This window comes from Streptomyces sp. NPDC006610, assembly GCF_040611575.1.
GTDB lineage: Bacteria > Actinomycetota > Actinomycetes > Streptomycetales > Streptomycetaceae > Streptomyces.
Window position 1 is genome coordinate 1 of record NZ_JBEXOP010000053.1, and the last position, 41,806, is coordinate 41,806.

General features: G+C 68.0%; 21 protein-coding genes and 12 pseudogenes. 10 read left to right on the forward strand and 23 right to left on the reverse strand.

Annotation, left to right across the window (positions count from 1 at the left end; genetic code table 11):
- A pseudogene (locus ABZY13_RS30245) lies at positions 1-941 on the reverse strand (transposase); the annotation flags it as partial.
- Positions 942-1,331: 390 nt separating this feature from the next.
- Here ABZY13_RS30245 and ABZY13_RS30250 point away from each other — a divergent pair.
- Positions 1,332-2,592, forward strand: a pseudogene (locus ABZY13_RS30250) (IS256 family transposase).
- Here the strand turns inward: ABZY13_RS30250 and ABZY13_RS30255 are convergent.
- Positions 2,581-3,351, reverse strand: coding sequence for an MBL fold metallo-hydrolase (locus ABZY13_RS30255; RefSeq protein WP_356636372.1), 771 nt, complete (start codon positions 3,349-3,351; stop codon positions 2,581-2,583). The pseudogene ABZY13_RS30250 and the gene ABZY13_RS30255 sit on opposite strands and share 12 nt — an antisense overlap.
- Before the next feature lie 108 nt (positions 3,352-3,459).
- Here ABZY13_RS30255 and ABZY13_RS30260 point away from each other — a divergent pair.
- A pseudogene (locus ABZY13_RS30260) lies at positions 3,460-4,310 on the forward strand (IS5 family transposase).
- A 495-nt stretch (positions 4,311-4,805) separates the two neighbouring features.
- Here the strand turns inward: ABZY13_RS30260 and ABZY13_RS30265 are convergent.
- A pseudogene (locus tag ABZY13_RS30265) lies at positions 4,806-4,919 on the reverse strand (XRE family transcriptional regulator); the annotation flags it as partial.
- Between the two features lie 112 nt (positions 4,920-5,031).
- On the opposite strand from ABZY13_RS30265, the pseudogene ABZY13_RS30270 reads away from it, so the two are divergent.
- A pseudogene (locus ABZY13_RS30270) lies at positions 5,032-5,827 on the forward strand (site-specific integrase); the annotation flags it as partial.
- A 130-nt stretch (positions 5,828-5,957) separates the two neighbouring features.
- Here ABZY13_RS30270 and ABZY13_RS30275 read toward each other — a convergent pair.
- From ABZY13_RS30275 to ABZY13_RS30285, 3 genes are all read right to left on the reverse strand, one after another.
- Entirely contained in the window at positions 5,958-6,419 is a 462-nt protein-coding gene (locus ABZY13_RS30275) for a hypothetical protein (RefSeq protein WP_356636374.1), read from the reverse strand.
- 4 nt (positions 6,420-6,423) lie between these two features.
- Positions 6,424-13,305: a polymorphic toxin-type HINT domain-containing protein gene (locus tag ABZY13_RS30280; RefSeq protein ID WP_356636376.1), complete on the reverse strand. Its 6,882-nt coding sequence runs from the start codon at positions 13,303-13,305 to the stop codon at positions 6,424-6,426.
- Positions 13,306-13,385: 80 nt separating this feature from the next.
- Positions 13,386-17,603 (reverse strand): LamG-like jellyroll fold domain-containing protein, encoded by a 4,218-nt coding sequence (locus ABZY13_RS30285; RefSeq protein WP_356636378.1) that lies wholly within the window; start codon positions 17,601-17,603, stop codon positions 13,386-13,388.
- Between the two features lie 582 nt (positions 17,604-18,185).
- On the opposite strand from ABZY13_RS30285, the gene ABZY13_RS30290 reads away from it, so the two are divergent.
- From ABZY13_RS30290 to ABZY13_RS30300, 3 genes are all read left to right on the forward strand, one after another.
- On the forward strand, positions 18,186-18,458 hold the full coding sequence (locus tag ABZY13_RS30290; protein WP_356636380.1) for a hypothetical protein: 273 nt from the start codon (positions 18,186-18,188) through the stop codon (positions 18,456-18,458).
- Between the two features lie 414 nt (positions 18,459-18,872).
- Complete coding sequence (locus ABZY13_RS30295; RefSeq protein WP_356636382.1) at positions 18,873-19,268, forward strand: MerR family transcriptional regulator; 396 nt, start codon at positions 18,873-18,875, stop codon at positions 19,266-19,268.
- A gap of 106 nt (positions 19,269-19,374) precedes the next feature.
- Positions 19,375-20,298, forward strand: a complete 924-nt coding sequence (locus ABZY13_RS30300; RefSeq protein ID WP_356636384.1) for an NADP-dependent oxidoreductase — start codon at positions 19,375-19,377, stop codon at positions 20,296-20,298.
- 2 nt (positions 20,299-20,300) lie between these two features.
- Here the strand turns inward: ABZY13_RS30300 and ABZY13_RS30305 are convergent.
- From ABZY13_RS30305 to ABZY13_RS30365, 13 genes and pseudogenes are all read right to left on the reverse strand, one after another.
- Positions 20,301-21,004: pseudogene (locus tag ABZY13_RS30305) on the reverse strand (protein kinase); the annotation flags it as partial.
- A 60-nt stretch (positions 21,005-21,064) separates the two neighbouring features.
- The gene (locus ABZY13_RS30310; RefSeq protein ID WP_356636386.1) at positions 21,065-21,448 is read right to left on the reverse strand and encodes a hypothetical protein; all 384 of its coding nucleotides are present in this window, start codon (positions 21,446-21,448) and stop codon (positions 21,065-21,067) included.
- A gap of 326 nt (positions 21,449-21,774) precedes the next feature.
- Positions 21,775-22,473, reverse strand: a complete 699-nt coding sequence (locus ABZY13_RS30315; RefSeq protein WP_356636388.1) for a hypothetical protein — start codon at positions 22,471-22,473, stop codon at positions 21,775-21,777.
- A 120-nt stretch (positions 22,474-22,593) separates the two neighbouring features.
- A complete protein-coding gene (locus ABZY13_RS30320) occupies positions 22,594-23,016 on the reverse strand; it encodes a hypothetical protein (RefSeq protein ID WP_356636390.1) in 423 nt (140 codons plus the stop codon).
- Positions 23,013-23,843: an IS5 family transposase gene (locus ABZY13_RS30325; RefSeq protein ID WP_356636392.1), complete on the reverse strand. Its 831-nt coding sequence runs from the start codon at positions 23,841-23,843 to the stop codon at positions 23,013-23,015. The genes ABZY13_RS30320 and ABZY13_RS30325 overlap by 4 nt, the downstream gene beginning before the upstream one ends.
- A gap of 227 nt (positions 23,844-24,070) precedes the next feature.
- Positions 24,071-25,165, reverse strand: coding sequence for an IS1634 family transposase (locus ABZY13_RS30330; protein WP_356636394.1), 1,095 nt, complete (start codon positions 25,163-25,165; stop codon positions 24,071-24,073).
- A 311-nt stretch (positions 25,166-25,476) separates the two neighbouring features.
- Positions 25,477-25,866: pseudogene (locus ABZY13_RS30335) on the reverse strand (hypothetical protein); the annotation flags it as partial.
- 411 nt (positions 25,867-26,277) lie between these two features.
- Positions 26,278-26,478 (reverse strand): hypothetical protein, encoded by a 201-nt coding sequence (locus ABZY13_RS30340; protein WP_356636396.1) that lies wholly within the window; start codon positions 26,476-26,478, stop codon positions 26,278-26,280.
- Entirely contained in the window at positions 26,472-32,606 is a 6,135-nt protein-coding gene (locus ABZY13_RS30345; RefSeq protein ID WP_356636410.1) for a DNRLRE domain-containing protein, read from the reverse strand. The genes ABZY13_RS30340 and ABZY13_RS30345 overlap by 7 nt, the downstream gene beginning before the upstream one ends.
- Before the next feature lie 370 nt (positions 32,607-32,976).
- A pseudogene (locus tag ABZY13_RS30350) lies at positions 32,977-33,431 on the reverse strand (transposase); the annotation flags it as partial.
- A gap of 246 nt (positions 33,432-33,677) precedes the next feature.
- Positions 33,678-33,867, reverse strand: a pseudogene (locus tag ABZY13_RS30355) (SAM-dependent methyltransferase); the annotation flags it as partial.
- A 185-nt stretch (positions 33,868-34,052) separates the two neighbouring features.
- The gene (locus ABZY13_RS30360) at positions 34,053-34,496 is read right to left on the reverse strand and encodes an NUDIX hydrolase (protein ID WP_356636398.1); all 444 of its coding nucleotides are present in this window, start codon (positions 34,494-34,496) and stop codon (positions 34,053-34,055) included.
- 19 nt (positions 34,497-34,515) lie between these two features.
- Entirely contained in the window at positions 34,516-34,905 is a 390-nt protein-coding gene (locus ABZY13_RS30365; RefSeq protein ID WP_356636400.1) for a sulfatase-like hydrolase/transferase, read from the reverse strand.
- A gap of 601 nt (positions 34,906-35,506) precedes the next feature.
- Between ABZY13_RS30365 and ABZY13_RS30370 the strand changes: the two genes are divergently transcribed.
- Positions 35,507-35,818 (forward strand): hypothetical protein, encoded by a 312-nt coding sequence (locus ABZY13_RS30370; RefSeq protein ID WP_356636402.1) that lies wholly within the window; start codon positions 35,507-35,509, stop codon positions 35,816-35,818.
- A complete protein-coding gene (locus tag ABZY13_RS30375) occupies positions 35,815-36,783 on the forward strand; it encodes a helix-turn-helix transcriptional regulator (RefSeq protein WP_356636404.1) in 969 nt (322 codons plus the stop codon). Before ABZY13_RS30370 ends, ABZY13_RS30375 begins: the two co-directional genes overlap by 4 nt.
- A gap of 19 nt (positions 36,784-36,802) precedes the next feature.
- Here ABZY13_RS30375 and ABZY13_RS30380 read toward each other — a convergent pair whose 3' ends face one another.
- Positions 36,803-38,179 (reverse strand): IS1380 family transposase, encoded by a 1,377-nt coding sequence (locus ABZY13_RS30380; protein WP_356636406.1) that lies wholly within the window; start codon positions 38,177-38,179, stop codon positions 36,803-36,805.
- Between the two features lie 221 nt (positions 38,180-38,400).
- Between ABZY13_RS30380 and ABZY13_RS30385 the strand changes: the two are divergent.
- Positions 38,401-39,377, forward strand: a pseudogene (locus ABZY13_RS30385) (IS630 family transposase); the annotation flags it as partial.
- Between the two features lie 258 nt (positions 39,378-39,635).
- Here the strand turns inward: ABZY13_RS30385 and ABZY13_RS30390 are convergent.
- Both ABZY13_RS30390 and ABZY13_RS30395 read right to left on the reverse strand, forming a co-directional pair.
- Positions 39,636-40,463, reverse strand: a complete 828-nt coding sequence (locus ABZY13_RS30390; RefSeq protein WP_356636408.1) for a glycoside hydrolase domain-containing protein — start codon at positions 40,461-40,463, stop codon at positions 39,636-39,638.
- A gap of 284 nt (positions 40,464-40,747) precedes the next feature.
- Entirely contained in the window at positions 40,748-40,921 is a 174-nt protein-coding gene (locus ABZY13_RS30395; RefSeq protein WP_356636412.1) for a hypothetical protein, read from the reverse strand.
- Between the two features lie 213 nt (positions 40,922-41,134).
- On the opposite strand from ABZY13_RS30395, the pseudogene ABZY13_RS30400 reads away from it, so the two are divergent.
- Positions 41,135-41,346: pseudogene (locus ABZY13_RS30400) on the forward strand (ISAzo13 family transposase); the annotation flags it as partial.
- 111 nt (positions 41,347-41,457) lie between these two features.
- Here the strand turns inward: ABZY13_RS30400 and ABZY13_RS30405 are convergent.
- Positions 41,458-41,751 (reverse strand): annotated as a pseudogene (locus ABZY13_RS30405) (transposase); the annotation flags it as partial.
- Between the last annotated feature and the right edge of the window lie 55 nt (positions 41,752-41,806).

Here is a 41,806-nt window from a genome sequence, read left to right on the forward strand (position 1 = left end):
CGGGGCGCAGGGCGACGGCGGTGTATAAGCCGGTCTCGGGCTCGATGGCCAGGTGGGCCTTGAAGCCGTCCTGCTGGTGACTGCGGGTCTTGTGCACGTGCCGGGCTTCTGGATCGACGGTGGAGACCATCCGGCTGGGGGGCGGTGCCCCGGGTGATGCGCCAGCGTCCGTCGCGGCCGTCGGAGTCCTCGGCGGGCTCGACGTCCTGGCCGGCGACCAGGGCCAGGATGCCCACCGCGTTCGCGGCCTTCTCGCCGAGTTGCTGGTCGGGCAGATGACCCAGCAGCCGCAGCGCATCTGTGACCAGCGCGTCGACCAACTCGGCGCGGGCCTGCCCGTCGTTCCAGGCAATCTTCGGTTTGCCCGGGTCGGTGTAGTCGTGCGCGCTGCACCGGGCAGCGGCGACCGTGTCGGCGCCGGGGACCTCGCGGATCACCGCGCGCACGGCGGCGATGATCTGGGTGACGGTGTCCTGGGTGGCGACCGCATCGTCCAGCACCGTGGAGTCCAGCGCCCGGCGGTGCTTGCCCTTGAGGACACCGGTGGCCTTCACGACCTCGCGCACGGCCTCGAAGATCCGGTTCGGGCGGGCGGAACGGGCCAGCCGGCGGCGGAAGTAGGCCAGCAGCGACGGATCGAACGCCATGTCGTGAAGTCCCAGCCCGCAGGCGGCCTTCCACCGCAGGTCGCACCGCAGTTCCTGGACCGTCTCGAAGTCCGACAGCCCGTGCAGGGCCTGCAAGGTGATCGCGGCGGCCAGGATCTGCGGCGGCATGCTCGGCCGCCCGTTCCCCGACGGGTACATGTCCGCGAACATCTCAGCCGGGAACAGCTCGCCACGATGCTCGGCCAGGAACGCGAACACACTCCCGGCCGGAATCAGTGCCCGACACGTCTCCCACACGTCCGGCCCGACGGTCTCGCCGACCCACTCACCCATCGCCACATGACGAGTCTGGCCCTGCCGCTGACGCGGCAGGGCCAGAACCCAAGATCTTCATGAGCCTTCTAGGGGCTGCTGCCGGTAGCTAACTGAGCAGGGTCGGCAGAAGGCTGTGTACGACCAGCCTCACGGCGCGGGGACACGCGATCCGCTCGCCGCCGTCCCTTGCTAAGCAACCGCGTACGGACCAGGTCAAGGCGCCCGGCCCCGCCACCACAATCGGCTGTTGTGTCACCGGAGCGGACTGCCAGCGAAGTAGGAGTTCGATGGCAGTCCGCGAGCAATGGTCAGATCCCGTGGATCGGCGCGGGAGGACGTTCCTTCCGAGTGATCGATCGGCTGGCATCGGGTAGGCCCGCGTAGCCGCGCGGTCGGGAAGGCACGCCTGTGCTCAGCGTGGTGAACGACGACGGCGCTACCGCCAACGGCTCCTCCTTGATCGACGAGATTGTCCGCGAAGGTGCGAGGCGGATGCTCGCCGCCGCGCTGGAGGCCGAAGTCAGTGCTCATGTAGCCGGCTTGGCAGACGAGTGCGACGAACACGGACGCCGTTTCGTGGTCCGCAACGGCTACCAGCGGCCCAGGAAGGTCACCACCGCGGCCGGCGTGGTCGAGGTGAAGACCCCGCGGGTGAACGACAAGTGCGTCGATGAGCAGACGGGCGAGCGCAAGCGGGTCTCCTCCGCGATCCTGCCGCCGTGGTGCCGCAAGTCGCCAAAGATCAGCGAGGTTCTGCCACTGCTCTACCTGCACGGCCTGTCCTCCGGCAGACTTCGTCCCAGCGCTGGAGCAGTTTCTCGGCTCGGCGGCCGGGCTCTCGCCCGCGACGGTCACCCGGCTGCCCCAGCAGTGGCAGGCCGACCACGCCGCGTTCACGGACCGCGCCATTTCGGAAGCCGACTACGTCTACGTGTGGGCCGACGGCCTCCACCTCACGTCCGCCTGGAGGAAGCCAAAGCATGCGTGCTCGTGCTCGTCGGCGTGCGCGGACGGCAGAAAGAACTCGTCGCACTCAAGGACGGCTACCGCGAATCGGGCGGGTCCTGGGCCGACCTGCTGCGCGACTGTTCCCGCCGGGGCATGCGCGCCCCGGTCCTGGCCATCGGCGATGGAGCCCTGGGCTTCTGGAAGGCCCTCGCCGAAGTGTTCCCCGCCACTCGCGAGCAAAGGTGCTGGGGTCACGAAACCGCCAATGTGCTCGACTCCATGCCGAAGTCCGCTCAGCCGGGCGCGAGGAAGGCCATTCAGGGCATCTACAACGCCGAGGACCGCGACTGCCGAGGCGGCGATCAAGACACTCGCCCAGCTCTACGGCGCGAAGTTCGCCAAGGCCGTCAAGAAGATCACCGACGACAAGGAGCAGCCGCTGGCGTTCTTCGACTTCCCCGCTGAGCACTGGACTTACCCTCGGACCACGGACCCCATCGAGTCCGCCTTTTCCACCGTCCGCCTGCGCACGAAGGTCACACGCGGGGCCGGCTCCCGCGTGGCCGCGCTGGCCATGGTCTTCAGACTCATCGAGTCCGCTCGGCAGCGGTGGCGGGCCGTGAACGCACCCCACCTCGTCGCCCTCGTCCGCGCTGGAGCTCGCTTCGACCGTGGCCGTCTTGTCGAACGGCCCCAGGCAATTGCGGGCCTAACCGACTGAGAAGGTGGCACCGGGTGCGGCATAGTCGACGGGACCGTCGAACCGGGCCGAGGCGCGTGCCACCGCCTGTTGCGGGGTGAGGAAACGGCCAACGTGGGTGACGATCAACCGGCCCGCCCGGGCCGCGCTGGCCGTGTCGCCGGTGTCTTCGGGCGTGTGGTGCACCTGCTCGCCCTGGGCCGGCGCCAGGTCACTCTCAGCCTCGCACAGCAGCACATCGCATCCCTTGGCCAGCCGCGTAAGGTTCGCGCACGGTGCTGTGTCCCCGGAGTAGACCAGCGATCGGCCCTCGGCCTCGATGCGCACCGCGAAGGCCGGGATGCCGTGCGCCACTGCCCGGCTGGTCATGGTGAGTGCGCCGACCCGCGCCTGATGCCCGTCTTCCAGCTCATGGACGGCGAAGGCAGACTCGACCGGGCTGCGCGTCGAGGTGTTGGTGAGGAAGTGGGCCAGCCGGTCAGCGATGCCTGGCGGCCCGTACAGGGGAATGGGCGCAGCAAGTCGTATGTCCGCGAAGAGCACAGCGTAGTAGGCGGTGAGCAGGTCCGCGCTGTGATCGGCGTGCAGGTGCGAGATCCAGATAGCGTCCAGCTCATCGAGCCGGACATACCCCTGCAGCTGCGCCAGCGTCCCGCTGCCTGCATCCACCCAGACCCGAGTGCCGCCGCCGGAAACCAGGTAGCCGGAGCACGGGTTGTCCACGCTCGCATAGGGCGTCGCACACCCCAGGACGGTGAGACGGAGAAGATCGCTGGCCATCCGGGGAGTCTATAGAACGCTTGCTCCATAGGTATTGACAATTTCTCCACGTCCGCCTGGGCCGACGTGTGCAGCGGACTAGGGTCCGTCTTCAAAGATGATCATGTGGTGGATCATGGTGGGGTGGTACGTCGTCATGAACTCACCGATAAGGCGGGGCCGCGACGGGACGGCCCCGCGTGGAGCACCGGCAGGTCATCAACGGGATGGTCTACAAGATCCGCACCGGCATCTCGTGGCGTGACCTGCCGGAACGCTACGGGCCCTGGCAGACGGTCTACACCCGCTTCCGCCGCTACGCGATCGACGGCGTGTTCACCCGGGCCCTGCAGCACATCCAGGCCCAGGCCGACGCCGCCGGGGACATCGACTGGCTGGTCCAGATCGACTCCACCATCGTCCGCGCCCACCAGCACGCCGCCGCCACCGGCCGAAAAGGGGGAGACACCGGCAGGACGAACCGGACGATCACGCCCTCGGCCGATCCCGGGGCGGACTGACCACCGAAGGTCCATCTCGCCTGCGACGGTAAAGGCCGTCCCCTGGCCCTCCTCGTCACGCCGGGCCGGCGCCACGACAGCACCTGCGCACGCGTCCTGCTCGAACGTATCCGCGTTCCCCGCAGCGGCCTCGGCCGGCCCCGCTGCCGACCCGACCAGGTCATCGCGGACAAGGCCTACAGCTCCCGCGGCTTCCGCACCTACCTGCGGCGACGCGGCATCGCCCACACCATCCCCGAAGAAGCCGACCAGCGGCGGCACCGGCTGCAGCGCGGGAACCGCGGCGGCCGACCGCCAGGGTTCGACCGGGAGACCTACCGTCGGCGCAACCTCGTCGAACGCTGCTTCAACCGGCTCAAGGGCTTCCGCGGCATCGCGACCAGATACGACAAGACCGCCACCTCATACGAGGCAGCGGTCAGTCTCGCGTCGCTCACGCTCTGGGCAAGATCCGTGTGAAGACGGACCCTAGCTGAGAGCTCCCGGCGGACGCGGTCACCGATCTCCCGGCGGCGGGCGGCGATCCACTCGTCATTGTCGGGAAGATCGCGCACGAGGGATACGTTCAGGCAATTAAGATCACTTGCCTGCCTCGCGCGTTAGGCATTTTCTGATCTGCGGCGACGTACGGCCCCAACCTGGGGCATACGCCATCAGCCACATGGACCGGTTGCTGAAACGACGGCGGCCGGCTGCCTGCAGGCGACTGCTGTCGATGGTGCCGTCAAAAGGCCCCGGACCATGATCGGCCCGGGGCCATTGCGCTGGTGCCCCCGGCAGGATTCGAACCTGCGACACCCGCTTCAGCAGTTCGATCGCTGGCCCTGAAAAATCCATGTCGCTCGGAGTTGGCGATGCCATACCCGACCGTGATTATCCATCGCCGTTGATGTCCGCCGTGGATGTCAATGCCTGGCGGGAGTATGCGTCGGCACCTCCTTGTCGATCCTGATCCCTCCCGGCAAGGTCCGGGCGCGGCCGACGGATCTGGTCCTTGACGTAGAGCTCGACCGTACATTGCGAGACGCCGAGCAGCTCGGCGACAGCGCGGGTCTTCTTGAGGTGCTTGCCTGAGCATCCCCCTCAGACTGTCCAGGCAGCACTGGCCGATGGCGCAGCACCTCTCCCGTTCGGTGTCCAGTCCCTGGGCACAGCATTGGCAGGTGATGCGGACTGCCAGAAGCAGTTGTCCGCTTTGACCGTGACCTACGTGCACTCGGTGCTCAAGTCGGCGCTGGAACACGCGGTCCGCGAAGACGAGCTGCCCCGCACGTCGCCCGGAACGTCAAGACCACCGCGCCCCGTCCCCGGCGATTCCGGCCCCTCACCGCAGCGGAGGCCCGCCAGTTCCTCGACGCAGCCCGCACCGATCGGCTCCACGCGCTGTACGAACTCGCGCTACGCACCGGACTCCGCAAGGGCGAACTCCTCGGCCTCCACCGGGAAGACCTCGACCTCACCACCGGAACGGCCAGCATCCGGCGCTCACTTCAGCGCACCCGCACCGGCGGCCTCACCCACTTGCCCACCAAGACCCGGGCGTCCGAGCGCCGCATCGCCCTCCCCGCCGAATGCCTCCACTCCCTCAAGGAGCACAAGGGACGGCAGGACGAGGAACGCGAAATTGCAGGACCAGCCTGGAGAGACAGCGGCCTCGTCTTCACTACACCAACCGGACGGCCTCTCGACCCAGCCAACCTCACACGCCGCTTCCGCAGCTTCCTCGGCCGGGCCGGGCTCCGCCGCATCCGCTTTCATGGCCTCCGGCACTCGACCGCCACCCTGCTCCTGGAACAAGGCGTGGACCTCGTCGTGATCAAGGAACTCCTCGGCCACGCCCACATCGGCGTCACCGCCGGCGTCTACGCCCACGTACGCCTCCGCCTCCAACGCCAGGCATCGACACCCTGGGCGACGCACTCGGCCTTACCGACGACGACCCCAACGACCCACCCGCCGCAGCCCGCGTCCGCTGACGTTGCCGTCAGCGTTGCCGTCAAACACCCCTGAAGCCCCACCGGAAAGTAATCCGGTGGGGCTTCAGGCTTACTGATGAAATTCTAGGGCTGCCATCGAATTCCCTCTATTTCAACAGCCGCAATCGGGTCACGATGACGATTTGATTCGCTCGACCTCTCGACGGATCGGGCCAATCCGGGGAACTCGATTCCACCACCATTCGCCATTCGATCGCTCATCGCCATCGAGACGACGAACAATTCCAGATTCATCAATTTCAGTGAACTGAATAAATCTGGAGTCGACATCATCGAGCGCCCGCCTGAATCCCCCAAGGAAATCCGAGTCAGTCTTTTTCATGCCGAGAGAGACGAAGCTCCTGAGTGCGAGGGCGGCAATCAAGTCATAGACGCCCCACACCGTCCTGTCGGAATCGGGTAGCCCAATCTCCGCCTCAATCCTGAGAACGTGATTGCGCCAGCTCTCCAGCAGCTCAACCAGCCCTAGGGCCCGCTCCGGGGCGACTGGAACTGAGACGCCCTCCAGCCGACGGATGTCCACATCCGTCAGGAAGCATCCGAGCCATTCGCCTCGTTCGCTTGCATTCATCCATTCACCTGCCAGGGTAATACGACGTGGACTTCCACGGCATATCCCAGTTGATAATTACGCGGACACCATTGTGGTCAAACCTCGACGAGTTCTGCCCGTCCAACTGGCGTGGCCCAGCCTGCCGAAGCGTCGTCTCAACTTCCGTGGCGGACGGACGCCCCATTGCCGGGTTCCCCCCACCCGTGTGCCCGTTCACGAACTCAACCATCTCGTCGAGACTGTAGTCACTTCCATGGAAATCCTCGCCGCCGAGACGGTCTCCATTCCTGCCGCCAGCGGGAACTCCACAATTCGGACCGGAATTGTGCACCAGGACCGGAGTCTCGCCCGCCAGCACATAGTACGTGTGGAGATCGGCGACGGTCAGGTTGTGCACCTTCGCCGGTTGCTTCCAGCGGGTGAGCTCGGTGATCCGGACGGTTTTGCCCGTGGTGGTGCGCAGTTGCTGTCCGACGGACAGGTCGATCGCGTCGACCCATGTGTCGATGCCGGGGATCCAGAACGGGTGCCGGTCGGTCGCGGTGACCCTGACCTGTTCGCCGTCAACAGTGAGGGCGACCGTCACCAGGATCTTCGGTCCCTCGCTGCTGATTTCGGCGGTGACCGTTTTGACCTGGGTCTTCCCCGTCTCCGGGTCCGTCGCCAGGACCTTGTCGCCGATTTCGACGTCCTCGATGGGCTTGGTCGTGCCGTCCGCCATCAGAACTTCGGTTCCGGGAACGAAACTGCTGCACCGCTTGCCCCACTGAAGACCTTTCTCCAGTGCTCCTGCAACGACCTTGACACCCTTGAGTGGCCGAGCCAACGGCACGTCCAGGGCCGCCCAGCCGCACGCTTTGACGCTGTCGCCGTTCAGGCAGCTCTTCCAGGCGTCGATGTCGGGGGCGACGATGGCCAGGATGATCTGTCCGAAGACGTTGAGGTCGTGGTTGATGATGCCGAGCGCCTCAGCCGCGCCGCAGAACGCCTTCGTACTGTCGTCCACCGCGTCGCACTTGCTCTCGGCCCACACCTCCAAGCGCTGGCTCTCGTCGTACTGCGGATACATGGCGGCCAGTTCGTTCGCCGCCGGGACCCGGACGTTCTCGATGTGAACGCCATCGTTCTTCTGGGTGACGTTGACCGTCACCGAGGGCGAAGCCGCTGGTGCACCGCTTCCTCCCCCTCCGCCTCCGGGGCTGACGGGGTAGGCGACCTGTCCGTCGTGGTCGTAGCAGTTGTAGGTGGTGCATCCCGGGCCGTTGCCCGGAGTCCAGACCGTGCTGTCGCCGCCGGCGCCGCAGCCGTCGCAGAAGAGGCCCGACGGGTCGGAGAAGGTGAGCGGGTTGTTGTTGCTGTAGGCGTAGCCGTTGATCTGCTGCGGGTCAGTCAGGTCCATGATCGGGTCGACCGAGAGAAAGCGGCCCGTGGACGTGTCGTACTCGCGGGCGCCCACGTGGGTCAGGCCCGTGGAGGCGTCCGTGGTGCCGCCGACGAAGCCCTTGGTACCGGGCCAGTTGGCCGGCTTCTCGCCACGGAGGCCGCCGAAGGGCAGTGTGCGACGCTGGCTCAGCGTCTGCGTCGCCGCGTCGATGGCGAGCAGCGCCGTGCCGTGGTGGTCGGCGGTGGTGAAGGAGACCTTGCCGTTGTCGGTCTGGACGGCCGTGTGCCCGCCGCCGAGGTCGATGTACCGGGTGCCCTTCGGCGTGGTGCTGCCCTTGGCGACCGTGATCTCCGTGCCGCCGAGGTAGAGGGTCGTCTCGGTCGGGGTCCGGGCGATCAGGCGGTTGCCCTCGGAGTCGTACACGTACTCCGTGACCTTGGGCGAGCCGCCCTCCACCGGCTCGGTGACCTTGGTCAGCCGTCCCTCGGCGTCCCAGTCGAGGTCCTGGGTCGTGCCGTCGCCCAGCGTGCGGGTGTCGGTGTTGCCGGTGGCGTCGTAGGTGTAGGAGTCGCCGGAGGTGACGCCGGGCCCGCTGCGGGTGACGGTCTTCAGACCGTGCGGGCGGACCGCGGTCGCCCCCGGCGTCGGGTAGGCGTACTCGCTGGTGACGTCCTTCGTGGTGTCACCGGTGGTGTCGTGCTGGACCTCCGTGCTGCGGTTGCCGATCTTGTCGTAGCCGTAGGAGGTCCAGTACGGGGCTGGGCCACCGAGCACCGACGCGGTGGGCGTTGCCGCGCAGGTCGTGGTGTTCTGGGTCCACGCCTCCTTCAGCCGGCGCAGGTAGTCGTAGGTGAAGCACTGGGCGTCCGTGCCCGAGCGGGAGGTGTCCGAGACGGACAGGACGTTGCCCGCCTCGTCGTAACGGAACCTGGACGCCTGGTCGATGCCTGCGACGCCCTCGCGGTCGACGCGGGTGTACGAAAGACGCTGGGTGCCCGGCTCATACTCGTTGGTGACCCACGCCTTCCGGCCGCCCGCGTTGGACAGCTCGTACTGCAGCGGCTTGCCGGTCAGGCTGTACGACGTGGTCGCCTTGAGCCCGGCTGAGCCGTCCAGTGCGACGGGCCGCAGCGTGTCGTCCTCGTATCCGTAGGCCACCGACGTCGCGGGCAGGGCGCCGGCCTTGGGCAGGCCCACGGCGCTGACCAGGCCGGACTCCTTGTAGGTGGTGATCGACAGGTAGGTGCCGGCCAAGCCTGTGTTGGCCGTGGACGACGGGATGGTCACCGAGGTGCGCGTCGGCCGGTAGAGCCGGTCGTAGGCGACGACCTTGGAGGTGTAGGCCAGGCCGTCGTCGCCGTAGCGGGTGGACTCGGCGAGGTGGCCCTTGGCGCCGGTGATGGTGTCGTAGGTCCACTTCGCGCGCAGCGGGCCGGTCGCGGAGCCGGAACGCAGCTCGGTCTTGCGGCCCAGACCGTCGTAGACGTACGCGAGGGTGTTGCGGGCGTCCGTCGTGGACTTCAGCTGGCCGCGGTCGTCGTAGTCGAACGTGACGGTGCCCTTGTCGGGGTCCTTGGACAGCTTCATCCGGCCGAGCAGGTCGTAGTCGTAGGACCATTCGTTGCCCGCCGGGTCGGTCACCTTGGACACGTTTCCGGCGGCGTCGAAGCCGTACTTGGTGGTGTCGTACGAGGCTTCGGCGGCGCGCTGGTGGTGCTGGCGCAGTTCGGTGGTGTGGCCTCGGGCGTCGGCCAGGGTGGTGACGGCGGTGCCGCCGACCGGTGGGATGACCGTGGTGCGGTCGCCGCCGTGGATCGTGCGGGTGGTGTTCAGGATCTGGCCGCCGTCGCCGTTGCCGAAGATCTGCCGGTGCTCCGTCTGCCGGCCGAGACCGTCGTAGGAGTATCGGTTCTGGGTCTCCACGCCGAGCGCGTCCTGCGGCGTGACCAGGGTCGTGGAGGGCGCGGCGGTGGCGTAGTAGGGCGGGAACTCCTTGGCCGTCAGGCCGCGTTCGTCGTAGAACGTGTCGCTGAGCAGACGTCCGCCGTCGGGGCCGGAGTCCTGGGTCTGGCGGGGTCGCAGGAAGCCGTCGTAGAGGACGTACGAGGTGATCTGCGCGCCGTTGTTGCCGATGATCTTCGTGCCGACGGCGATCGGAGCGCCGTCGGTTACCTTGTAGGTGTACTGGTAGGTCGGGGTGTCGCTCGTGTAGCGGTCGGCGAGCCAGACTTTCGTCTTGCGGCCGAGCGCGTCGTAGGCGAAGTTGGTGATCTTGCCGTTGGTGTCGGTCTCGGTCAGCGGCACGCCGCGCGCCGGGTCGTTGGTCACCGTGGTGGACTGCGAGGTGGTGCTGTCATCGGGCGTCACCGGAGGCGTGGTGACCTTCACCGAGTCGGGGAAGCCGGTGGCCTGCGTGTAGGCGGTCGTGGTGGTACGGCCGTCGGTTCGCGCGGTGCGGGTCAGGGTGCCGGAGGCGACGGTGACCGTGCCGGTGAGGTCCGTGGTGGTCAGCTTGCGGCCGTACGTGTCGTAGGTGGCGCCGCTCTCCGTGTACGTGGCCGTGGTGCCGTTGTGAGACGTGAGCACAGCGGTGGCCGTGGCATCGCCCTTGGTCGGCGTGGCGTTGTAGGCCAAGCCGTCGTAGGCGGTGCGCAGGTCGGAGATGACGTCCTTGGTGCGGTCGGGCGTGGTGGCACAGTTCTTGGCGACCGTCTCCGCTCTCGAGGGCAGGCCGAGAATGACGCCGGAGGCCGGGTAGAAGGTGCGGGTGCACTTGTCGTCGGCGGTGGTGGCGTCGTCGCCGCGGTCGTCGGTCTGGGTGATGCGGCCGGCGACGGTGTCGAAGGAGTTGGCCGTCGTGGTGGTGCGCCACCGCGTGCCCGCGCCGTCATCCAGCGAGGTCCAGGTGCGGGTCTCGGCCGTCCCGGTGAAGTTGGCGGTCACCGTGCCCCAGGAGCGAACCTTCTTCGCGGTCTCGTGGTGCCAGGGCCGGTTCACAGTCTTGCCCAGCACCCGACCGCCCGGGCCGGAGTACTGCACGGACTTGTACGCGAACCCGGCCGCCGACTCGTGGTCGGTGATCGGGTCGCCCTCGCCCGTGCCGAGGGAGACGCTGACGGACTTGGTGCCGCCGCTGGGTGCGAGGCGGTCGCCGTGCATGCCGCGCAGGAAGTAGGTGTCGGCCTGCGACTTCATGGCCGCCGCGCCTCCCTGACCGCCGGTCCTGACCCGGACGTGCCCGTAACCTCGCCACTGCGACCAGGTCTTCTCCTTCTCCTTGGTCAGCCCGTCATCGTCGTCGTAGTGCCAGGCCGCACCGTCCAGGTAGTCGTACATGGTCACCTGGTCGGGGGCGCCGCCGGTGCGGTCGGTGAGGGTGACGGTGGAGGTGACGTACTTGTTGAACCAGTGCAGGTCCGGATCGTCGGTGGCGCTGCCGCCTATGTACTGCGGGAAGCAGCGGGTGGTGTTGGTCTGCGGGGTGGGCAGGGCGCTCGCGTCGCACGCCGGCGCCGAGTAGCCGACGTCGATCTGGCCGCCCGCCTCGTCGGCGACCGTGGCCAGGCGCTCCTTGACGAACGGGGCGAAGCCGTCGCCGGTGCGGTCGAGCCGGTTGGCGAGCTGGGCGTAGCCGAACGTGGTCTTCGGCAGGGTGATCGGCGTGGTGGCGGTGTGGCCGGTGCGCTGCACGGAGTCCAGCAGCAGTTGGTAGTCGGTGTCCGCCATGCCCCAGCGGTGGACGAGCTTCCAGGAGTCGACGTTCGCGTAGGCGCCGGACTTCAGCACCTGCGTCGCGACGGAGGTGAGGCGTTTGCGGGTGAAGAACACCGGGGCGAGCCGGCCCTCGTCACAGACCGCGCCCGACTCGCAGTTCAGGTCCCACGGGGTGTCGTACCAGTAGAAGGCGTCGGCGCCGATGTCTGTGCAGGTCGTGCTCGCGTTCGGCAGGCAGCGCTCGCTGCTGGTGAAGTCGACCTTCGCCAGGGCCTGCGCCGAGTACATGGTCGAGGAGCGCAGCCCGTACTCGATCCGGTCGAGCGAACCACCGCGCACGTAGCGCGTGTTGAGGTTCTCGTCGAGATTGCGGCCGTAGGAGTTCCACTCCTTGTCGTAGTAGTACGCGATCGCGTTGCCGTGCGGGTCGACGACGTAGTCCAGGTTCCAGCGCCAGCCCTGCTGGCACCAGGAGTCCGCAAATGCGGCGGCGTGGCAGGGCTCGTTCGCGTCGTCGCCGAAGACCGGGGCGGTCCAGGTCGAGTCGGTGGTCTCCTTGCCGTCCGCCCAGCCGGGCAGCCGGTTGTACCCGAAGTAGTAGACGACTCCGTCGGGAGTGGTGACCTTCCAGTACTCGTCGTTGCGGGCGCCGTTGCCCCGTGCGGTGGTCGAAGTGCCGTAGTAGCGCTGGATCTTTGTTCCGTCGTCCTGGCGCAGCCGGAAGGTGTCGGTGCCCGTCGGCACCAGTTCGCCGCCCTTGCCGTTGAAGGAGATGAACGCGTTGTCGTAGGCCCAGCACAGGTCGCCCGGCTTGCCGCCGTTGGCGTGCTCCACCCCGTCGTCGGAGCAGGACTTGTAGCGCCGCTCGATGGACCCCGGCCACAGGTCGAAGCCGTCGCCCACCCAGGAGCCCTGGTTGTTGCTGTTGCCGGAGCGGCCGTCGATCGACCCCGAGGAGTACGACATCCCGACGCTCGGCCGCAGCCCGCCCGGTACGTCGGGCGTGTTCATCGCGTACGACCAGGAGAAGTCGCCGGTGTTCAGGCTGGTGCTCCACTGCGCGGACGCCGACAGCGGGGTGGCCTTGTAGTCGCCGCCCATGCTCGCGTCGTCGGCGACGGCCGCGAGGACGGTGGCGCCGGAGGACTTGAGGGCGACCTTCGGCGCCGTGAGCGTCTGCGTCTCGGCGTCATTGACCGCCTCGACGGGTTTCGCGTCGCGGCAGGGGGCCTTCTTCGGCGTGGCCAGCGCACACGCCGGCAACTCGACCAGTCGCAGCCGGTCCGCGTAGCCGCCGCCGAACGCACCGGCGAAGGAGGAGTAGTCGAGACGCGCACGAACCGTGGACTTTTTCTTCACGGCGGTGGCCGTCCCGGCCGCCTCCAGGGTGAACAGCGGACCGTCCGCGCCCGCCCGGTCGGCGGCCGCGCGGTCGAGCACACGGGCTCGCACTCGCTCGGGCGCCTGCTTGCCGCCCACGGACAGCGGCAGCCCTTTCGCCCGGACCACGGCCGAGGAGCCCGCCGGCGGATCGACGGTCGCCGCGCCCGGCTTCGGCCACGCGGCACGCGGCGGCGTCACGGGAGTCCGCGGCCCCTTCGTCACCGTGCGCGGGACGGTCTTGACCGGAGAGACGGCGACCGGCTTCTCCGACGCGGGCAGGTCGGGCCGGCCGGCGCCGCGGTCGGCCGCGACGGACGCGGGCTGGGCCACGGCCTGGAGCAGGGTGCCGATCATGACCGTGGCCGAAGCCAGGGCGACTCGGCGGCGCAGGGCACGGACTCGCGTCCGCGGACTACCGTTCATCCTCGTCCTTCGTGGTGCGGGGCGGTCGGGGCAAAGCACAGGTGCGGATACGGATGATGAGCGAACAGGACGGGGGCGGGTCAGCCGTTGCCCGGGACAGCGGTCTCCTGCCCTGCCTGGTACGTCTCGAGGAACTGGATCTGCGCCTCTTCCAGGGCTCCCTGGAAGGCCCAGACGTCCGAAAGGGAACCGGGGAAGTAAGCCCCGCCCCGGTCGCGGCCGAGTTGAAGCGACTGGACGGCCTTGAACGTCACGACGTTCTCGGCATCCGAAACGTCGTCGGCGCAGTCGGGGTTGTCGGGCGTGCCGTCGTCGTCGGTGTCCTGGCAGCCAACGGTTTCCAGCTCACCGTTGACGTACAGCCGCAGCTCGCGGGCGAAGCCGTCGTAGACGAGCGCCAGGTGGGTCGCCTCCTCGGGCGAGTAGAATCGCCCGTTTTGCACCTGTGTTGATTCGGCGTCGGAACTGTCTGCGTCGCTGGTGGTGATCCGCCAGCGTCCCCCGTCCGCCCCGGGCGTCGTGGGAGGCACGTAGCGCACCGAGAGGGCGTCCTTGTTGGTGCCGGGTGCACTGAGCAGGGCCACCTCCCCAGTCGGGATACCCGCCGTCCGGGCGAAGGCGCTGACGGTGAAGCTGGCGCTGGTATCGACCGGCACTGTGCCGGCGGCGGCGGTTGCGGCGTAGTCGTTGACGCCGTCGAGGACGAGGCTGCCGTCCACCGCCCAGGCGTCCCCGAGCTTTGCGCCGTTGTGCAGACTCATGCCTGCACCGGCAGGGCCGGCGTCCGGGGTGACCGGGGTCGTCGAGGTGGACGCCGTCTCGAACTTCCAGCGGCTCTTGACCACGGGGTGCTGCTTGAACAGCTGGCGCACCTCGTCGGCGGAGACGGCCCGGTCGTACAGCCGGACCGCGTCCATCTCGCCCTTGAGGACGCTGCCCAGGGTGCCCCCCTTGCTGGTGCCGCCCAGGGTGACCTCGCCGGTGGCCAGCCAGGGGGTGGTGAAGGCCGCGGTGGCCTCCAGCTTGGCGTTGACGTACAGCCGCATCTGTTCGGTGTCGATGTCATAGACCCCGACGACGTGGTTCCACTCGCCGTGCCGCGCGGCTGAGCAGTTGGTGTCGGCCGGGCACGCGGTCTGGGTGGCACGGACCACGGTGGAGCCGCTCGTGTTGCTCTGTTCCCGCATGAACACCCAGCCGCCCAGCGCCGTTGAGTGGTACAGCTCGAAGCCCGGGTTGACGGAACTGCTCTGGGCGACGGCTGTCATCGCCCCCGTCTTGGTCTTGGGAAGCTTCACCCAGGCCGAGACCGCGAAACTCTGGTACGTGTCCATGATTGGGCGGCCGGTGGTGGCGTAATCGTCGACACCGTCGAACTGGAGGGCGCGCCCGTCCACTCCGGCGGCGCCGCTGACCGCTCCGCCCTTGAGCTGGGCGGCGACCTGCTGGGCGCGACCGGTCAACGTCACGGCGTTGGAGTCCTCGTCGAGCGGGAACATCAGTTTCGCGGGACGGTTGGAGTCCACCGGCTGCCTACTGTGCAGCCAAGTCACCTGGCTGTCGGTGAGCTGGTAGTCGAACAGCTGCAGCTCGTCCAGGGAGCCGCGGAAGTGGTCGTCCATGACGCCGTGGTGGGTGGCGGCGCCCAGGATGGTGCGGCCCCGTGCGTCCCAGGGACCGGTGAAGGCGCTGGTCGCGACAAGCTTGCCGTCCACGTACAGCTTCATCGCCTTGCCGCCGTTGTCGAAGACGCCGACGAGATGGGTCCACCTGTTGTGGCGGGCGTCCACGCACGCGGTGTCGCCTGCCGGACAGGCGGGCTGGAGCGCCCGGGTGACCGACGCACCCGAGGATGTGTCCTCGGAGTGACGCAGGAAGGCCCAGCCCCCCAGGGCGGGAGAGTAGAGAACCTCGAACCCGCTGAGGTGAACGCCCGACTGGGAGACGGCGACCTGCGGTGTGGAGTCGTGGTCGCTGGGCAGCTTCGCCCACACCGACACCGAGAAGCTCTTGCCCGTGTTGAGGACCGGGGAGTCGGTGGCGGCGTAGTCGTCGACGCCGTCCAGCGTCAGACCGTTGCCCTGGAGGCCCTCGCCGCCTGGTGGAAGGCCCCCGTAGAGGGAGGCGGGCCACCCGCCGCCCTCACCTGTGACCTGCGTCGCGCCGGCACCCTCGTCCAGCTGCCAGGACAGCCGGTCGGGCTGGCCGGAGCGGACGCGGAAGTAGTAGGTGCGGGTTTCGGAGGCGTTGCCGGCGGCGTCGAAGGCCTTGGCGGTGACGTAGTTGACGCCGGTCTTCGTCGGCATGATCTTCAGCGACTTGGCATCGCCGCCCGTGGTGGCCAGGGTACGGGCGCTGCTGTGCTGTCCGTTGACGCCGACCCAGTACTTGGTGACGTCGGCGGAGGTGGAGTCAACGGTGAAGGTGCCGTACCGGCCGACACCGTCCCACCAGGGGTCGTTCGGGTCCGCGTCGTCGGAGCGCGGGTACTGCGCGGAGCTGATGGCGGGGCCGATGGGCAGGGATGTGTCGTAGACGAAGTGGCAGCTGTGCGCGTTCTCCGAGCTCCACGGAGACCACTGGCCGCCGTCCCAGGCTCGAGCCTGCCAGCCGACCAGCTTGTTTTCCGGGACGGTCGTGGGCAGTTGGATCGAGAAGTCCGAACCCGATTCCTTGGCGGTGCTCTTTCCCGAGATCCAGTGCTGCTTGAAACCGTCGCCACTGTTCCACAGCGCCCGGAACTGCACCTGGATGCGATCGTTGTCCGGGTCGGTCACGACGCTGGCCCGCACGGTCACCCGTGATCTCACCCGTGCAGCGGAGGAACTGGGAACGCAAGGGCCGCCCGGGTCCATGGTGAGCTTGGCGGTGCTGATCCGCGGCGGTGGGCGGTTGTACTGGACCCGCAGGTAGGCGGCGTCGGAGAACCGCTTCCACGTGTAGCGGTCGTCCTCGCTGGTGGCGCGCAGGCCGAAGGTGATGTTGGACCACTTGTTCTGCGCCGCCTGGGCCACCGCGGACTTCACGTCGAATTCGGCGTCGGCCGAGGCGCATCCGTCGTAGCCGTGGGCGAAGCTGCGGGTCTGCAGGTGGTCGGCCCAGAACCCGGAGGCGTTCTGGCTGTTCCAGGTGGTGGAGGAGTTGATGCCCTTGGTGCGCCAGATCTGCACCTCTCGCGCCTGGCAGGAGGCGGCGTGCGTCTCGCGGACGACGAACTCCGCGGACAGGATGCTGCGGCCCGCGAACCTGGTTGTCGGGAACTGGTAGAAGAGGCGCTTCACGTCGTACGGGTTGCAGTAGTTCCAGCCGCAGTAGCCGAGGCCCGCGTCGGAGTCGCCGTTGAACTTCCACTGCGGCGAACTCGCCCAGTACCGGGACGCCATCGTCCAGGCGGTGGCCCGGGGCGTGTACCACTGCGGGTCGATGAAGACCGGGTAGACCGTCCCGTCGCCGGTGAGCAGCTCAGGGTCGGGGGTGAGCACCAGCTCGCCGCCGCCGGAGACCACGTCGACGCCGACCGGGGCGACGTGCCCGGAGTCACCGGCGCTCGGCTCGGTCTGGGTGCCCTGCACCGGCAGCGAGGCCGGCCGCACGGTCGAGGCGTCCGAGGCGGACGCCCTCGATGTCTCCGTACCGCCCTGTTCTCCCACATTCTCGGTGCTGGAGTCCCACATCACGGGCCGGGGCGCCTCGAAGACGACACCGCCCGCGCCCGTGTCCACCGCCTCCAGGCCGCCGTCGGAGGTCTCCCGGGTGAGCAGGAGCTGAGTACCGAGCTGCAGTCGCAGTTGCTTGAGCTGCTCGCTTCCGGCGGCCTGCGCCGACTTGACGACGAGGAGCTGGGTGAAGCCCTCGGGCCGGGCCGCGAGCCGCAGGTCGACGTCCGGGAGGATGTCGGGGTAGGTGGCGGTGTCGCCGTTCAGCGCCGGCGCCGGCACCTCGCCCGGCCACGACAGTGCAAGGCTTCGCCCCGCCTGCTCCAGCCGGACGAGCGGCCCTTCCCCGCCGCCGGAGAACGCCAGCCCCACCGAGGCCGCCTTCGGCGCGACCATGCCCTTGCCGGGGCCTTCGGTCACGGGCACCAGCTCGGTGTCGATTGCCTGCCAGCGCCCGTCGACACGGGTGTGCACCGGGCGCAGGTACTCACGGGCTTCCAGATCGCCGTTGGGGGTGGCGTACACCTCGCTGGACTCGCCGCGCAGCGAGACCACCTCGACGTTCCGCCCCAGACGTCCGGCCCGGGCGGCCGCCTCCTCCTCCGTGGCTGCGACGGCCGGGTCGCCGCTCTCACCGGCCACCGCGGCAGGCTGGGCGGTCGGCGCCTCGGACGGCCCCGCAGCCCGCGCCAAGGGCTCACCGAACGGCAGCAGGCCGACCGTCACCCCGATTGCCGCACCGATCGCGACCGTCGCGACGGATCTTCCCGTCCTCCGGCGCATGCGCGCACGACGAAACATCCCGGCCCTCCCCCGTCCAGCCCAACCCGGTCATGATCTTGCTGTGGCCACGTCAAACTAGGGGTGGCCAAGAGCGGAGAGATGAATTCCCACTAGCGAGAAGGCGACGATGAGTGGACTGATGAGAAACTGTTGAGTAACTTCCGGACAGGCAATTTGCGCCAGCAAGCCCGACCCACCTTGACCGCGGCCACTTGGAGCCGTGTCAGTCAGGCGCAGCACCGCGACGTCATGCCCGCCGGATGAACGCGGTGCACATGTCGCGGTAACCGCAGCGGGGCCCGTGCGCCGGCGCTCGCTTGGCGGCCAACGCGACGCCGGTGTCGGCCTCTGTCGGTGCGCACCACTGCACCGGATGCGTAGCATCGGGTGCGCGCAATGGCCGACGTCCCGGCCGCTTAGCGGGCCAGATCGCTGCGGGCGATGCGCCTGCTGCTCGTCTTGGCGTACCAGGTATCCATCGGCGTCGTTTCGTGCGGCATGCACCTCGGGCACTACCGCGACCCGGCCGCTCGCAAGAAGGCGCAGCAAGCCGTGAAGGAGTCCGGTTCGGCCGTGATCGATCTCGTGGCTGAGCGGCTGCGTCACCTCCATGACGGTGTGTCATGGCAGTCGACGCCTCCCGCGCCGCGCGGACAGGCGCGCTGCGCCATGGAAGGCGCAGTCGCCTCGATTACGGGTGGAAGGCAGTGGTGAACGGCCCCGCAACCTGGCTCGACGACGTACCGTCTCTCGCATCGCCTTCCCTGCGGGCTATGCACCACGAAAGTCGGCTTCTGCTCAACCGTCTCGCCGAAGACCGGACCCTGCTGACTCGCTTCGTCCGCGAGATCCCCCGCGCCCCGCAGCGCTTGGCGGCCAGCCGTGTCACGCTGCTGCTGAACAGGCTCTCGCTGTGCCAGGCGCCCGACCGCAGCTTTGAGATCCGGCTGAACATGCAGCCGCGGCCCGACAACCAGCTCATGCCACACGATCACTGCTACGCCTTTGCCACGCGTGTGCTCAGTCGTGAGAGCGGGTGGACAACCCTGCGGCCGTGGGGGTGTCCGCGAGCGTCCACGCCTCGCCTGGCGGTCCGAACCTTGAGCAGGCGGGCGTAGGCTCTCAGGGATGCGGATAGGCGAGTTGTCCAAGCGCACGGGCGTGAGTCCGCGCTCACTGCGGTACTACGAAGAGCAGGGCCTGCTGACCAGCTCGCGCTCCGACTCGGGGCAGCGTCACTATTCCGATGCCGCGGTCCAGCGCGTGATGCTCATCCGACAGCTGTTCGACGCAGGTATGTCCAGCAGGGTGATCGCGACTGTGCTGCCGTGTGTGGACGTCCCGGATGACCTGGGTGTCGCCGAGGAGACGTTCACGGCGATGATGCGCGAGCGCGACCGGATCGACGCCGACATCGCGCACCTGATCGAGACCCGGAATGCACTCGACGTGCTGATCAAGGCCAACAGCCGACACCGGGCGGAGCTCTCCACGGCCCCGGAACCGGTGGCGCAGTCGACCTAATCCTGTGATCTGCGTCTCAGCCGGTTGCCCCTCACATCAATGTCAGAAGTGAGGATGGCGACAAGGCCCGGAATCACCGGGTCGGTCATACGAGAGGCGGCGGAAAATGGGGCAGGCGTGGGGTTTCGGCAGATATGGCGGACCCGAGGTGCAGGAGTTCTTCGATCGTCCCGACCCCCTCCCCGGTCGCGGTGAGGTGCTGATCCAGGTCGACGTCGCCGGCGTGAATCCCCTCGACCACCTTCTGCGCTCGGGTCTGGTCGACGGACTCGACGGCGGGCGTCCGTTTCCCCGCGTGCTGGGCATGGAGGCAGCAGGAACCGTTCTCGCCCTGGGCGAGGACGTCAACGGGCTCGAGGTGGGTGACGCGGTCTTCGGCTTCGCGCTCACCGGTGGCGGCACCTACGCCGAGACGACGGTGCTGTCCGCGCCGAACACCGCGCGCATACCGGAGGGTCTGTCCGCGACCGTGGCGGCAACGCTGCCAGTGGCCGGGACAACCGCGGTGGACGTGCTCGACCAGCTCGGTCTCCAGGCCGGTGCCACAGTCCTGGTCAACGGGGTCGGGGGCGGGGTCGGCCTCGCCGTCGCCCGGCTGGCCATCGGGCGCGAGCTGCGTGTGATCGGCACCGGGAGTACCGCCAAACGCGAGCACGCCGAGGCCATAGGGGTGCGGTTCATCGACTACACCGCCGAGGACGTCGCCGCCGCGGCACGCGAGCTGGTTCCGGACGGCTTCGACGGGATCGTCGACCTGGCCGGAGGCACCTCGCTGCGGACGGTCGCTCCGCTGGCCCGTGATCCCCGCAACGTCATCGCCGTGGGCGACATGTCTGTGTCCGATCTCGGTGGGCGTTTCGTCGAGCGTCGCGTCGACCGCGAGAACCTGGAGCGGTCGGCCCGGCTGGCCCTCGACGGACTCCTCGCACCCTTGATCACCGCGGTCCATCCGCTTGCCGACGCCCCGGCCGCCCTCGCCACCGTCGAGAACGGGCACGCCTCGGGGAAGGTTGTCATCAAGGTGGCATAAGAAGGGGCGTGGCTGAGCATCGGTTACTCAGCTCGCCGAGCGGACCGGGAGCCTTCACGGGCCGGCGCTTGCCGTTCGCCACCGCTTCTCTCCGGACGGGGCACGGCGCGTCGTCCGGATACTCCACTGCGCGCCACCCGATGGAGGAGATGAACAGGGATGCCCCCAGGGCGTAGATGTCGGCCTGCTGCGTGGGGTCGGCCTCTTCGGTCGCGAGCACGCTGCACGCGATCTCGGGAGCCTCGTAGTGGAGGAGGCAGCCGCGGAACGGGAAGTCGTACCTCTCGGGTACGTGCCCGCCTCGGGCGAGGGAGAGGTCGATGAGATGTGTTCGCTCCGGTCCGATGATGAAATGGGCGGGCTGCACGTCGCCGTGAGTCCAGCCTTTGGTATGGAGTTCGGCAAGGGCCTCGACGCAGCCCAGCGCGACGCTGGGGTGGGGTTCGATGGACGAGTCCGCCGCACGGGACGGCTCCTCCCACAGTCGGTACAGGTCCAAACCCTCGTGCCACGGCTGGCAGTTTCACGTTCCGCGCTCCCACTCGCCGTACGCGAAGTCATCGAAGCCGAGGCGATCCAGCACTGCCCCCTCGCGCGCGGGTGCCCAAGCGGTCCAGGGTTGAGCGGGCCAGTCGGCCGTGGCCTCGATTGGGTAGCCGAGCTTCACGGCGTAGTGGCCCCGATGGCTCTCCACCTCCCAGACCATGGAATCTGGCCCCGGACTTCGCAGGTCACCGTTTCAGGTCTTGTGACCGGGGCCGACCGGCTACGGGGCTGCCTCGCGGAAGAGGGCGAGGAGGGCGTGCGCCTGCGGGGCGCCCGCGTCGAAATACTGCGTGGCCAGTGCGGGTGGCACGGCGGTTCCATGCATGCGGACTTCATGGCAGCTGAAGCAGAACGCCGCCTCGAACAGCGCCAGGTCGAGAGGGTCGGCGTACGCCCGGATGCTCCAGCCCGGCGAGAAGCCGCAGCGGTGCTGCTCGCTGGCGGGCAAGCTCTCGATCAAGGCCAGGGCGTCGGCTGCCTCGCTCCCGATCCAGTGGGCGCCCGCCCTGCCGGGATACGGGGCGCCCCGCTTTGTCGGGAGTTCGGAGATCCTTACGACCTCCAGCAACACAGCGGTGGCTACGGCTTCGGCGGGGAGCTGCATGTGCGTAGTGTGCCCGCGCCCAGCACTGGGGCGTTGCACCTGCCTCTGAGTGGGCGATATGTGAGTTGATGTCCGTATTGCCTTGTCGGCTGGGGTAGGCAAACTGGTCGGGGGGTGCCCGCCCCTATGGATTTCGTCAACCTGTGTGGGCGAGGTGAGGGTCGTAGAAGGTGCCACCGCGAAAAGGATGTCTGCTCACATCCCAGGCCATGCCTTCGACACGGGGCCAGTCATGCCAGCTCCAGAAGCCGGGGGCCCGTTGCGGGAGCCACGAAGACGGTATGCGGAGAGGGGTGGCTCGCGGCTGTGCCCCTCGGTAGTGCGCTTCACCGCATGGCGGTCAGTGTCTGTCGGGCGGGGCCGTTGAGGCCGTGTGCGGCTGATTCCAGGCCCACGCCGACCAGCTCGTTCACCCGGCGGTAGACGTGTACGAACTCCGGGATCGTCAGGTAGCCGAGCTGCCCGGTGATGCCGTCCTCGGCGTGCAGCCGTGTGTAGTCGCACACGCCGTTCAGTACGAGCCTGCCAAAGCCCAGCAGGATGGAGGCGACTTCGGTGCGGATCTCCTCCCGGTCCGAGAGGCGGCTGACGGCGGGTGCCGGGGCCGTAGTGGTCGTTCCAGCGTCGCGCAGCTTCTGGTGGCCGTGGCGTACCAGGTACAAGTGGGTGAGCTCGTGCGCGAGCACCATCTTCACCGCGTCGAGCGAGCGGTACAGACCGTTGTCGAGGTACAGCGAGAAGCGCCCCTCCTGCCCCTGCGGCGTCCTGCGCTCGAGCCGCCCCGGTTCCGGGAGCCCGGCATGGATGAGGATCCGTTCCGGCGGCAGGACCTCCTCGTCCAGGCCCAGCCATCTCAGGTACTCGACGTAGTAGTGCCGGGTCGATCCTAAGAGAGTCGCAGGATCGAAGAGGAAGTCGTCGCTTCGCCGCGGCCGTTGCCCGCAGATGACGGGGAAAAGCTCGCCGACGAGGGCATTCAGTTCGTTCGGGGCGTACTCCGGCACGGTGCTCTGCACGGTTTCCATGCGCGTATGGTGCCGAAGCGTCGTCGGGAGGGGTCCCGGGCGCGTGCAACCACTGCCCTTGACCACCTCGCTCAGGGGAGTGGCCCCACGGGTTTGGGCAAGTCGCAGACCGCCGGGCGGCTACGGCCGCGGCTGAGTGAACAAGCCCTGCTCGGTCTCGACCAGGATTCCGCGCTCGGTCAGCCGCTTGAGCTTCAGGCGGGTGTTGTTGATGTTGTTGGGCGCGATCTCCAGATCCATCGCCTCGCACACCTGCCGCGCCCGCAGGGGCGCGTCGGCCGCGGCGAACACCGCCATGATCTGCTGGTAGGCCGGATGGTCCGGCAGCTTCGGGGCCGGCAGTGCAAGCGGCTGCGGATCGGGCAGCTCCAGCAGCGTCTTGCGGGTGATCCGGACATCCTCGGCGGCCCGGCCGAGCTCGTCCAGCCATGCGGTCAGCTGCGCGATCTGCTCCCTCGTCGCCTCGGCCTGTGCAGCGATCTCCCCCTCCCGCTCCTGAAGCCGCGTCAGTAACGCCCCGAGGGTCAGCTCCCCGCCGGTCATGCCCTGAGCCAGGCCGCAGCGGTGGCCCCGGTCAGCCGGCGCAGTATCACCGCGGTCATCGCCCAGTTCACCCGCGACTCCGAACTACGTGGCAGGTGCTCGTAGTCACGCACCAGCCTGCGGTGCAGCATCAAGATCCCATAGGCGCGCTCCACGATCCACCGTTCGGGGATCGGCACGAACCCGGTCTGGGCCGGGTTGCGCTCGACGATCTGCACCTCGATGCCCACCGTTTGGCCGTGCACGACGACGGCGTTCTTGAAGCCCTGGTCGACCAGCGCCTTCTCCACGGTGTCGGTGTCGGCGGCGACCTTGTCCAGCAGCGCGATACCGGCGGCGGTGTCGTGCACGGACGCGGCGAGCACCACCACCGCGATCACCAGCCCCAGGACGTCAACGGCCACGCCGCGCTTGCGGCCCGGTACTTTTCTTGCCGCATCACGCCCTGTCGACTGCGCGGGAACCCCCGCCGCGGCGTGCACGCTCTGAATGTCGAGCACCACCAGGCTCGGGTCCGCCCTCCGCCGCGCCTTCTCCCGCACCTGCCAGCGCAGCAGGTCGTGAATGGTCTGATCGGAGCCATCGTCGCGCCACTTGGCGAAGTAGTACATCACCGCGCCGCGCGGCGGCAGGTCGTGCGGAAGCAGGTCCCACTGGCAGCCGGTGCGGCCCTGGTAGAGGAGCGCGTTGACGATCTCCCGCATCTCGTACCGGCCCTGGTGGCCGCTGACCGAGCGGTGTGCGGCCTTCCACGCGGCGATCACCGGCTCGATCAGCGCCCACTGCTCGTCGGACAGGTCAGTCTTGTAGGATTTGCGCTCACTCACGGTCCTCAGCCCAGCACGCCCGAGCCCGCCGACCGGCCGGGATGCCGCAGCCCCACACGTTCAGGTGACGACAAATCACCCATCAAATCGCATACCACCCTCTGATAACTGTGATGGCTGTGGCGCTGGCCTGTGCGGCGCGCCGGTTGCCATACGCCGCCGCCGGCAGTGACAGAAACCGTGCTCAATAGAGGGCCGACTCTCGCCTCACGGGCCAGCTGAAGCACTCAGTCACAGGTCTGTGACCAGCGGGTTTGTCCGATGTCGGTGTCGAGGGGGTCGAGGAGGTGGAGTTGGATGCCGCGGGTGATCTGGACGGTGGGCGGGTCGGTGACGTTGCCGATCCACAGAGTGAGTTCGCCGAGCTTGTTCAGGTCCTCTGCGGCCTTGGCCAGGCGTTTGTCCCGGGCGGTCTGCTGGCCGGCGGCGTTCGCGGTGGAGTGGACCAGGATCCGTCGCACGGTGAGCGGAGGATCGCTCTTGCGGGGCCCGGTCAGGGTGTGGGTGTCCTCCAGTACGCGGTAGGTCTCGCGCCGCTCGGCGGGTTTGCCCGCCTCCCGGTCCGGTGTCCAGTTCACGATGATGGCCTGCGCCGGATCGAGTGCGGCATAGACCTCGTCCTTGACCTTGGCGGCCGGGGCGATGAACTGAACCCCGGCCGCCAGCAGGGTACGGATGTTGGAGTAGGACACCAGCTTGGAGTCGGCGACCATCAGGAAGTCGCGCTCACCGGCCATGGCCCGCAGGTCCTTCAACGCGCCGACGACCTGGCTGACCTCGGCCGCACCACCGCCGAAGACCCGGGCATGGAGCGGAATGCCGCCGTCGGCCGACACCGCAAGTCCGGCCTGAAACTGCTTCAGATCGAAGCGCCGGTCCTTGGGATGCCCGTAGCCGATGACGGGGAAGTTCTCGTTCTGACCCTCACCCGGGAAGGCCCCGTGCACGGACATGCTGGTCATGTCCCAGTGCATCCGCGCCACATCGATCCCGAACTCACCGATAGCCCGCGCCCCGACCGTGCCCGCGATGTGCTCCAAGTGCGGAGCGATCGCATCCAGTGCCCGGGCCAGACGAGCATCATTGAGCAGAGCAGGCTCGATCCCGAAGACCTCTTCCACCGCCCAGCACCTGGCCCAGTCCTCCACCCGCACCAGCGGCGCGGGCGACGTCAGCCGGTTGGCCACCAACGCCTCGATCACCTGCCCGTGCGTCACCAGCGCACTCGCGCCACCAGGACACACCTCGTCGACGATTCCGGCGACATCCAGACGGCGCAGAAACTCGGCAGCGACAGGCAAAGCGCCCAGACGCTTCTCCACCTCGGACGTCACCGCCACTTCAAGGCGCTGACGCTGAGACCGTGGCCGCGGGGACCGGGAAGTCATCGACACACCCCACCCAACGCCACGCCCCCGGCCCAGGACACCCCCGGCCAGTCAAACACACGAATAAACGATCCGCGAAGTACGGGTCTAGCCGGTTGACGACCATGCGTTGAGCCGTGGGCATCAGTGCGTCGAGCACCACGATCGGCAGTTCAGGGGATGACCCGGGCAACGTCACTTCTCCATACGGACGACCGCGGCCGGCCACATGTCGAAGCCGGCCGCGTCGCTGCTGTCCCTTGCTGCGCCTGACCGTACGGGCGGCCGTAGTCCGCGCACTGCGCGGAATTCGTGCCGTCCACGGTCCACAGGTTCGTCGAAGACCATGAATCCGGCCGCCTTCATGGCGTGCGCGGAGGCGGCGACCTTCTCCGGGTCACGGGCGCCGCCGCCCGGCGCCGGGTTGTGGTGCAGGAAGCGGCCCGCTTACCGCCCGCACAGGGCCGCGTACTCCTTCATGTGCACCCACTTCGTGGTCGTTCACAACGGGCAGTCGCCCGAGCGTGCGGAGCGGATCGGGGACCAGGAACGGTGGCGGTGGCAGCGGTGACCACGAAGGCCACGGCCTGGCTCTCGAACAACTCCTCACCGGCCACCGCGCGACCGGTTCTCTGATCGTTCGCCGTTGCCGTCATGCGACTGGACGACGACGCCCCGCCGGTGAGTGTTCCGGCGGGGCGGTCGTCGGCAAGGTGCTGGTGGTTTCAGTCCACTACGGGCCGCACGCGTGCGCCTGGGCACGAGGGCGACGGCGCGCGCGCCGATGTCGAGGTGCTGCTGCACGCGGCCGGGCGGCAGAACCTGGTCGGCAGGTGCGGCGTGCCAGCTGCGCGCCGAGGCTGGTCATCCGGTGGGCTGTGGCGGATCCCCGGCGCGGCGGCTGGTCCGGTGTGCGGTTCGGATGCCGGATGTGCACGCCACCGCAGATGGCCCCGCCGCGCTGAAGCGGCGGGACCAACGGAACACCGACACGCCAACGCTGCACTCAACGTTGGCGTGTCGGGGCCGGACGCCCAGTGCAGCTGGGCGCCACGGCGGACCGGGCGTCAGTTCCTGCCGGCCCTTCGCACACGTCGCGCTGCGTCCACGAGGAAGGAAGCGCATCCCACTGCCAGGACCACGGCGAGCGCGGTCTCCTGCTGGACGCCAAGAGCGATGGCGAGAGCCCCCAGCGTCGTAGCAGCGGCTATCTCCAGGGTCAGCGCGAGGCGGCGCTTGGTCGTGTCGGTGGGACGTTGGTTCAGCATCGGCGTGTCCAGATCGTGGGTGGGATGGGGATGAATACGTTGCCTCCCAGTCTGAGGGCTCCGCTGATCACCGAAGTGCACTTATTGCGGGCCACGGCGTATCCGGCGACCACGGTGAAGTACCACAGGTACCCGCGCACGGCCGTGATCGCGTGCTTCCAGTTCTTCGGAATCCACTTGATGTCCTTGGCCCAGCTGAGGAACCCGGCGGCACTGCCCGTGCCGAACGCGACCCAACGGGTCTCCGACCTGTTCAGGTCCAGCCTGATGAAGTACTTGGGAGACCACCAGGGCTTCCACCATCGCACCCGCAGCTTTCCGGTGGTGTCGGTGCAAGCGACGGGGTCACCGCCGCAGTACTCGTAGGCGTTCTCGTTGCCACCGTAGACCGGGTCGACGGACAGGAAGCGTCCGGTGTCCGGGTTGTAGAGGCGCACGCCCATGAGCATCAGAGAGCCGACCGTCTCGGACGAACGCTGGTGGTTGCCCAGCCAGCCGTAGCGGGTCGCTCCTTGTCCCGCCCTGCTGCGACCGTACTCGTCGCTGTCGAATGCCACGGGGGCCTTGGATGCGTCGAGCGGAAGCTGGAGCGCGACGTCTCCGTGGACGGAAGTCAACTGCAGGACGGTGTCGCCTGCCTTGGTGCTGGTCGCGGCCAAGTCGCCGCTGGCAGAACGGATGTTCCTCGTCAGCAGGCCCGTGGCGGTGTCCTCCACTACCCAGCGGGGATTGTCCCCGTCGCTGTCGTAGTGGTTGAGCTTCGTCGCGGTGCGCGTCCAGGTACTGCCGTCGGCCGAGGTGTCGAGCGTCCAACCGCGGAAACGGTGGAGCGCGTCGAGGGACCAGGTCTGACGCTTGTTGCCCGAGATCTGCTGTCTGGCGAGATCGTTGGTGTAGTAGCTGATGGTGCCCTGGCCGGGTGCTGCGGTAGTCCGGCCAAGGGCGTCGTATGCGTAGCCGGCGTCCGTGATGCGGTCGCCGCTGTCGTAGGTGTGGGTCTTGGTCGTTCCTCCCGTGGTCGGGCAAGTTGCGCCGGGCGCGGCGGTGGCGGTGGTCAGTGACGTGCGGTTCGCCCGCTTGTCGAAGGTGTAGGTACGCCGGGTGCACACGTTGCCGACGGTGTCGTCGACCGTGTTGAGCCGTCCGGCCGCGTCGTAGCGGTAGCTCTGCTCGGACCATCCGGCATGGCGCAGCACCTGGCCGTGGGCGGACCGGGCGACGGTGTCGGTGTAGACGGAGACGCCGTCGCTGTCGCGGGTGTAGGCGCGGCTTGTGACCGCTCCGGAGGGATCGGTGTCGACGTTGAGGGTGTAGCCGCCGGGCAGCTGCTCTGTGGTGACGGCCCCGTCGGCGTCGAACTTCACATGGAAGTCGCCGGCGACCGAGTCGCTGATCTTGGTCGGCAGGCCGCGTGGGTCGATCGTGGTGTCGTAGGTGTACGTCACCGTGGACGGGACGGTGTCGGTTTCTTTGACGACTCGGTTGAGCTGGTCGTACTCGGTGGTGGTGGTGCCGCCGTCGGCGTCGGTGTAGGAGATCTGGCGGCCGAGGGCGTCGTAGGCCTTGGTGACCGTGCCGCCGGTGGGCGAGCTGGTCTTCACTGCCTGGCCGGATTCCGGGTCGTAGGTGACGGTGGAGACGGGTACTGGCGTGCCCAGGTCGCCCGTGATTGTGGTCGTGGTGGGCCGCCCGGCGTCGTCGTAGTCGACGACGGTGGTGCGGGTGGTGCCGTTGGCGTCTTCCGTCCGCTTGGCGACGTCGCCCCAGTAGTTGTACTCGGTGGTCGCGCCGAGTACTTCACTCGGGTTGCTGCCGCCGCCTGTGATGGTGCCTGCGGGGCCGGACCAGCATTCCAGGCCGGCCCACTCGGGGCGGCCTTCGCACCAGCCGGTGCCAGTGGCCTTCCAGTAGGCGGTGACTCTGGATGCCGCGTCCTGGCCGTTCCCTCCGGGGGGAACGATGTCCGTTACTCGTCCTTCTGCATTGTGGACGGTGGTGGTGGTGAGGTTCAGGCCTCCGGAGTCCTCGATGACGAGGGTGGGCAGGCCCTTGGCCCAGTCGTACTGGGTTTCGGTGACCCGCTTGTCGCCCATGACCGAGTAGTAGTCGCGGACCCGAGTGCCGGTGATAGTCATGGTGACCTGGTTTTTCGCGACGGCCGTGCCGTCGGTCGGGCGGCCTTCGTCGTACTCGTGGACCGTCCAGGAGCGTCCCGGGACTGAGGAGCCGGCCTCGGCCAGGACGGTTGTGCCGTCCTTGAGGTCCTCCGCCAGGTCGACGCGGTGAATGGGGCCGAATGTCTCTTCGAGGCGCGTGCCGGACTCGTCGTAGAGATGGGCGGAGGACAACAAGTGAGCCCGCTCTGCCGACGACAGAGCGACGATGCCCAGGTCGGTCAGGGTCGCCCGGTGCGCGGCCGTGCCACCGAGTGCGAGTTCCCGGTTTCCCGCGGCCAGTTCACGGATGACGCTGCCGAGGTGGTTGTATTCGACGGTGGCGATGTGCCCGCCGGGCTCTGCAGTGTTCACCTGCCTGCCGGAGGCATTGAGGTAATGGATCGTCGCTCGTTGGTAGTTGCCGCTGTCCAGGTCGGTGCCCGAGTTCGAGGCCGGCACGGAGTCCGGCGGGAACACGGCCGTGGCGTCCGTGGGGGCGTCGCTTTGGCCCCATGCGCCGATGGCTGCGGCGTTCATGGCGTTCGGCGCCTTGGCGCCGCTGAGGGGAACACCGTAGACCACGGTGGAGACGGCGTTGCCGTCGATCTGGTCGGCGGTGCCCTGCTTCAGGCGCGGCTGGGAGACGTTGAGCAGCATGCCGCTGCCGGAGGCGGAGCCGCCGGCGGCGTTGCCGTAGGTGAACGTGTACGGCAACTGGCCGGCCGGGTCGAGCCAGGTGATCCGGCCTTCATGGTAGGCGTATTGCGTCTCTGCCTGCTGGCCGATGCGGGGGTCCCAGGTCTGGCGCAGCCGTCCCTCGGAGTCATAGCGGTAGGCGGTGACGGCGGTCGCGGTCGCGGCGGCTGCCCCGGGCGCGGTGGCCCACAGCCTGATTTGCTTCACCTGGCCGATGAAGTCGCCGAAGTCCGCGTCGTTTTGCGTGCCGGTGGCCGTGGTGGACGTCGCATAGACGAACTCCAGGACGCGGCAGCCCTTGGTGGCCGGGTTCGCCTCGCATGCGGCTGCGGTGGCGGCCGAGGTGGGGGCGATGATGCGCTTGGGGCGGGCCAGGGTCTTGCCGTCCACCACGACGGTTTCGGAGGAGACCGTGGTGGCGGTGTTGGTCAGGCCGCCGAGCAGGGAGCTCGTCACCTGCCACGTCGTCGCGGTCGCGGTCGGCTTGGCGAAGGTGGTCACGGTGCCGCTGGTGTCGGTCAGCGTGAACGATTCCGAGAAGCTGCCCTTGAGGGTCAGGGCTTCGGCCCCCGGCTCCGGGATCCAGCCGGTTTTTGCAGCGTTCGCGGTGAAGCTCAGCTTGTCCTGGTCTTGCGTCACCACTCGCAGGGCCGTGTCCGAGACCTTTTCGAGGTAGGTGTAGTCGGACTGGGACGTCTCGGCCACCGTGCCGGACACCCACTCGGCGCCGAAGATCGCGGCCTGGCCCTCCTGCTTGGCGCCGGCTCCCGGTGTGCGTGAGGAGATGCTGCGTGTCACGCTCATGCCGAAGAAGGAGGCGTCCTCGCCGGAAAGCGTATAGTCGCCGGTCAGCAGGTTCAGGGAGCCGGGCCCGACCTCGGTCGTCGCTGCGGCATCCGCATTGCTGTCGACGACGACGGTCAGGGGGTCGGTACTGCGCGAGGCGTCATTGGGTCCGGTGAAGTCGGCCTTGATCTGAATCGTGCCGTCCGGGTCCACGGTGCTGGTGGCGTTCCACACCAGCGGAACGTTTTTTCCATTCACCAGGGGCACGGGCCAGGAGCCCAGAGCGTCGCCGCCGGAGGTGACGTCAGCGGCGGGAATCTTGGCCCAGGCATCGGCTTCCGAACGGCGCCAGGAGAACGACACCTGGTCGAACGTGCCTGCCTCGGCTTCTACCGCCAGCGGAAGGCGGCGCGCGGTGCGCTCTCCTTCGAGCGGCTGGAGGAAGCCGCCCGGGCCGGCGTGGAAGACATACTCCTTGGCCTCCGACTTGTTGTCGGCCTTGTCCACCGAGCGGACCTGCAGGGCGTGCGTGCCGTCCTTCGGTGGGGTGATGCTGATGCTCTTGGCCGTGCTCGCACCGCCGGTGGCAACCTTGGTCCAGGCCACCCCGTCCAGCGACCACTCAAGCCAGTTGTGGTCCGAGGCCGGCGGGGTGACGGTGAAGGTGCCCGCCTGGCCTGCGCCCTTCACCCACTGCCCGGTGGGGTAGTGGGTGGAGGTGATGGAGGCGGGAGACGAAGGTGCGGCGGTGTCGACGGTGAAGGTTTTCCACGCGGACCAGCCGCTGTTGTAGTGCGTCCCGTCGTAAGGGCTGGTGCGGAACTTGTAGGTCTTGCCGTTCGTCAGCACACCTGCCGGAACGGTGACCGAGGCCGCGGAGCCGCTGGCCACGTACTTGGAGACGATGACGTCGCCGACCTGCGTGTTGGTGGCGTTGTCGAAGATCTGGAAGGTGCCGTTGACCTTGTCGCCGTCAGCGTCGACGAACGTGTCGCGCAGCGTCGGCGTGGTGGTGTTCACCATGTAGGAGCCGCTGTAGGAGAAGAACGGCGGGCCGGCCTCCTGCTTGGTTCCCGTCTTGGGCCGGAAGTTGTAGTTCACGACCAGCTTGGGCGGGTTGGACGCTGCGTTGGCGGAATTGACCCGCTTCCACTGCGTTGTCACCGACTCGCTCGTCGCCCGCAGGCCCATGTGCCCGCGGGTGGCCTTCGCCGATGCCCACTCCTGCACCAGCGTGGTCACGTCGGCGTTGATCCAGCCGTCCGGCTGGGCGGAGCAGCCGGCGTTGCCGCGGGTCTCGGTGGAGGTCGCCTTCTTCGCCGTCATCGTCGGACGGTTGGCCCAGCGGCTGGAGGTGGATGCGGCGCCGGAGGCCCACACCTCCCACGGGTACGCCTTGCAGTCGGGGTTGCCCGAGTGGAAGTTCCACAGGCTCAGCTTCGCGCTGGTCACCAGCGCGTCCTGGAGGGGCGTGGAGTTCCACGAGATGAACGACTGCGCCGTGCGCGGCGTGCCGTCGCCGTTGGTGGTGCCGGGGTTGCCCCAGTCCAGTTCGGTGTCCGTGGACAGGTCGACCGTCTCGCCCTGCTGCACGTAGGTGTCGAAGACGTTGCTCAGCGCCGACGTCGAGGGGTCCACCGTGACCGGGTACTTGGTCTTCGGGTCCGCGAGGAAGTCAGCGTCCGGCGTGACCACCAGGTCGACTCCGGAGCCCTTCTCGACGACCTTCATCGCGACCGGTACCCGACGCGTGTGCTCACCCGACGTCTTGTCGACGGTCGCGTCCCACATCATTGGCGCGGGCATGACAGCCTTCTTGCGGTTCTTGCGGTCGGTGAACAGCACGCTGCCGTCCGCCAACTGCTTCACCTTCAGGCCCTTGGCCTTCAGCGGCAGCGTGTAGGAGTAGCCGTCCGACACGGGACGCTGCCTGATCTCCACGAACTGCTCGAAGCCCGTGCGGGTCGCCTCCACGACGACGTCCGCGCCCGGCACCGCGTTGACGTACTTCGCGCGGGTGCCGTGAAGCTTCGGCTCCGGCAGGCCGCCCTTCCACTGCAGCCGAATCTGCTGGTCGCCCTCGCCCAAGGTCACGAGGTCCACCGGCTTCGCCTGCCGAGTCGCCGCCAGCGACCTCGCCGGCGTGCCCGTCCGCCCTGCCAGCCTCAGCCCGCCCGGGTGTGCGACCGGCTCGACGCCACCCGGCACCGCTCGCAGATCGACGTCGACATCCACCCACGCGCCATCACGCTCGAACCGTATCGGCCCCGCGGACAGCTCCGTCGTCAGGCTGCCGTCCTTGTTCACCCACGTCGTCGAGGTCTCTGTGCGTTCGCTGAGCGCTTCCACGCGGTGCCCCGACAAGCGGGCCGCCGCCTTGGCCGACGCGACGTCCGCCGCTGCCGTCGCCCCCTTCGGCTTGCCCTTGCCCGCAGGCGTCTGGGCAGAGGCAGAGGATGCCGTCGCACCCTGCATCAGCGACACCGACATCAGAACGGCAAGACCGGCCGATATCCATCGCAACGTTGGGCTTTTCTCATGCCAGATCCGCCCTCTCTCGTCGGAGGAGGGCAGCTCTCGTTCGGGTCTCACGGACCATCCCTGTCTGTCATATGCAAAACAATCGTGAACGAACCGAAAAGTATCTGAGGACACAAGAGCATCAAGATCACCTAACGCCCCATACGGACAGTCGCCGGGCGGGCGCGGCTAGTGATCTTGAGCACAACACGTAAGCAAGGTGCCGGACACTCCACTTGCGGGAGAGGGATCCGGCGGCGGCGAAGCCGGTCCGGTCGCCGCCAGGGGTCTGCAAAACGTTCGGCTCTGTCCCGTAATCGGTGGTAGCGAAGGGTGTCGATCAGTGCAGGAGGATGTGGTGGCCAATCAGGCCGAAACCCGCACGGCCACGCATTCGCCTCATAATCCGTTTGGTGCAGGTGTTGACGCCTTCGGTCCGCCCGCTGTGGTGCGGGAGGGTGAGGCCGGCATTGACGGCTGCACGGTCGAGTTCGAAACCGTTCGCAAAGGCGTGGAGGTAGGGCAACTGGGCCGTGCGGATACCAACCATCCAAGCAGTGAGCTTCTTGTCATTGCCTGCGGCCGACATGAGGAGCTGTGCGAACTCGCGAATGAATCAGGCCAGTTGATTCATCTCTGAGCAGGCTTCGGTAAGCTCGGCGAGGAGACTTGTGTCCCTGTCCCGGAGGTGGTCGGGATGGGTAAGCAGGAGGCGGGCCAGCCATCGCGGGGTGGTGACGGACCGGTCGCCTTCGGCCCGGCCTGGGTGATGTAACGGTAGCTGCCGGTGAAGCCTCAGCGATCACCGTCCTCGTTGTCGCGACCACCCGGAGAGGGCTGCTTTCGAAGAAGATCACGAAGTCGCTGGAAGACGCCGATCCACCGCGAAGAACTGCTCGACGCCTCACCTCATGCAGAGAACTTCTTCGCAAGGTCTCGAAGTCATGCCACGGCCATGGCCGCCGTCACCGGCGATGGTCATACCGGGCATCCGGCCTAGCATCTGAACCTGGTCGGCGAAGCGCAGGTACTCCCGGTGAGGGCGAGGGCGCGGCTCGTGCCGCAGCCGATCTCCACCACGCGGCGCCGGGTCGCCCAGCAGTTCCGGGCCGGGTCCGTGCCCGGCGTACTGGGTCCAGCAGAAGCTTTGCTCCGCGTCTGCCTTGAAGGCGGCAGCGGCAAATATGTCCCGCAGCTCCGTCTCGGCGGCGATGTCGTGTTGTGCGGGCAAGGCGATTCCTCTTCGCAGGGGCCGGCCCCTGCGATGGGACCGAGGACAGGGAGGCGGCACAGGGTCGTTCAGGTGCCCAACGCCTGGGCTCCGGAAATCGGTCCCTCAGCGTGCGCGACAGGGGTGATCCGCTGAGGTGGACCATGACTCGCGGGCTGTCGGTCGGTGCCCGGGATCGATTCCTCTCATGCTGCGATGGCCTGCTGGGCCAGCAGCAGTGCCAGCGGTCCCCCTTGGAGCAGGAAGCGTCCCTCGGTGGCGGCCCGAATCGCGTCGGTCATCGGCCACCACATGAGCTTGAAGCTCTCTTCGCTAGGCGTGAGCTGCTGCGGGCCACAGGTGAGCCCTTCGGCCAGGAAAAGGTGGATGCGGGCAGTGGAGTCCAGGGTGATGGCGTACGAGCCGAGGGGCCGCCAGGTCTGGGCGATGACGCCGGCCTCCTCATGCAGCTCGCGCCGCGCACAGTCCTCCGGTGTCTCGCCCTCCTCCCGGCGTCCCCCGGGCAGGAACACGTACTCGCCGCCGTGCTGGGGGAATTCGGCGGTCAGGACGGCGATCAGGCCCTCCGCGTCTCGGGCCACGATGACGGAGGCGTCGCGCTTCGCCTTTTGCCGGGTTGTGTCGGTCATGGCCCGGGAGCGTATCCGCCTACTGCGACAGCCAGGCCGCGAACGGCACATTCAGCACGGTCGGATAAACGATGCCACGGCCCTGGTAGCCGTCCTCGCCGAATGCGTCACCGTGGTCGGCACACATGATCATCAGCCATCTCCTTTCGGCGGTGAGCCCGTCTACCAGGCGGCCCAGGTGTTCGTCCGCGTACGCGAGCGCGGCAGCCTGGGACTGCCAGAAGGCGCCTACGTCACCGGTGTAGTGGCCGAGCCGGCACAGTTGGTGATCGGCCCGCTGGTGTTTGGGACGAGCTGGTGCGGCACGGCAGGTATCGAGGCGACGCCCACGGCGACCGGATGCGGGACGAGTCGGGCGGGCACGACGGCCTGACGCTCGCTGCTGCTCTGGCGGTGCACGCGGCAACACGTGGGGACGCGGAGCGGGGTCACGGTCCAGTCGCCGCTACGGGCGATGGTCAAGCCGGGTCTCCGGCGCTGGCCGCGATCCCCGCTGGTCTCAACGCGTCGGAGCGGGTGGACGCGGCGACGGTCGATGGCCGCCCGTCCTGCCGGACACCGTCCTGCGAGGTCGCAGCCGCCGGCCCAGCCGGGGCCACCAGTACCGGCGCAGAGGATGGGCTAGATGAAACGCCATTCGCCATGACCAGTATGTAGCGCCCTGCGCGACGGCTCTGCACGCCCGTGAAAAGACACCGTGTGCACCGGCCGGGCGTGAGGCTTGGGGGCGTCGAAGGCCCCCCGCGGCAACGGGGGGCCGTGATCGACGACGTCCGTGGGCCTCACGGTGTCTCGACGACGCCGCCCGCCGGCTGAGCGGGCGCCTACCTATTGGGCCTCAAAACAGCCTCTGATCTCAACCTTTCCACGGAAGTGTTTACAGCGGCTGGGAAGTTCGCGCCAACTGCGCTGAAGATTAACCGTGGCGTCATGGTGACTGTGCCGGCAAGCACGCAAAGGTCACCGGGCGCCTGTGGGCCTCAACGGAGCGGCGAACGGAGCGGGTTGCCGTGGAATGGCGTACCTTCAATCAGCGGCTGATCTTGCTAGTCCTGCTGAGCGGGCTGGTCATCGGACTGATCGCGGCGGGACTCGACCCGTACGTGGCGTTGGCGGTAGCTGCCGGGATCCTCTGGCTGCTCAAGGACGCGTGGACGGTCGACAGCAGCGCCAAGGCGTCGGGCAGGACCACCGGCGGGCCGGGCGCCGGCCGGGCGCTCGCGCCGGGTGCAGGGGACGCGGGCGCCGAAGCGGACACGCCGGCGAACGGTGAGCCCGAGTCCGCGCCCGGCGACGGGCTGGACGAGAGCGAGGGCCGGTGAAGATCAAGGCGAGGCCGACGCGCGAGCACCAGGTCCTCATCCGGCTGTTCCAGAAGGCGCTGAGCGAATCGGGGCGCTCGTACGGACAGTTGGCGATCACAACCGGCATCTCGCGCAGCGGTGTCCACCACTTCGTGAACGGCACCGACCGGCGCTTCCCCAGCACGGAGAAGTACGTGCTGCTCGTCCGCGCTCTGGGCGGCGACCCGGCAGCGGCGGAGTGGCTCAACCCGTACAAGGCCGCTGCCGCCAGCTACGGCAAGGACGTCAGACGAGCGGCCATTCCGGTCATCGCTCACATCAGGCATGTTCACGCAAGCGGCGACGCGACTGTGGCCGTGAGCGCCGGCGGGATCGTTATCGGAGAGGTACTCGACTCCCAGAAGCGGCGGACGGTCGCGCCGGATGCCAGTAGGCCGCAGCGAGCGCAGCACCGACTCAGCGCGCCGCCCAGCCCGTCGACGGGCGTCATCGTCCTAGTGATGGTCTTGCTGGTGTTGCAGGCCCTGCTGATGGGGTTTTGGCTCGGCGGCGACACCGAAGTCTTGGAACCGCCCCCTCCGCCCAGGTACGACGACGCTAGGACGACCGTCGCAGTCGTGACGGACCAGAACTGGAGCAAAGACCCGCGATTCATCCCGTTCTACGATTCACCTGCGGCCGAGTCGCAGATCCATGGTGCGCTGCCCGATGAACGCTTCGACAATGCGTGCCGGGTTATGGGTACGCACCACGGCCGGGAGTGGGTCAAGGTGAAAGGTGACTGGCTGCACGGCTATGCCTACGTGCCCGTCCGGTTCATCGTCAACGCAGACAAGCTAGCCTCGATCTTGCATGACGGTCTGCCGACGGATTCGGTGGACCGTTTCGCTTCGTTGGCTGGTGGCGGGCATTCCGAGGGCCCGAGTGTCGCCTCGGGTGGGTGCCGGGTTCCACTACTCCGGTCTGGGTGGTGCTGCTGGTAGGGGCGGGCGAATCAGCTGGTCAGCCTGGGTTGGGCAGGAGCGCAAGCCGTTCGAGGGCGCTGGTGATCTCGTGGGTCCAGGGCCAGTGGGCCGCGAGGCGGAGGGTGCGGCGGCGGCCGGTGGTGACGAGCTGGGCTGCTGTGGAGAACAGGCGGAACCGAAGGCGGCGGGGTTCCCAGAGACGCGCCGGGCCGGTCAGGGCGAGCATGGGCATCCAGGCCAGCAGGTCGAGAGCGATCTGGACGACCTCCAGCCAGACCTTGTTCTGTGCCGTTGTGTGAAGGGGCAGGTTGCGCAGGCCGGTGGCGCGGGCGGCGCGGATGCGGTCCTCGGCTCGGGCTCGCAGCCGGTGCCGGAGTTCGAGCTCGGCGATGGGACGGTGGGTGGTGTTGGTGGCGAAGCAGGTGATCCGCATGCCGTCGGCGTCGGTGATCCTCAACTGTGCGCCGGGATGAGGTCGTTCCTTGCGGACGATCAGCCGCATCCCTTTCGGCCAGCCGTCCAGCAGGCTGCCGGTGAGCTCGGCGACCCAGGCCCCGTCACGGATCTTGCCATCGGCCTCGATGGCCGGTGTCCAGGCCGGGGCCGGGATCTTGAGCACATGTTGGTGAATGGTCTCGGTGATCACCATGCCGACCGAGTAGGACAGCCATCGGCCTCGCTTCGCGAGCCAGGCCACGAAGTCGTGGGTGCCGCCGGCGGAGTCGGTGCGGATGACTGTCCGGCGCCCCCGCCGGTGCTTCTTCGGCAGCTGTGACAGGGCGAGTTGTGCGGTGGCGATGTGGTCGGCGGCTGTGTTCGAGCCTGCGTTGCCCGGTCTGAGGAGGGCTGCGACCGGCTCTCCGGTTCCGCCCTGGCCGTGGTCGACGAAGGCCGTCAGAGGATGATGCCCATAGGTTTTCTTCCAGGTCGCGGCCGCGTCCTGTTTGTCGGAGTGCGCGATCACCAGGACGCCGTCGAGGTCGACCGTGACCTGACCGTCGGCATCCGGGGCGTGTTCGCCTGCCAAGGACCAGACCCGGGTGCGGACTTCGGACCGCGCGGACCGGATGGCCCGCAGGGCTTTCTCGCCGGAGGCGGCAAGGGTGTCGATCAGACGGGAGACGGTCGGGTCGGAGGCGACCGGGCCGAACACGGCCGGCTCGCACCGCAGCATGCCGACATCGGCCAGGCAGTCCCCGCCCAGCGCGACCGCCAGGGCGAGGTCCAAGAGAGTCTTGCCGGGATCATGAACCGCCCGAGCCTTCCGCCACGGCGTGAGCGCCGTTGATATCGCGGTGTCCAAGCCGGCCTTGCGGACGGTTTCGACCAGCAGCACGCTCCCGGCCTGGGAGACCACCGCCCGGCCGCCGCCCTCGATGCGGACACGCGGGTAGGACCCGATACTCTTCTTCACTTGAGAAGTGCTTCTTTCCACGGCACGATCTGGACCCTCGACAAGTCCTATCGTTCCAGGTCAGGAGCACTTCTCGCGTTTTCGATCACGCTTCGGACAGCCCGCCTCATGAAAGCGCGAGGCTAGTGGCTTGCGCGCCTCCGCCGCGCGACGAGCTGCTGGGCTTCCACTGAGGCACTGCGCGCACGCCCCGGGCCTGGTCAGGCCGGGGGCGTTCGGCCTGCCGGATCATCCTGGCCTGCGCGAGCGGCGCGTCGAACAAGGACGTGGCCGCGCAGTTGGGCTCGACCCCGCATGCGGTGGGTCGGTGGCGGAAGCGGTTCGTCGAGCACCGGATCGCCGGACTGGGCGACATACCGCGTCTGGGCGGTCCCCGGACGGTCACCGACGAGCAGGTCGCCGCCGTGGTCACCAAGACGTTGCATCGACGCCGAAGAACGCGCACTGGTCGACGCGGGCGATGGCCAAGGAGATGGGACTGTCGCAGTCGACCGTGTCGCGGATCTGGCGGGCCTTCGGCCTGCAGCCGCACCGCTCGGAGACCTTCAAGCTGTCGACGGATCCGTACTTCGTCGACAAGGTCCATGATGTGGTCGGCCTGTATCTGGATCCGCCCGAGCGGGCGCTGGTGTTCTGCGTGGACGAGAAGTCCCAGATCCAGGCGCTGGACCGCTCCCAGCCGGTGCTGCCGATGATGCCCGGGGTCCCGCAGCGTCTCACCCACGACTACGTGCGCGCCGGCACCACCACCCTGTTCGCCGCCCTGGAGGTCGCCACGGGCAAGGTGATCGGCTCACTGCACCGCCGACACCGGGCCGAGGAGTTCAAGAAGTTCCTGATCAAGCTCGACCAGGAGGTGCCAGCGGGCCTGGACGTGCATCTGGTGCTGGACAACTACGCCACCCACAAGACCCCGGCCATCAAGACCTGGCTGCTGGCCCATCCCCGCTTCCGCCTGCACTTCACGCCCACCGGATCGTCCTGGCTCAACCTGGTCGAGCGGTGGTTCGCAGAGCTGACCAACAAGCAGATACGGCGCGGCGTCCACAAGAGCGTCCAAGCGCTGGAGAAGGACATCCGCACCTGGATTGCCGCATGGAACACCGACCCCAAGCCCTACGTGTGGACCAAGACCGCGGACGAGATCCTCGAACGCCTCGCCAGCTATCTAACCAGGATTCCTGACTCAGAAGACTAGCGCGCACACTGGCCCAGCTGAGAGAGGGATTACTTGTGGAGGAGTAACTTAGGTTGATTGTCAGTAGGTGTGATCCACGTCGTCGTGGAGTTGGTCGGTGGTGAGTTCGACCATGCAGGTCAGGGCCGCCATGGTCACCGCTGGTCAGCACCAAAGAGACATGCGCTAACCCCGCCCAGGTCAGCTGGACGCGGCGGAAAGGATCACGTCCACGAGCTGTCCGCCGCATCTGGCGTCTCGATCCGCTGGGCGATCCGATTATCCGATCAGGGCCACGGGGGCGTCCCAGGCATTGCGGTCGACGGTGATGGTGTGGCCGCCGCGGGTCTCCTTGCTGTTGACCATGTACTGGTGGGCTCGGCTGTGGTTGGTGTACAGCTTGGGATCCCAGGGCCAGTCGGCGGTGGTGGTGTTCTTTTTGTTCCACAGCGCATACCAGAGGTTTCCCGGGAGGTCGGTCCGGTCGGTAGCGGTGGCGATGGCCTTGGCGCTGGAACTGGCAAAACCGTAGTATCCCGCGCGGTACATCTTGGCCCGCAGCGTCTTGGTGAAGGAGCGCACGTACGTCAGGGTGGCGTCGTTGCACGCCTTGTTCGTGATGTCGTACGACTCCATGTTGAGGTAGATGGGGCTGCCCGGCTTCATGCCGAGTGCGCTCGCCTTGGCGATAGCGTCGTTGGCGTTGCTCGCCCCGACGGCGGCGGCCGTGGAGGCGGTGAACCTCTCCGGGTTCCTGCTGCTCTGGCAGGGCGGCTGGGCACCGACGTAAAGCGGGATGAGCTTCCAGCCGGCGGTGCTGACCGACTTCACCCAGGACGCGGTGAGGTTGGGCTGGGCGCAGCCGCGGTTCTTGCCGCCGATGTAGACGGCGGCAGCTCCGTAGAAGCCGGTGTTCCATGCCTTCATCGCTGCGAGGGAGGGTGCTGTGCAGGTGTCGAATGCCCGGCCCGTGTATGTCTTCTGCGCCGGCCAGCTCGGGGCGGCCATGGAGGTCTGTGCCGCGATCCCGGCGCCGGCGATTACCACGACGCCGGTCGTTGCCCACGCGATGTAACGGCCTCTCTTGGACAGCCGGTGACTGGACATTCCCACCCCATTCGGTTCACGGCTCGCGGCCGCATTTGGTGCGCTCGAAGGCCTGCGCGCGGTGACACACCATGAGGGGTGTGGCTGCCGTGCTCGGCACTTTCCGGGCCAGCGCGGTAGAGCTCCGGCAGTCGGAGCGCTCTGCATCCTATCCACGATCTATCCGCTGGTTGGTGGCGGAGGGCATCAATACGGGGTTCGACAACAGCTGGCGGCGGCCTTCAAGACCATGGTCTCGAAGGCCGCCGTGAGCCGAGCTGTGCGGTTCGGGGATGCCGGGCGTCTCAGTCGCCGATGAAGCGGCCAATCTGCACTTCGGTGAGTGAGTCCAGCGCATCGAGTTGCGTGGCCACCGCGACGATCTGGTCGTATTCCGTCCGCAGAATGCGGATGCGGTAGTACTCGATCACTCGCGCGAGGTCGTCCACGGCCAGTTCGGCTTTGTCGTTGCCGACCATTTGGACGACCCGATCGCAGTGCTGCCACGGGACCCTCCTCTCCTGGGAGCCGGCCCGAGATGCTCTCGACGGCGGCGCGGATGAGTTCATCCGGCGAGTCCGGTTCGTTCTGTCGGTGACGGCTGAGAAGTGGGCCAGTAGCGAACGCTTGGGATCTAAGGGCTCGCAGAGAATCGAGGTGTTGCTTCCCGTGATGCGGCTCGTTGTTGTGGTATGGGCGTCTCCGATGAGATTCGTGGCCAACTCGCAGTGGAGTCCGAGGTGTTGTTCCCGCATCTGGACGAGCGGCAGCGGCGGTTGATGATGGGGGTCGAGGCCGGATCCTGGGGCACGGTGGTATCCGGGCGGTTGCGCGGGTGGCCCAGGTCAGCGAGACAACGGTCCGCAAGGGCGTGGACGAGCTGGAGGCCGGCGAGGAACCAGTCCGTCCGCGAGAACGCGGACGGTGTCGGAGTCGTGGACCGGATACTCGGCCGTGGTGACGCGCGCCAGCGCCGGCCAGTACAGCGCGGTGGCCTTGGCCCACGCGGCGTCCCCGACACGTCCTCGACCGCCCAGGCATCCGGGCCGATCAGCGGCACCACTCGCTGCGCGATCCGCCGCCGGACCGACACCGGATCCCACGGCGACTGGTTCACGAACTGCTGCAGGTTCTGCTCGTTGCCGTCCGGCAGACGAGCGGCCATGGCCTGGACGGACTTGCGCCGTCCGTCCACCATCAGTCCCCGCAGATAGCAATCGCTCTTGGCCCGCTGGTCCTTGCGCGGCACCGACGCGAGCACATCAGCCGCCGGGGCGAGTTCTACTCCTGTCTCACCGCTCGTTCGGATGCGTTGTTCGAGCTGGCCGACGCTGTTCTGTGCGGCGACGGGCCGGTCAGGTCGC

Coding starts and splice junctions, on each gene's coding strand:
- ABZY13_RS30255 (WP_356636372.1), bottom strand. CDS start 3,351: ATGGCCAGCGATCTTCTCCGTCTCACCGTCCTGGGGTGTGCGACGCCC.
- ABZY13_RS30345 (WP_356636410.1), bottom strand. CDS start 32,606: ATGTCGGTGTCGCTGATGCAGGGTGCGACGGCATCCTCTGCCTCTGCC.
- ABZY13_RS30395 (WP_356636412.1), bottom strand. CDS start 40,921: ATGGTCGGCAACGACAAAGCCGAACTGGCCGTGGACGACCTCGCGCGA.
- ABZY13_RS30275 (WP_356636374.1), bottom strand. CDS start 6,419: ATGAATGCAAGCGAACGAGGCGAATGGCTCGGATGCTTCCTGACGGAT.
- ABZY13_RS30360 (WP_356636398.1), bottom strand. CDS start 34,496: ATGACCGACACAACCCGGCAAAAGGCGAAGCGCGACGCCTCCGTCATC.
- ABZY13_RS30300 (WP_356636384.1), top strand. CDS start 19,375: ATGGGGCAGGCGTGGGGTTTCGGCAGATATGGCGGACCCGAGGTGCAG.
- ABZY13_RS30340 (WP_356636396.1), bottom strand. CDS start 26,478: ATGCTGAACCAACGTCCCACCGACACGACCAAGCGCCGCCTCGCGCTG.
- ABZY13_RS30290 (WP_356636380.1), top strand. CDS start 18,186: ATGCGCCTGCTGCTCGTCTTGGCGTACCAGGTATCCATCGGCGTCGTT.
- ABZY13_RS30320 (WP_356636390.1), bottom strand. CDS start 23,016: ATGACCGGCGGGGAGCTGACCCTCGGGGCGTTACTGACGCGGCTTCAG.
- ABZY13_RS30390 (WP_356636408.1), bottom strand. CDS start 40,463: ATGTCCAGTCACCGGCTGTCCAAGAGAGGCCGTTACATCGCGTGGGCA.
- ABZY13_RS30315 (WP_356636388.1), bottom strand. CDS start 22,473: ATGGAAACCGTGCAGAGCACCGTGCCGGAGTACGCCCCGAACGAACTG.
- ABZY13_RS30295 (WP_356636382.1), top strand. CDS start 18,873: ATGCGGATAGGCGAGTTGTCCAAGCGCACGGGCGTGAGTCCGCGCTCA.
- ABZY13_RS30280 (WP_356636376.1), bottom strand. CDS start 13,305: ATGAACGGTAGTCCGCGGACGCGAGTCCGTGCCCTGCGCCGCCGAGTC.
- ABZY13_RS30310 (WP_356636386.1), bottom strand. CDS start 21,448: ATGCAGCTCCCCGCCGAAGCCGTAGCCACCGCTGTGTTGCTGGAGGTC.